Consider the following 57,671-nt stretch of genomic DNA (forward strand, 5'->3'; position numbering starts at 1 on the left):
CCAGAAAAATATTTTTATGAAGAACTATCGAAGATTGCTTAATCCCATATTTTGAATATTATAGATGTCGCTTGTGGTTTATCAAGGGTAAAGCTCCGCCTGCTACGCAGCCCTTGACAAACCCATGCACTCCATCTCCTGTTATTATTAAGATGGGCTTAAGGCTGATTTTGACTATTGTCAGTCCTATTCTACATGATTTTTTCACAGGGGTGTTGCATTTAATATTGCAATTTAAGTCTTTTATTTAGCTCAAACATGAGTCTTTTCATAAAAATAGGGGACGGTTCTCAAATTTTCATAGGTTATTATATGAAAATTTGAGAACCGTCCCCTATGCCAACACTAAAATCATCGAATACTTTTTTCCTTAGAGATACAGCTCTAACTCTTATATTATCTTCTTCTATATCTAATATTACATAGTGATAAATAGGTTTTGGTGTTACTATGACATCCTTTTTATCCTTATAACTATTTCTAAGCTTTTCTCCTGCTCCTCCAGTAATAATTTGCATGATCTTTTTATCATTAAAACCTATAAGACGCCTTGAATAATTATGTTCATGTCCACAAAATACTAAACTAACATTACTTTCCTCAAGAGCCTTGAGAAAAGTATTTCTATCCTCTATATAAGCATCCATACAAGTTGTTAAATGAGCTCCTGTTGGATAAATTGGTAAATGAACAAATACTATTTTAAAAGGTATTAGGTCTTTTGTAACCTTTCTGAACCATTCTAATTGCCTTCCTGTTATTCTAAAAAGTTCACCATAATGAAAGGAGTTTAAAAAAATGCATCTTACATTGTCAAAATCTTTATAATAAACAGTTTTATGATAACCTTTCAAATAATTATCAACATCTATACTAGAGTAACACTCTTCAAATGCTTCTTCTCCTTGGAAATCCTTAGGTTTATTATTCACTTCATGGTTCCCTAGTACTGGTAAAAGCCTATTTATTGGGTAGTATTGTTCTATTAACTTATGAAACTCTTTAATTTGATATTTAAAAATCCTTACATCACTGCTTCCTGCTACGCTGTCTCCAAGATGTATTATATATTCAGGCTGTGTTTTCAATTCTTTTATTTGTTTAAATATTTTATTTAATATTTTTTTATTTATTCCATCATCTTTTCCCTTAGAATCTCCAAGAATAATAATTCTTTTACTTTTCAAATTCTTTTCACCCATTTTTATTATTTATATTGTAATTTATGAATTATTCATCTTTGCTGTTACAAAAACAATGCTCTTTAGATTAGAAAATTTGAGAACCGTCCCCTATTGATTTTTATCATCCTTACCTAACTTAGGTATTGGAGTTCTAAATAGAATATGAGAAAGAGCTTTCCAATCAAAAGGAATCAATGGCCAAGTATATCTTTTGCTATTTTTAAAGGATTTAGTATTAAAAGCTATTATAAATACTACTAATATTCCAACTGCAAAACCAATATTCTTAAATAAACCTGTCAAAATTAGAATAAACAATCTAAATATTCTAATTGCCATGGCAAATTCTACACTTGCAGTTGCAAAGGTACCTATTCCAGCTAGAGCCATATATACTACGGCTTCTGGTACGAATAAACCTATCTTTACAGCGAATTCACTCAATATTAAACCTCCTATAATACCTAATGAGGTTGATAAAGCACTTGGAGTGTGTATAGATGAGACTCTAAGTAAATCTAATCCAAATTCTAAAAGTATAAATTGGATAAATAAAGGGATATTTCCCATTTCTTTCGGTCCTAAAAACTGAAGTGATTGAGGTAAAGCTTCTTTATTGTATACTAGTAAAAGCCATAATGGTAACAAAAGAAATGCTGAGAACATTCCTAAAAATCTAATCCATCGTATATAAGTTCCTGTTATAGGAGTCTGGTAATAATCTTCAGCGTGTTGGGTAAAGTGAAATAAGGTAGCAGGAAGAATCATCACACTAGGGGACGTATCTACAATTATTGCTATATGTCCTTCCATAAGATGAGCTGCCACTACATCCGGTCTTTCTGTAAACCTTGCAAGTGGAAGAGGATTATACCACTTTTTCTTTATTAAAAGTTCTTCAAGGGTCTTTTCTGCCATAACTAAGGCTCCAACATCAATTTCTTTTATTCTATCCTTTATTTCTTGTACAAGTTTTTCATCTGCCAAATCTTCTATATATCCTATTACCACATCCGTTTTAGATCTCTTTCCTACGGTATTTAATTCAAATACAAGCTTGGTATCTCTAATTCTTCTTCTAATTAAAGCTGTATTGAAAATAATTGTTTCCACTAGTCCATCTCTAGATCCCCTTGTTACCTTTTCTAAATCTGGTTCTTCTGGTCCTCTCACTGGATATTCCCTAGCATCAAGTATAATTCCTTCTTCTTCACCATCTATTATAAGTCCTATAGCTCCAGCTAAAACCATTTGCTCCATCTTTTCAATTTCCTTAAAAGTATCCACCTCTATATAAGCTATTTTCTCCTTCAAGAGCTTAGATATAGTATTCATTGATATTTCAAAAGGAGTTATAGCCTGCAACCTTTCAATTATCCATAGCATTATATCATCTTTTGCAAAGCCATCTAGCATAACAAAAAAAGCCTCTCTGTCCCCTATTTTTATTTCTCTTCCTATCATATCGAAACTTTTATCTATTGGGAGACGGCTTTTAAGAAGCTTTTTATTTTCATCAAGTTTATTTGAAATGTACGTCATTTTTTCACCCCTTATCTTATGTTTTTCTCAAAGTAGAGCTTATATCTACAGGATGAGCCTCAGTTAGACATTAGGTTACTAAGTAAGAGTTTAGAGTAGAGGCAAAGTTTAGCCATAATAGCTAAACTAACCTCCTGATTTGTAATCTTTAATCCAAAAACTGTTATAAAAGCTTTTAAGGTGCTACTTCATCTGATTTTATTAAATATCTGTGGAAGAAATACTCCACTACAGCCACCAATACTGCAAGAATAATTAATGTACTAAATCTTGTATCGAAGTTTGCACTTAATACATCAAGTACATATGCAACTACTGCTGCCATAACTCCATCTCCAATAGATGCAGTTATGTTTCCGTAACTAGGCAGTATGTAAAGATCTCCAAACAAATAATTTAATATAGTTCCTATAACTGCAAAAGTAAGAATCCATCCAATTGTGTTTCCATCCATGGCCCCTAAAGTTATCCATCCTGCTATGATAGTCAATAGTAATTTAACTAAAATTGCTGTAGTTGTTTTACTCATATAAAATACCTCCATTTATTTTAAGTTAACATACTTTTATTTTGTCATAAACCTTATAATGTTATTCAATATGTAATAATAATATACATTATTTTTCCATAGTAAGCTTTTAATTCCTAGCCCTTTATGAGTATTGCTAGAAAAAAATCAAATAATAAGTAATATATATAAAATTTAATTAAACTATATTGTAATTCATGGAATAACGTAAAACTATTTCCACTATTAATTCCAAAGATACTTAGTTATAATATACAAATGTAAAAAGTAAAAAAACTGCCTAATGTATAAAATACAGCGGAGGATTAACCTATGGGGTGAATCCAAATTTTTGGTAGGGATTCTCTCTTCCCGAACCCGTCAACTAACTTCGCAGGCATTAAGAGAGGTGTAATGAGTGAGAAAATCTATAATTTTAAGCTCTATCATATGTATCTTAGGACTGTCTTCTTACCCCCTTTTCACTAATAAAATAAAAAAAGATAACACCCATATGCTTTCTCCAGGAAATATAGTGGAAATAAATCCCATTAGTAAAGTGGATCCTACTTCAATTAGTAATTCACTAAATGATAATTCAGATGAATTAAAAAATAATACCATAACAAATAACTCTACCTCCAGTTCTATTGATAATAAAAATGAAAAAAATATTGATATACCAAACTCAAAAGAAGTGAAGATAGTAAAAAAGGCTTCATCAAAGGATGTATCTCTTAATAAAAGCAACTCATCAAATAGAAATGCCCGAATTTCAAGAGGAGGTTCTATACCTAAGATCACAGATAAATCTAAAACTTCTAAATCCACCTCCTCAAATAAAAATACATATTCTTCAAAAATTGAAATATTAGACTGGAAAATTGCAAAAAATGTTTTTTCAATAAATACTATTGCAGAAGTAACTGATGTTTATACAAAAAAGACATTTAAAGTAAAAAGAACTATGGGGACAAATCATGCGGATAGTGAAGCCTTAACAAAAGAAGATACGGAAATAATAAAGAGTATTTGGGGTGGCTTTTCTTGGGAAAGACGTCCTGTTATTTTAAATATTAAAGGAAGAAGAATTGCAGCTTCTATGAGTGCTATGCCTCATGCTGGCATTGATTCTGCACCTGCATATAAAATTATAAATAATCGTTCTGACGGTTATGGAAGAGGTCAGAACTTAGATGTGATAAAGGGAAATGGAATGGATGGTCACTTTGATATTCATTTTCTAAACAGCACAAGACACAAAGACGGAAAAAAGGATCCTCAACACCAAGCAGCAGTTTTAAAAGCAGCAAAATAATTCATATTGAAAAAGGCATAAACCTCAAACGAAGTTTATGCCTTTTATGGTACAATATATTAACTTATTAATTTACAGCAGCTACTTCATCCTTTGATGGTTGAATTGGCTGACGAAAATTTAATATTGCCTTTGTTGGACATTTCTTTTCACATAGACCACAGTTTACACATTTGCTGTAGTCTATTACAGAAAGATTGTCTACCATTGTGATAGCTTCTTTTGGACATGCTTTTACGCATAAAGTACATGCAATACATCCAACTGAACAAGAATTCTTAACATCTAATCCCTTATCCTTTGAGTTACATGTTACGAATACTTTTTGTTTTTGAGGAACTAATTCTATAATGCCCTTTGGACACGCTGTTACACAAGCTCCACAAGCAACACAGTTATCTTTGTTAACTTTAGCAACTCCATCAACTATATCAATAGCATCGAATTGACAAGCCTTAACACAGCTTCCATATCCTAAACACCCATATGAACAAGATTTTGCTCCTGATCCTGGAACGTTCATTGCTTGTTGACAATCTTCTAATCCATAATATTTATAGCTATCCTTAGCTTTTTCACAAGTACCTTGACATTTAACATAAGCCATTTTTGGCTCAGAAGCTTCTACTTTAATTCCCATTACTTCACCGATTTTAGCTGCTACTGGTGCTCCACCTATTGGACAGCAGTTTGGTGCAGCATTTCCACTTGCTACAGCCTCAGCATAAGCATCACATCCAGCAAATCCACAACCACCACAGTTTGCACCTGGAAGACATTCTCTAATTAAAGGAACTCTCTCATCAACTGGTACTGCGAATTTTTTAGATGCAAATCCTAAAAGCGCTCCGAATAAAAGTCCAAGACCACCTATGCTAAGTACAGGATATAAAATCTCAGTCATTTAAATTCCCTCCTTATACTAAGCCTGAGAAGCCAAGGAATGCTATAGACATTAATCCCGCAGTGATTAATGAAGCTGGCAAACCTTTGATTGCCTCTGGCATTTTATCGTTTGCTTCCATTCTTTCCCTAAGTCCTGCAAGTATAATAATTGAAAGCATCCATCCAAGACCTGAAGCAACACCAGATATTAAAGCTTGGAATAAGTTATAATTTTCATTCATATTAATAATAACTACACCAAGTATAGCACAGTTAGTTGTAATAAGCGGTAAGTATATTCCTAATGCTTTATAAAGATCTGGCATTGTCTTCTTAAGAAACATTTCAATAAATTGAACTAGGGCTGCAATAACTAGTATGAAAGCTATTGTATACATATACTCAAGATTAAGTGGTTTTAATATAAAATTATATACTACATATGATATAAGTGACGCTACACCCATAACGAAAGTAACAGCTGCACCCATTCCTTTAGCAGTTTCTATTTTCTTAGAAACTCCAAGAAAGGCACAAATGCCGAGGAACTTAGACAATACCATGTTGTTTACCAACAAGGAACCAATTATTAATGTAAATATTCCCACTATTCATTCACCCTTCTTTCTATTCTATTTTGCCTTTTTCTTACTAATTTTTCTTTGATTTAATAAAGCCATCATTATTCCAAGAGTAATAAAAGCTCCTGGTGCAAGAACAAATACTAGAGCTGGATCAACAGCTTCTGGCATGATCTGAATACCAAACGCTTTACCAGTTCCTAGCAATTCTCTTACCATACCAATAATAGTTAAAGAAAGAGTAAATCCTATTCCTATTCCAAGACCATCAAAAATAGCAGGTATCGGTTTATTTTTTGAAGCATATGCCTCTGCACGTCCTAAGATAACACAGTTAACAACTATAAGTGGTATAAATATACCTAATGATTTATTTAATGCTGGTACAAAACCTTGTAACATGAATTGAAGTAAGGTAACGAAACCTGCGATAACAACTATAAAACCTGGAATACGAATTTTATCTGGAATAACATTTCTTAGTATAGATATAACGAAGTTAGCTCCCATTAAAACTACTGTTGATGCAAGCCCCATTCCTATACCGTTTATAGCACTTGAGGTTACAGCTAGTGTAGGGCACATTGCAAGAACCTGTACAAATATTGTATTTTCTGTAAATATACCGTTTTTTAATCTTTCAATTAAAACCCCCATTAATTTTGACCTCCTTTCAATTCTTTATTGTAGAAGTCTATTGCGTCATTAACTCCCTTTGTAACAGCATTAGATGTAATAGTCGCTCCTGTTATTGCTTTTATTTGATTATCTCCTGATGGCTCTGTTTTTACTACTTCTAAAGGTTGTTCTATTGGTTTTCCTTTATATTGTCCAGAGAATTCTTCGTTTTGTGCATTAGCTCCAAGACCTGGAGTTTCGCTGTGAGAAAGAATTTTTATTCCTTCTATCTTACCTTCATTGGAAATACCAACCATCATATCAATAAGGCCACCATATCCTTTAGGTGAAACCTTTATAGCATATCCTGCAATGTCGCTTCCTTTTGTACCTTCATTAACTTCTGTAATTATGCTTCCATCTGGTAATGTTACTTCTTTTAAATTAAATGCCTCTGCAGAAGGCAAAACTTCCTTCATAGCCGCATCATTTTCCATTTTCTGTTGTTTAGCAATAGGCTCTAATGTAACTTTATGAGCAAATCCTAAAATAAGTCCTGCTATGGCAGTAATCATTAAAAGCCTTAATCCTAAAATCAATATTTCTTTGTTTCCAGTTTGGTTTTCCATCTATTTCGCCTCCCCAGTTCCAAATACTCTTGGCTTAAACTTTCTGTCTATTAGAGGAACTAATAAGTTCATAATAAGAATTGAGTAAGAAACTCCTTCTGGATATCCACCAAATTGACGAATAACTGATGTTAAAATACCACATCCTAAAGCAAATACTATTTGTCCTCTTGTTGTCATCGGAGAAGTTGTATAATCTGTTGCCATGAAGATTGCACCAAGCATTAATCCTCCAGCCATGATTTCATATAATCCACCAAGCGGACTTCTTCCCATTATCATTCCAAGTACAAATACTGTTCCAATATAAACTACTGGTATATGCCAAGTTATAACTCTTCTATATAAAAGATAAGCAAATCCTATTAGTAATGCTAGAGCTGAAGTTTCTCCTATACATCCTCCAATTTGACCAATGAAAGCTTGACCAATACTTGGAAGTGTTGCTCCTGTTGCTTCTGCTCCTTTTAATATAGCAAGAGGTGTTGCTCCTGTAACTCCATCTACTGGATTTGTCCATGTTGTCATAGCAACTGGATAAGACGCAAGTAAGAAAGCTCTTCCTGCAAGTGCAGGGTTAACTATATTTTGTCCAATTCCTCCAAATAGTGCTTTAACAACTATCATTGTAAATACTGATCCTACAACAATCATCCATAATGGTAATGTTGGTGGAACATTAAATGCAAGTAGCATGCCTGTTACAACTGCACTTAAATCCTTTGTTGTATTTGGTGATTTAGTAACTTTACACCATACAAATTCTGAAGCTACACAAGCTATAACTGCTGTAAGAACTACTAAAAATGCACTAAGCTTAAAGTAATAAATTCCGGCTATTGTAGCTGGTAATAATGCAATAATAACATCTCTCATAATCGACTGGACTGAGTTGTTGTCACGAATATGAGGAGATGAAGATACTGTATACATTGTTTCAGCCATATTATTCACTCCTATTCACTTTATTTATTTTTTTCTTTTATTTGCAAGTACTGTTCTCTTTGAAGTACGGATTGATTGGATCAAATGACGTTTTGCTGGACATACAAATGTACATGATCCACATTCAATACAGTCTAATCCATGTTCTTCTTCAAAAGCATCGTACTCTTTTCTTCTTCCAAGTGAATCAAGTGTTGATGGTATTAAGAACATTGGGCATGCCTGAACACATTTTCCACATCTGATACAGCTTGATTCTTCTGGTAAAACTGCTTGCTTTTCTGTTAAACAAAGTATTCCTGATGATCCTTTTGTAGTTGGTATATCTAAAGTAGATACAGCCATACCCATCATTGGTCCACCTGAAATTATCTTAACTGGATCTTCTTTGAATCCACCACAAGCTTCTACTAGTTCTCTATAAGACATACCTAACCTTATTCTTAGGTTCTTAGGCTCTTTAACAGCTTCCCCTGTTACAGTAACAACTCTTGATATAGTAGGTCTTCCATTAACAACAGCATTATATACTTCTCTTACTGTGTTAACGTTTTGAACTATGCATCCTGCATCTGCTGGAAGTTTTCCTGAAGGAACTTCTCTCTTAGTTATAGCATAGATTAATTGTTTCTCTGCACCTTGAGGATACTTAGTTTTTAACGCTTTAACCTCTATATTTGGAATATCTTTTGTAGCTTCTCTCATAGCTTCGATAGCATTTTTCTTGTTATCCTCTATTCCAATATAACCTTTTGCTTCTGGGAACATGTGAAGTATTATTTTTAGCCCTTCAACTATCATGTTTGTCTCTTCAAGCATTAATCTGTGGTCACAAGTTAAATAAGGCTCACACTCTGCTCCATTTAATATTATTGTATCAATTTTCTTGTCTGGTGGTGGAGAAAGCTTTACATTTGTTGGGAAAGTAGCTCCTCCCATACCAACTACTCCAGCTTCCTTAATAAGCTCTACTATTTCTTCTTTTGTCATTTCTTTGTAGTTTTTTGGCTTTGGCATGTCTATTTCTTCATAAAGGCCATCATTTTCTACTATTACAGCAAGTGATTTTGTTCCTCCTGCTGTAAGTACAGGTTTAACATCTTTAACTGTACCTGATACACTGCTATGAATATTTGCAGATATAAAACCACTAGCTTGACCTATTTTTTGTCCTACTAGTACTCTGTCGCCCTTTTTTACCAAACATTCTGCTGGTGCTCCTATATGTTGAGACATAGGAAACACTAAAAGTTCTTTTGGCTCTAAGTCTTCTATGGGCTTATTTTCAGTAAGATACTTACCATGAGGTGGGTGCACACCCCTTCTGAAAGTTAAAAGTTCCATATTAATCCTCCCTTTGCCTAAAAGTACATGCTAAATTTTCAGCAATGTATAAATTTGTATATGAATTTATTTATTTTTTAAAATTTAAATTTATAAAATTTAAATTTTTATAATACACCAACATTTATTTTAATAATTTTAATAAAAATTAAAATTTCTAGCTATTTATCAGATATACCTGTTATTAATTTATCAATCTACACCATAATTATAGTACATTACATCATATGTTGTACTGATACGCTTTATTTCAATTTTAAACTCACATAATTCTACAATTATCGCTTATTGAAATGGATTTAAAATAAACAGAAATAGCGCAATTATCTGATAAATCTATGAAGTCAATGTATACAATTACATAAAAATTATGTCGCAACCTATAACGACACATATATAATACCATAATATATATACTTGTGCTACATCAATTAATAATTTAATTAATAATTTTGACATTTTTTTTGAAACTTTTTTATTTATAATAAAATATAAATAAACTAATTAATGATTAATATAAGTTTATATATACCATATAAAAAAGTTTTACTGAATGCTTTTTTATATATTTTACATAATATAATACCATATTAATCTCATTATTTTAAAATTGCCACAAAATTAAAATAAATCAAACTTATTTATTCCATATACATTATAATCTTAATTTAATACTCTTATAATTATACAAGCTTATTAATGAAAATCAAGGGACAGTTCTCAAATTTTCATACGCAAAATTTGAGAACTGTCCCTAATATCCCTTCTATTAAACTCCATAAAGTCAATAATAACTTACATAATAATTTGCATAAAAACAAATGTATTTTATATAAATTTGAACTTTGTTCATCATTAAATTTCATGGATGCATCAATTCTAAGCATTATCTATAAATACTTTCAAATTTTGTATTAAATCTTTCATTTTACGAGTATAGACTCAAAATATCTTTAAACTTAAAAAAATGCTATTTGTAGCCTATATTTATTTATGCTACTATTAAGGCAAAATAGAAGGATTAATAAAAATGAAAATGTTAATTTAAGTATAATTTTAAAAGGAGAATTTTTATGAATAAGTTATGCAAGGAAATAGGATTATCAACTGCAGGATGCCTATTATATTCAGCTTATGTTTCCATATTTTTAGTGCCTAATAAAATAGGTGCAGGTGGTATAACAGGAATTTCCCTTGGATTAAATGAACTATTAAATCTACCTATAGGTTTTACAACGTTTCTCCTCAATGTACCTCTCTTTATATTCGGTTATAATTTATTAGGTAAGAACTTTGCCTTTAAAAGCGGGATCATAGTTATAAGTTCTTCTTTTCTAATAGACTTTGCAAATTCACACCTTGGTTTTGATCCCATTGGTGATACTTTAACTGCCACCATCTTTGCTGGCGTTATCTCTGGTATTGCAATGGCACTACTATTTATGGCTGGCGCTTCAACTGGCGGCCTTGATATATCTGGTAAAATTATTAAAAATAAATTTCCTGACTTTCAACTTCCTAAAATTTTATTAATGCAAGATATTATAGTATATGTATTTATTGCTTTAACACTTGGAACTCGTTCTGTAATGTATGCTATAATAATGAGTTTCATTAGATCAAAGACTATGGATGCAGTTCAAGAAGGAATAGCTTCTTCAAGACAGTGTATTATAATCTGTGAAAATCCTAATGCGATTATAGATGCTATTACCAAAGAACTTGGACGAGGTGTAACACTTTTAAATGCACAAGGCTGTTATTCTCATACTGACAAAAAGTTTATATATGTAGTTATTCAGAAAATACAGTTAAACACTTTAAAACACATAGTAAATACCATAGATCCAAACGCTTTTGTAACTGTATCTTCTGTAAATGATATTCAAGGAAACTTTAAACAAAAATCCTTATCAATAAATTAGGGACGGTTCTCAAATTTTATAAATTTCTTTCATATCTACGAGTCCGTGGTTATGTAATCTACTGCAATTCTTATTTGACAAACTCTGATAGAGCCTCAAAAGTTTTCATTATCCAAATAAGTAAGGTTATGAAAACTCAGCTGTATTAGAGTTGATTTTTTACCTATCAAAAATAAACGATTTAATTACAGCAAAACACTCTCTTACATAGTAATTAGGAATTAATATTGGATGAAGTTCTGATGGCACTGAATAGATATTCTTGAATCCTGCTCGTTTAGCTAAAAATCTAGCCCTAAACATATGAAAATTTGTTGTAACAATAGCTATTTTTATTTCTTTTCTATTATCTATTTTATCTAAAACTTCCTTTGAATACCTGAAATTCTGTGAAGTATTCGTAGATTTTTCTTCTTTTATAATTTGATTTTTACTTATTCCACAGCTCAGTAAAAATCTTCCCATAGCTTCAGCCTCTGTTATGTCTTCTCCCATTCCTTGCCCACCTGATACAATTATTTTGGTTTTGGGATACTTCTCTAGATACTCCATACTTTTATCCATTCTCTGACTTAAAGTAAGAGACATTTTCTCTCCATGTAGTCCAGCCCCTAATATAAGAAGGTAGTCACACTCTTCCATTTGTTCATTAATGCTAAAATAAATGATAAGTGACTCTATGATAATAAACAAAATAAACCCTATTATAAAACAAATTAACATAAGCATTCTAAATTTTTTATTTATGTATAATTTGTTGCTTTTTTCAAATTCTTTAACCACGCCAATTCCTATGAAAACAGCACCTAACATAATCCAAAATTGAGAAAAACTTATTTTCCAAGCAAAACAACTTAAAAGTATATAATACAGTATGCTTAACATACCTAATATAAAAAATTTATTTTTAATTGTTATAATATCGATCACAAGAATCATCCTTTTTTAAATTTTAGTGATTAATTTATATTTTTTTGTCAATAATCTTAATAAAAAATAATGAAGGAAGTGTTTAAATTGCCAAGAACACCTAGAATTAAAAGCCATACTGCTATTTATCACATTATGGCTAGAAGTATAAGCGAAGTTAGATTATTTAGAAGTAATGATGACAAAAATAAATTTTTATCATATCTAAAAAAATATAAAGATATGTTTTCTTTTTATGTTTATAGTTTTTGTCTTATGGATAATCATGTTCATTTACTAATTGACTCAAATGGAGCAGATGTAAGTAAATTTATGCATAATATTAATCAATGCTATGCCCAATATTATAATAGAAAATACAACAGGACAGGACACGTTTTTGGAGATCGGTTTAAAAGCAAAATTGCGGATACTGATTTATCTGTGATGCTTATATCCGCTTATATTCATAACAATCCTAAAGATATTAAAGGATTTAAACAACATGTAGAGAACTACAAATATTCTAGTTTAGGAATCTATCTTGGAAAATGGCAGGATGCTTTCAACATTATAGATAAAAATTTTATCTTACAATACTTTAATCCAGATCCTGTATTAGCAATAGTTCGTTATTTTGAATTTGTTAAGTCGAGAACTGAAACTAGTATAGATGATACTACTATTGATGATCTTGAATTGGTAAACACTTATACTACTTATAAGTCTTATTCAAAACCTCTTATTAGGGACATCAACCCTGAGCAGATTATAGAATTTGTATCTAGTTCTTATAACTTTAATAAGTTTGACATAAATATAAAATACAATCATTCAGCATCAGAATTTAGATCTATTTGTATTTTTTTAATGAGAAATTTATGTAATTTATATTATTCTCAAATATGTGATATAATAGGCAACATCACATTGTCCTCTGTATCTTACCTGTGTAATAAGGGATATAATATTGTACATAATACTTTAAAGTACCATAATATAATTAATAAATTTTTAGAAAAATACCAAGTTTGTTTTTAAACTATTATAAATTAACAAAAATGAATTTAATATGTTTTTTAAAAAATAAATATTTAAATCCAAATTTTCTAAAATTTTATTAGACAAGCTATAAAAAATCCACTATATTATTTTATCTATTTTTATTATATTTTTGATTTATTTTTTCCCACTTGAAATACTTTCTTTAGAATATTACTAAATAATCCTATCCAATTTTTAAGCACCTTTATAAAATTTTGTGAACCGTCCCACTATATTTCAACTTGATTAGTATAAAAGCCTTAAATCTGGAACCTTTATTGAATCATTTGGTTTACCTTTTTCTATCTTATTTATTACTAACTTTATATCATTATAATTTTTCTTTATAACATTTTTAGTATATTCATCTGTATTAGATGTAATCCCATCAGCAGCTTTTTTTAAATTATAATAAGCTCTGTGTAAGTCATTTGTATAAATAGCGTAATAGCATCCAGCATTATTCAAGGTTAGAATATCATTTTCATTAAGCTTAAAGGCAGTTCTTACTTCCTTTATTCCCTCATCGTGTTTTCCATTAGTTAAATATACAACCCCTAAAGTTCTATGATATTTTATAATGTTATCCTTAAGCTTTATACATTCCTTTAAAATCTTTATAGCATCTTCGTCCCTTCCTTCATTAAAATATAATAACGCAATATTGTATTTTATCTCTGGTTCCATAGGATTTATATAATTTGCCATCTTATAATAAATAATCTAAAGCTTTATCTAAATTTTTCTCTATGTCCCAATAAAACTTACCTACACTTTCTAAAATATTATAATTATATAATTCTTTTTCCATGGCAGTTATAAAATATAGTTTTACTGAAGATGCCTTATTCATATTCTTGAGGATTTGCGGCATTAAAAATGCATAATTATCTGGATAGTCTTTATTTTGTTCAATGGATTTTTTGCAATATTCCATAGCTTTTTCTAAATCATGTCTTCTTAAATAGAACCATGCTGCGGTATGAAGTACTCCATAGTCATCTTTATTATTTTGTATAACTTCATTAATTAGCTTGTCTACTTCTTTACTTTTATTCATGTTTTGAAGAATTGATGCTTCAATTAGCTTAATTTCGATATTTCCTGCATCTTTTCCTTTTAATTGCTCTATAATTTGAACTCCTTCTTTAGATTTATCTTCCTTTAGTGAATAAATCTTAGCAAGCCACATTTTATATGCGAGCTCATTTGAATTGTTTTTTTCAAGCTCCTTTATGTAACTAATTATTTTATCAGAATTATACAATGACTCCTGGGCTAAAACATCGTATATTTTATATTCATCCTTATCAATATCCCAAGCTTCTTTAAGCTTTGCAAAAGCTCCTTTAATATCCCCCAATATCATAAGCATTCTAGAATATTCTGCTAAATCATAAGCTGACTTCTTGTCTACATCATAAAGTTGTACTATTTGCTTAGCTTTGTCCAATTCTTTATTAACCATATATATAGCCATCATGCTTTTTATCAGACTTTTATTTTTAGAGTTAGCCTTTAAAGCATTTTCTCCATCTTGTAAAGCTTGAGAACTGTCCCCATTAATAAATTCATAAAAAACTATTTTATTTACTATTTCATCATCTTGGATACCTATATCTTTTGCTAGTTGAATGTATTTTTTACTATTTTTAACATCTCCTTTTAAAAAATATATTCTTGCCATATCTATATTTTTTAATGCTAATAATCTATTATCTTTAATTTTGTTAATGTCTATGTTATTATATTCTTCAAAAGCTTTTTCGTATTCTCCTAGATATATATACTCCTCAGCTTTACGATCTGCAGAAGCACTCTCTTTTTCCAACTTATTGTTTTTAGATACTATGAAAAATATAATTATTGTGATTGTGAAAACCATTACTAACGTAGTTCCAATAAACATAATACTTTTTTTATTAAAAATCCCTTTATTAAGTTTCATACAATTCTCTCCTTGTGGTATTTAGTCAATATTTTATCAAATATCTTATAAAAAATCTATAAAACTCCATTAATAATTAATTTCTTCAAATCTAGTTAACTTATATTAAGGGTTTGTATATTTCTTAACTTTTCCTTTACAAATTACGTATTGATTTAAAAAATAGACATTATTTTTAAAACAATATAAAATATCGCTTAGTTAGGAGGTTTTATTTATGAAAAAAAAATATAAAAAATCATCCCAAGAACAATACAGAAAAATACCTCTCATTCTTTATATTATAGCTTTGGGTATGTTAGGGACGGTTCTCAAATTAACCCTATTTTCTTCTGCCGATAATTCAAATAAAAACACAGTCACAAAAATAGTCTCTAAGGATACTAGAAATAATAACTCTTCAGATAATATTCAATCCAAAGTTAGCAATACTGAAGATAAAATTTCAAATTCTAAAGAACCGTCCCAGATTGATCACCAGATTGATCAACTTGGCCAACCCCATAAGGATGATTCAGTTGAGGTTATTTTAACTGCTGTTGGAGATTGCACACTTGGTCGTGATGACAAATTTTCTTTTGAAGGTTCTCTTCCTTATGTTTTGAAGAAAAATAATTATGATTATTCTTATATATTTAAAAATGTATCTCATATTTTTAAGGATGATGATATAACCATAGCTAATTTAGAAGGTACTTTTACTAACTCGAATTCTAAAGCTGAAAAACAGTTTACATTTAAAGCTCCTCCTGAATATGCAAAGATTTTAACTGCTGGAAGTATAGAAGGGGTTAATCTCTCTAATAATCACATTAGAGACTATCTTGATGAGGGGTTTAAAGATACAATAGCTGCATTGGAATCAGAAGGTATTAATTACTTTGGGGAAGGTAATGTTTGGATTAAAGAAATTAAAGGAATTAAATTTGGATTTTTAGGTTATAAGGGCTTCTATGATAGCAAGGAATTACTTGAAAAAGTTAAAAATGATATAAAAACATTGAAAGCTCAAAATTGTGTAGTAGTAATTAATTTCCATTGGGGAGAGGAAAGCCATTATGAACACAATTCTGTTCAAAGACGTATTGCTCACCACGCCATCGATAATGGAGCTGATTTAATAATTGGTCATCATCCTCATGTTATTCAAGGAATAGAACAGTATAAAAATAAATTAATATTCTATAGCTTAGGCAATTTTGCTTTCGGAGGAAATAAAAATCCAAAGGATAAAAACACTATAATACCTCAAATAAAGTTTAAATTTAGAAATAACTTACTAGAATCTTATGATCTAAAAGTGATTCCAGCTAAAATTTCATCTGTCGATTATATAAATGACTATTGTCCTACCCCTGCAAAAGGTGATAGTAAAACTTCTATTCTAAAAAATTTAAATAAACTTTCTCCTAATTTAGGTTTTGAGGTTAGTGAAAACTTTCATAGTCTTAACTTAAAATAAAGAACCCAATTTAGTTTTCTTATTCATCTGCTTTTTAATTTATTCAAAAAACTTAATGTCATATATTTTTAAAAAAAGCCAAATTTCTCCTGTGTTTTCTTGAGAACCTATGGCTTTTTTGTTTTTTAACATTAAAATACCATGAAAAATATGATTTTAAAAAGAAATTCAATTTTCAGTAAAATATTTCCATTTTCTTTTATACGTGATAAAATTTTATTAATGGTCATTAGTATAATTTTTATATACTGGTACATAATTGTTTAATAGGATGGAGGTGCTGCCAAATTAATATTGCAACATTTTTAGGGATTGTTTTTTCAAAAGCTGTTATGAATCTTTCTCAAATATTATATAAAGGTGGAACAAATTTTCCTGGAAAAGTAGCTTTAAAATTTGATAAAGATATCTTGGGAAAGATATCTAAGAATTTTAAGGTTATTTTAGTTACTGGAACAAACGGAAAAACTACTACTACAAATATGATTTACTCTATTATAAAAAATAGTGGTCAAGACGCTATAACTAACGAAACCGGCGCAAATATGTACACAGGCATAATATCATGTTTTTTAAAAAATTATAGATTTACCAATAAAAATAAGCATAGATACGCAGTTATAGAGGTTGATGAAGCTAATGTTAAATATGTTACAGATTATATTCAACCAGAAATAATAATAATTACTAATCTTTTTAGAGATCAATTAGATAGGTATGGTGAAGTTTATAATACTTTAGACAAAATTTTAAATGGAATTAGAAAATGTCCCGATTCTATCTTAGTACTAAATGGAGATGAATCCTTACTTGGTGCTTTAAATTTACCTAATAAAATTTTATATTACGGCTTTAATACACCTGTCAATGAATATAATAAACTTTCTATAAATGCAGATGCTAAGTTTTGCAAAATATGCAAACATCCTTATGAATACAATTTTATAACTTATAATCATCTTGGTGACTTTTATTGTCCTAATTGTGGATATAAAAGACCTAAGTTGACTTACAGCGTTGACAAAATCATAGATTTATCTCCAGATAAATCTATAGTTGAAATTAATAATAAACAGTACTATATAAATCAATGTGGCACTTATAACATTTACAATGCCTTATGTGCTTTTTCATCATCAAAGCTTCTCGGAATAGATGATTCCATTATTTATGAAAGTTTAAAAACACTAAACAGCAGCTTTGGACGTCAAGAAGTTATAAAAATACACAATAAAAATGTAAAAATAATACTTGTAAAAAATCCTGCTGGATTTGATGAAGCTTTGAATTCAATAAATTTAGACAAAGGAAATAAAGGCCTTGCCCTTCTTTTAAATGATAACTTTGCAGACGGAAGAGATGTATCCTGGATCTGGGATGTAGGTTTTGAAAACTTAGACAGTGATACAGTTAGTAACGTTATGGTATCCGGAATACGATTATACGATATGGGCATTCGACTAAAAGTAGCCGGTTTTAGTGAGGATTTATTTCGTATATGTGATGATTATGATACTCTGTTAGACAATATAAAAAAATGTAAAGAACCAATTATATATCTTTTAGCTACATATACAGCTATGACTAGTTTTAGAAAATTTTTAAACAGTAAAGGATATATAAAAAAGCTTTGGTGAACTTTATTATAATTTGAGCTTGATTGACGCGGAGGTGATCTTATGGAGCTTAACATATGCCATATGTACCCTGATTTGCTTAACGTATATGGTGATATAGGAAATATATTGATCTTAAAATATAGAGCTGAAAATCGAGGCATTAAAACCAATGTATTTAATATTTCTATAAATGATAGGTTTGATCCTAAAAAATATGATATAGTATTTTTTGGTGGTGGCCAGGATTATGAGCAATCTATAGTATCTTCAGATTTAAAGAAAACCAAGGGTAAAGATATAATTGACTACATAGAAAATAACAAGGTGTTTTTATCTATATGTGGTGGATATCAATTACTTGGTAAATACTACGTAACCCCTTATGGTGAAAAAATCGAGGGTCTTAATGCTCTGGATATATATACAACTCCTGGAGAAAAAAGATTTATTGGAAATACAGTAATTTATAACAAAGATTTTAATGAAACTTACGTTGGATTTGAAAATCATTCTGGAAAAACATATATAGGCTCTCTAAAGCCTCTTGGTAAAGTTTTAGCTGGATACGGCAACAATGGTGAAGATGGTTATGAAGGTTGTATATACAAGAATACATTTTGTACCTACTTTCATGGATCATTGCTTTCAAAAAATCCTGAACTTGCTGATAGGTTGCTTTCCCTAGCTTTAGAACATAAATATGGTAAATTTGTGCTTCCTCCCCTAGACGATACCTATGAATTAAAAGCAAAAGAATTTATAATAAAGCGTGAGATAGCTCAATAAACTCATCAGTTAAAGTTAAGCAAACTGGGGACGGTTCTCAAATTTTTAGTATAAAAATTTGAGAACCGTCCCCAATCTTTCTTTATACCTCAAACTTTATTTCATTATTTTCTGATTTTATCTTTATAGTTGATCCACTATAAACCTCACCTTTAATTATCATTTTAGCTATATTTGTTTCTAAAATTTTCGAAATATATCTCTTTAGTGGACGTGCTCCATATATTGGATCATATCCTTCCTTAGCTATGATTTTCTTTGCTTCCTTAGAAATTTCAAGAGAAATGTTCTTTTCTTTTAACCTATCTTTTATATCTTCCATAAATATATCTATTATCTTCTCTATTTCTTCTTCCATAAGAGGTTTAAACATTATAATATCATCTAATCTATTTAAAAATTCTGGTTTAAATCTCCTTTTCATTGCACTCATTACTTTTTCTCTTATCTCTTCATCAATACCTTGAGAGTTTTTATTTTCTAATAAATACTCACTTCCTATATTAGAGGTCATAATAATTATGCAATTTTTAAAATCTATTGTTTTTCCTTTATTGTCTGTTAGTCTGCCATCATCAAGTATTTGAAGAAAAATATTAAATACATCATCATGGGCTTTTTCAATTTCATCAAATAAAACTACACTATATGGATTTCTTCGCACAGCCTCAGTTAACTGTCCGCCTTCCTCATATCCAACATATCCTGGAGGCGCTCCTATAAGCCTAGAAACAGCATGTTTTTCCATATACTCCGACATATCTATTCTTATTATGTTTTCTTCGCTGTCAAATAAAGTTCTTGCTAATGTCTTTGCAAGTTCAGTTTTTCCAACTCCTGTTGGTCCTAAAAATATAAAGGAACCTATTGGTCTATTTATATCTTTTAATCCTGCTCTCGCCCTTAATACTGCATTAGCAGTAGAAGTAACAGCTTCTTCCTGTCCTATTACCCTTTTATGAAGCTCATCTTCTAATCTTAAAAGCTTTTCTCTTTCTCCCTCTAAAAGTCTTGACACTGGTATTCTAGTCCACTTAGATATTATTTCACATATTTCATTTTCAGTAATCTCTTCTTTTAAAAGTGCGTTTTCTCCACTTTCTTTTAAAATTTCTTCCTTTTCCTTAATATTTCTTTCTAAATCAGGAATCACACCATACTTTAATTCTGCAACTTTATTTAAGTCATATTCTCTTTCAGCCTTTTCAAGCTCTCCCCTTGCCTCATCTAATTTGCTTTTTAAATCTCTTATAGAAGAAATATTTTCTTTCTCCTTTTCATATTTAGCAGTCATCTCTTTATCTTTTTCTTTCAAATCACTGAGCTCTTTTTCAAGAAATTTAAGTCTTTCTTGAGATGCCTTATCTTTTTCTTTAGACAAAGCTTCCTTCTCTATTTCTAACTGAAAAACTCTTCGTCTTACCTCATCCAATTCTGTTGGAAGACTATCAATTTCTGTTCTTACCATAGCTCCAGCTTCATCTATTAAGTCTATAGCTTTATCTGGCAAAAATCTGTCTGTAATATACCTATGAGACAACTTAGCTGCAGCAACTATAGCAGAATCATGTATTCTAATTCCGTGATGTATTTCGAATCTTTCCTTTAATCCCCTAAGAATTGAAATACTATCTTCAACCGTAGGCTCTTCCACGGTAACCGGTTGAAATCTTCTTTCTAAAGCTTTATCCTTCTCTATATATTTTCTATATTCATCAAAAGTTGTAGCTCCTATGCAGTGAAGTTCTCCTCTAGCAAGCATTGGTTTTATTAGGTTTCCAGCATCCATAGCTCCTTCTGTCTTTCCAGCACCTACAATTGTATGAATTTCATCTATGAACAGTATTATTTTTCCTTCACTACTTTCTACTTCCTTTAAAACTGCCTTTAATCTTTCCTCAAATTCTCCTCTATATTTAGCACCAGCAATCAAGGATCCCATATCTAAAGAAAATATTATTTTATCTTTAAGTCCTTCTGGAACATCGCCTCTAACTATTCTTTCAGCTAGTCCTTCAACTATAGCAGTCTTACCTACTCCAGGTTCTCCAATCAAAACTGGATTATTTTTAGTTCTTCTAGATAAAATTCTAATTACCCTTCTAATCTCTTCGTCTCTCCCAATAACAGGATCTAACTTATGTTTTTTAGCCTCTTCAACCAAGTTTCTTCCATACTTTTTTAGAGCATCATAGGTTCCCTCAGGGTCTTGAGTCTCAACCCTCTGATTTCCTCTTACCTGTGATAATACAGCTAAAAATTTATCCTTATCTATATTAAAATCTGACAATAGTCTACCTACTGTTCCTTTATGATCAATATCCATAATGGCAAGGACAATATGTTCAACACTTACATATGAATCTTTAAATTTACTAGCATAATCTTCAGCCTTTAAAAATACTTCTTCAACTCTTCTAACTAAATATATTGCTGATGTACTTGCACCTTCTCCCAAAACCTTAGGCATTCTATCTAATTCTTTATGTGTAGCTTGTTTTAAAAGTTCAACATCTACTCCAATTCTGCTAAATATATTAGGTACTATTCCATCTTCTTGAGAAATTAGAGCCATAAACAAATGTATTATATCTATTTGCTGATGATCATATTTTATGGCTATCTTTTGAGATTCACTCAGAGCCTGCTGCACTTTGGTGGTCATCTTTTCATAATCCATAGCTCTCATCCTTTCTGTATATTTTTTATATTTTACATTTAACTAAATAGTATTATTTGTATTTTTATCAATAGATATTATCTACATACATATTATAACTCTATTATACAAGGGACGGTTCTCAAATTTTTATGCTAAAAATTTGAGAACCGTCCCCGTATTTTAAAAAAAATCTAATCAAGCTTTGGCTCAATTAGATTTTTATAGCTTTTCTTGAAGATTAATGGCTAAAGCAAAATATTTTAACGCGTCTTTAGGATAATTCATATCAAAATACATTTTTCCCATCTCCATATACCTATCATAAATTTCTTTATTATTTCCAAACTTAGTAAGAGCATCTAAGGATAAATTCATATACATTTCAGCCGATATATAATTACTATTATTCTGAAGAATTTTAGATTTTAAATAATAAGATTTCTCAATAAATTTTATATTATTTAAATTAATAGAATAATCTATAACCTTTTCTATTAAACTTTCTGCTTCACTTAAAGCTCCGTTATTAATAAGCTCTTCTATACATAGAAGCATAAATCTTACCTGTTTTTCTTTATCATTCGTTGGATACATATTCAATGATTTATTTATATATTCAATAGCCTTATCTTTTTCATTCATTTCAAACATAATGGAAGCATAATCTAACATATCCTCGCACTTATAGTCGTTTCTAGAATCGTATATTTTATATGACTTAAGCTCATACTCTTTAAACTCTTCATTACCCATTCTTAAAGATAAAATAGCCATCATATGATATATCTTAGCCTTTTTCAAATCATCTTCCATGTAAGAAAACATTTTTTTTAACTTTACCGCCACATTATATGCTTCACTATATTCCTTAAGAATTATTTTACATCTTACTTCACCGTATATGCTTTCAACATACATACTATAATCCTTGCTTTTTTCTGCATCCAATGTTTTTCTTACATTTTCAAAATAATTAGATGCTTGAACAATCTCTCCATTGTTAAAGAAAAACTTTGCTATATCTATGTAATAAATCATCCTATTGTTACTATCAGAATTATTGCATAAATCATAGTATGTTCCTAATAATTCTTGTGTCTTACTCAATTCATTATTATCTAACAGATATTCAAATATTAAATGCATAATATAAAATGCTAAATCATAATATCCATGTTTTTGAGCTAAACCTAAATTGTATTTTAGCTTTTCTTCATAATCATCACAATTAGGGTTCACCACTAATTCTTTTAAGTTTTCATTAATCTGATCTTCAATCCCAAGCTTTAAATAATTAGGATTTAATTCTAGCTTAGAAGCTATATAATCTAAAATCCATTCCTCTGGAACTACCTTATCATTTTCAATACAGCTTAATTTTGATACAGAAATCTTATCACCGCAAATATCCTTTAGTGTAAGCCCTTTATAAATTCTGGCCCTCTTTATTTTTTCTCCAACTGAAAGAACTTCCATATAATCACCCATCCAATTATGGCACTATTTCAGTACACCTAATTTTTTAAACGCCTCAACACCTGCATTTAGATATTTAGCTGCCTTTTCATCCATACCATTATCCACATAAAATTTACCAATTAAAATCGACACCTCTGCATATTCATCCTTTAACTGAGCAATCTCCGTATATTCTAATGCCATCAGTAAGGTGTTCTCTGCTTCATAAATATTTCCCTCTAGCATATTTATTCTATATTGCAGCAAATAGTATTTATAGATAGTTAAATCGTTTCCATTATCTTTTTCATCTAATATTTCCTCCAATGCTTCCTTAGCTTTTTCGACATCTTTTAGTTTAATATAGTTTTTACAAATGTTTACAAGGATATCTATATACTCCTCATCTTTAAAATCTTTTCTTAGATTTTTAGCTTTATATAAGTGAACAAAAGATTCTTCAATATTATCAAACTCTGAAAAAAGCTTTCCTAAACTATTTTCAATATGAGCTATGTATTTACAATCGTCAATCTCCTTAAATAACTTCAAAACTTTATTCGAGTATTTTATTGCATTATTTATATCACCTTTTTTACTAAACTCTTTTGAAAGAAGCATAAGGGATTTTGCATACTCTTTTTTATCATTCACTTTTTTGAACTTACTGTTGGATAAATATGAATAATTGATTGCTTTATCCAAATCTTCTAATTTGTAATATGTAAATGCTATATAGTAGTAAATTTGTCCTATTAAGAAGTCATTTTCCAAATTACTATCGTTATAAACTTTCTCTGATTGATGAAAATAGCTGCAAGCTGAATGATACGCCTGCATTTCTAAAGTTATCATTCCAAGTTTAATAAAAGTATTGATTATATCCTCAAAATAGTTATCTTTGATAAATATTACATTTGCAGATAAAAAATATTGTTGAGCTAGCCCTAATTCCTTTTTTAAAGTATATATCTTCCCTCTTAAATACAAATTTCTAGCCTTCCTATATTCCAGTTCATACTTTTCAGCATAAAATAATGCATTCTCTATATACTCATCAGCTTGATCTAACTCATCATTCAATATATGAGATTCAGCCATGTTTTCAAAATATATACAAATCTTTTCCGCTTGAGTTTCCTCGGACTCCATTAAATATTCAATAGAGATATTAAGACAATTTGCTAAATACTCCAATAAATCCATGCTAGGATTAGATTTACTGGATTCTACTAGGCTTATTTGTCCTGGGGTAATTCTATCCCCTGCTAAATCCTTTAGGGTCATTCCAAGTTCTTTTCTTCTTCTTTTTATTTTTTCTCCCAAAGACAATATTTCCATAAATACCTCTTCCTTTACCAACTTATAGTTATCAAATTTAATCTTATAGTTATTAATCTTATAGTTATTAAGTTTAATATTATTTAATAATTCGTTAAATATTATATCACACTTGTTCTATTCCTGCAAAAAAAATGTAATAATATTAGGTAATATAAAAAAAAGAGTTCAATTTTTTTAAAAACTTGAACTCTTTTTAACTATAATATAATTAAAGTTTAACTTATCCAGTTCATCATCATATCCACTATATTTTCAGCCTTATGCATGGCAGCTCTTCTACCTCTCATAATCTTTTTTCTTGTTTTTCTGTCCATTTCTGGAGACATCATCATTCCAACTGTTGCTCCAATTATAGTTCCCGTAGTTAATCCTTTTATAAAACCATTCATATTTACACACCCCTTTTATATTTTGTTAAAATCTGTAAGCAAAATAGTAATGATCATAGTCTATCACTTATAGGTTGTGCAAATAATAAAATATTAAACTAGAGAACATAAGGAATTTTCGAAATAATTTTCTCATATCAATATTTTAATTTAAACATTCTCCAATAAATATAAAATAAATTTTTCCTTTTCTTCCTCCTTTAGATTTCTTATCAAATTTTTTGCCTTATTTGAATCTTTTATATATAACTCCTTTATATGTTTAAATATATCTTCTGAATTTTCCTTGAAACTATTATCAATTTCATTAACAACAATTATATTATTCCCACTATTAGGGGCTATTTTTAAAATTTCATCTTTTATATATTTGCTAGATACCTTTAAAGTATTTTTTCTTAGCCACTTTTCTATAACTCTGTCAGATTGAATTTCTGCCTTTTCCTTGCACTTTTCATCTACAAGTTCATTAAATAAAACTCCAGTATGGCTATCTACCTTAACAAAAATGACCTCAATTCCTAGGTTCATTAACTCATTCATTTTGTTATAATACTGTACTGAGGATTCCTCTTTCCTTTCCCAAAAACCAGTAGCATGATGGCTGATTCCTTCATAATCATGAAATATAACAACCTTCTTTTCTCCTATATTTAAAGCATATTCCACACCTTTAATTGCTGCCTCTAACTCTCCAGCTATTTGTCTTATATTCTTCTTAGAAGTATCCTTTGATGAACCGCTTTCAATATATTCAACTACATCCTTTCTAACCGCAACTAATCCGTAAGAATATTTTTCTGTGCTCATATTATAGCTTCCGTCAACATATATATGCAGACAATCTTTAGGATAAGTATCTTCGGACTTTTTTAAAAGTTTACTTCCTTCTCTTAAATATTGCTCTGCACTGTTAATATCTTCAAAACTCTTGTACTTAGCACCTTTAACACCTTTCACATACTTTAAGCATTCTGACCAAGTATCCACTATCTTATTTTCTATTTTTTCATTCTTTTCAAAATCAAAGCCTTCTTTTATAGCATAAACTTTCTTTGGCAAAACTTTCTCCTCCCATATATAGTATATAGTTGCTGACTTTATAACTTTTAACTAAATTGCTTACCTACTATTCTTTATTTTTAGTATTTTTTCTTTTTATTCTCTTAATTCTGGCTAGTACACTTCCTAAAAGATTAAGAGTATTTTTTTTACCTATAATATCAAACAAAAAGTCTTTTATTTCTTTAGCCTTTAGTATAATATCTTCTTTTCCTTCCCAGTACTGCATTATGATATGATGTGGGACATCTTTTATAATTTTATCCAAAATCAAAAACCCTATGCCAAAATCATCAAGCTTTCCAAGCACAGGAATGGAATCAAATATGATATCTGTAGGAAGCGCTAGATATGCAATAGCTGCGCATATTAAGGTTTTAGTCCTTAGTTTAATCCTTTTATCCTTCATAAGCCTATATAAAAGTGCTATAATATCTGGCACAAGCATTATATATTCATATATATTATTGCTCTGTTTTATAAAACTTTTTGAGAACTGTCCCTGGCTTTCTTTATGATCTATGTTAATTTTTGAGAACTGTCCCTGAACTTCATGAACTTTTGAGAATTGTCCCCGGATTTTTTCCTGCATTTGAGACCTAATTTTAGAATAAGCATCTTGGGTTTTAGTTTGTCCTTCTTTATCTTCCTTTTCACACTCTGATTGCAAAGTTTGCTTTAACTGCGATAGAGATAAAGCTTGTCTACTTTGCTCATATATAAGATCCTCAACTTCTACTTCTAGATTTCCTCTTACAGAGCTTATATTTTTTAATTTAAACTTTATAAAAGGCATTTGAGTGCATAGAGATGTAAAATCAATAAATATGGTCTTTTTTTCAAATGTTATGCCCATATTATTCAAGCTTTTTAAGGCCTTGCCTAGGGCAAAGTTTACAACTCCCATCCATATGGGAAATATTCCTAATTTTATCCTAAATATTTTTAACTTAAGCACATTATCTTTAACATTTCCAATTCCTAAAAATGCTTTAAAATTCAACTTAATTCCTTTAAAGCAGTAGCCTTGAACCTCAATAAGCTCTCCTATATGAATTTTTTCAACCTTCAGCTCTGGTACTTTTAAATTTTCTTCTATAATGCTTAAAAGATCTTTTTCAGTTAATATAACCTTAATATTCTTGATATGCATAGCAACAATCCCCTAACTTCTAGTCTTAGGGCTTCTCCCTCCCATATTGGATATTTTTACATCTACACTAAAGTATACACAAAATATCATTTTTACACAATTACATGTATTAGAATTAAGCCTACTATAAGCTTAGTAAAACTCTAGCTTTTGTCTTACTTTCATCCCATAAATTGCATTAGTAAATTTTATGATTTTCGTTGGACAGGTCTCTACAATTTCTCTATAATAGTGACTAGCGAAAGCATAATTGAGAAATGATTTCAACCCAAAATATACCATATATTCTAGAAGAGGTGAGATTGAATGAACAAAATGAAAAATAAATACATGTTCATTCCTATGATTACAATGTTACTTTCTATTCTTTTTATTATCATAAATACCGTTGCCTATAAACCTCAAGGTTCTAAATCTTATACCGAGTTTTTGGAGGATGTAAAACATAAAAGAGTATCTACAGTATATTACACAACCTCGCCTCAAATAAAGATAAGACTTACTGATGGTAAGATTTATGAAACTGATAATCCAAGAAGTTTAGATTTTAAGGAAACTATGTTAAAAAGTGGTGTAAAAGTTTCTGAACACGGTTATGTTTCTCCATTTGAAGTTATACCTTATGCCCTTTTAGGAGCTTCTGCAGTTGCTATAATATTTATGGCTATAAAATCTTCTAAAGTAACTTCTAGAAGAATGCGCTCAGTGGATACATTGGATACTGCTGCAATAGAAAACTCAGGCTTTACTTTTGAAAACGTTGCAGGAAATGAAGAAGCTAAAGAAAGCGTAAAGGATATAATAGACTTCCTAAAAAATCCTGAAAAATACAGTGCCTATGGTGCTAGAATGCCAAAGGGAATAATTCTCTATGGGGAACCTGGAACAGGTAAAACCCTGCTTGCTAAGGCTGTAGCTGGAGAAGCCGGCGTTCCATTCTATGCTATGTCTGGTTCAGATTTCGTTCAGATATATGTTGGTGTAGGTGCCAGTAGAATAAGACAGCTATTTAAAAAGGCAAGGTCTCACGGAAAAGCCGTTATCTTCATAGATGAGATTGACGCCATAGGTAAAAAGAGGGACGGTTCTAGTAATGGAGGCTCTGATGAAAGAGACCAGACTTTAAACGCCTTGCTCACAGAAATGTCTGGATTTAATGAAAAAGAAGGCATAATTGTAATGGCAGCAACAAATAGATTAGATATGTTAGATCCTGCCTTATTAAGACCGGGTAGATTTGATAGGCACATTGAAGTTTCTCTTCCTGATGTAGCTGCAAGAGAAAAAATATTAAAGTTGCATTTAAAAAATAAGCCTGTAAACGATGATATTAGCGTTAAAGAATGGGCTCAAAAAACTTCCATGTTCTCAGGTGCAAAGCTTGAGCACCTTGTTAACGAAGCTGCTATTTTAGCATGTAAAGATAACAGCAAATATATTAAAAATATTCATTTAGATAAAGCATTTTCTATAGTTCTAGCAGGATATGAAAGACAAGAAAGAGACCATATAAGGGAATTAGATAAAAAGATCACAGCTTATCATGAAGCAGGACATGCCCTTGTATCAGCAAAGGTTCTTCCAGAAGAAAAGCTATCAAAAGTTACAATAATACCAACTACCAATGGTGCTGGTGGATATACTTTAAGTATTCCTGAAGATAAAATGTATCAAAATAAAAGCTATCTTTTAAACAGAATAAAAGTGCTTTTAGGCGGCAGAGCTGCTGAGGAAATTATCTTTGGAAAAGAAAAGATAACTACAGGAGCTTACAGTGATCTTAAACATTCAACCAATCTTGTAACTAACATGGTTACAGCTTATGGTATGGGAGAGTCTCTAGGACTTCTTACCCTATCTGAAATAGGAGATTTATCATCTTCTACTAAAGATGAAATAATTAGAGAATGTAAAACTCTTATAGACAAGCTATACGAAGACACAAAGAATATTTTATTAAGTAATAAAAATCTACTAGAAGATATAACAAATGCACTTCTTGAAAAAGAAACACTTTATTATGAAGACATGGAAAAAATACTGCATTAATAAAGCCCTGTGAAAAATCCACAGGGCTTTCTATTATTATATACTTTTATTACTGCTTAAAACATTTTAAAATAATCTTTTGCATTGTTGTAACAAATACCTTGAACTATACTTCCTAAAGTTTCCATATCGTCCGGATATTCTCCGTTTTCAACCCATTCTCCTAATATATTGCAAAGTATTCTTCTGAAATACTCATGTCTTGTGTAAGATAAGAAACTTCTTGAGTCAGTTAACATTCCAACAAAACGACTTAGAAGTCCAAGATTAGCTAATGTTGTCATCTGTTCTATCATACCATCTTTGTTATCGTTAAACCACCAAGCAGATCCAAATTGAATCTTTCCTGGAACTTCGGATCCTTGGAAATTTCCAAGCATAGTACCAAGCACATAGTTATCTTTTGGATTTAATGTATATAAAATAGTCTTTGGAAGTTTATCTTCTACTTCTAATGAATCTAAAAGTCTTGAAGTAGCGTAAGCTATTTGCTCATCATTAATTGAGTCAAATCCAGTGTCTGGCCCTAATTTTCTAAACATTTTTGTATTGTTGTTTCTCATAGCTGCAATATGAAGCTGCATTGCCCATCCTAGTTCTGAATATAATTTTCCTAAGAATTGTAAAGTATATGTTTTATATTTAGCTTCTTCTTCTTTGTTTACAACCTCTCCTTTTAAAGCCTTTACAAATATGTCATTAACTTCTTCTTTTGAAGCTTCAGCATATGCTATGCTATCTAAACCATGGTCTGATATTCTGCATCCAACTTCATGGAAGAATTTTACTCTTGATTCTAAAGCTTCTAATAATTCATCATAGTTAGTAATTTTCTTTCCACATACTTCTCCAAGTTTTTCTACCCATGGAATGAAAGTTTCTCTTTCAATATTAAGCCCTTTATCAGGTCTTAAAGTTGGTAAAACGGTAACATCAAAGTCTTTATCTTCTTTAAGCTTTATGTGATATTCTAATGAATCTACCGGATCATCTGTTGTGCATAGAGCTTTAACATTTGATTTTTTTATTAAATCTCTTGCTCCAAATCCTTCTTCATTAAGCATTTTATTTGCCTTTTCCCAAATAGCAGGAGCAGTCTTTTCATTTAAAGTTTCATATATGCCGAAGAATCTTTGTAATTCTAAATGTGTCCAGTGATAAAGAGGATTTCCTATAGCCATTGGCACTGTTTTTGCCCATGCCATAAATTTTTCATAATCGCTAGCATCACCAGTAATATATTTTTCATCAATACCATTACTTCTCATAGCTCTCCACTTATAGTGATCACCATATAGCCAAACTTCAGTTATATTCTTAAACTTCTTATTTTCAAATATTTCTTGTGGATTTAGGTGGCAGTGGTAGTCAATAATTGGCATATCCTTTGCATAATCATGATATAGTTTTACTGCTGTATCATTTGATAATAAAAAATTTTCATCTATAAACTTTTTCATAGCATTTTCACCCTACCTTTGATAATTTAACTTATTGTTCACGTTAACATAAACCTCAACTTTATTATAATAAATTTCAACATAAAGTGCAATAGTATAATTGTTAACGTAAACATATATCATTCTATTTTATTTTCACTACATTAATATGCATAAAAAGCTCTGCAAAAATTCACAGAGCCTTTTATATTTTGGTGTATTTATATGAGTTCTATAGAGTTACACCTGTTTTAAATATAGCAAGTTCTCTGAAGTTATTCTTTTCATTATTAACTAGTTCTCCGCTAGCAACTTTTATTACATAATCTATAAATTCTTTCAATAAGTCTTCCATAGATACATCTTCAATAAGCCTTCCAGCATTAAAATCAATCCAATGTGGTTTTAATTTATATATTTGAGAATTAGTTGATATCTTCATTGTAGGAACAAAGCTTCCAAACGGTGTTCCTCTTCCTGTTGTAAATAAAACCATTTGACATCCAGCTGAAGCTAAAGCGGAAGCTGCAACCAAATCATTTCCTGGAGCGCTTAAAAGATTTAATCCTTTAACCTTTAAAGTTTCTCCATACTTAAGAACATCTACAACTCTAGCCGAACCAGCCTTTTGAGTGCATCCAAGAGATTTATCCTCAAGAGTTGTTATTCCGCCAGCTTTATTTCCTGGTGATGGATTTTCATATACTGGCTGATCAAACTTCATAAAATATTCCTTAAAGTCATTTATTAAATGTACTATTTTGTTAAAAATCTCTTCATTCTCTGCCCTGTTCATAAGAATAGTTTCTGCACCAAACATTTCTGGAACTTCTGTTAAAACAGTTGTTCCACCTTGAGCTATTAAGAAGTCTGAAAACTCTCCAAGTAGAGGATTAGCAGTTATTCCAGATAAACCGTCAGAACCTCCACATTTAAGACCTACTTTAAGCTCAGATAATGGTACATATTCTCTCTTATCTTCTTTCATATTTGAATAAAGCTCTTTTAAAAGTTTTACTCCTTCTTCTATTTCATCTTGAACCTCTTGAGCTACTAAAAATCTAACTCTTTTTTGGTTAAATTCTCCCAAGGATTCTTTAAATTCTTTCATAGTATTGTTTTCACAGCCAAGTCCAAACACTAAAACTCCTCCAGCATTCGGGTGCTTAACTACATTTCCTAAAATAGTTCTTGTATTTATGTGATCTTCCCCTAGCTGAGAGCATCCATAGTTGTGCTTGAATACTTCTATGTTGTCTACTCCCTCTGGATTTACTTCTTTTTTAAATCTTTCTATAATCTTCTCTGCCATGCCATTTACACAACCAACAGTTGGTACAATCCAAAGCTCATTTCTTATACCTACTTTTCCGTCTTCTCTTTTATATCCCTTAAAAGTTAGGTTAGACCTTTCATAGTGAGCTTCACTTAATCTTTGATTAAATACATACTCTCCAATGCCCTCTAAATTTGTTTTTACATTATGAGTATGAACAAATTCTCCTGCCTTTATATCTCTAGTAGAGTGTCCAATAGGAAATCCATACTTAATTACATTATCTCCTGAGGCTATATTCTTTATTGCTATTTTATGTCCCCTATTTATATCCTCTAATAGTTCAACCTTTTCACCGTCTACTTCTATAACCTCACCTTTTTTTAAGTCTTCTAGAGCTACTACTACATTATCAATTTTATTTATTTTTATAACCTTTTTCATAAGGTATTCATCCCCTTTCGCCCTAGGCTAATTTCCAACCTCATTATCTCTTCCTTTTATATTTCCTAACTTCTAAACTTCCTTTATAGCTTCTTTAATTCCTAAGTTTTCAATATCATATAGATATTTTGTTACAGCATCAGTTAAGCCTTCAACTTTATTTAAATCCATTTTCCAGTTAGCTTCATATCCTAATACTGAAGTAACTATATTTCTTAAGCTTTCTTCACTTCCATCATAAGATGCCCATTCTTTTCTATATAATTCTAAAATATCTTTATTATCTGCTAAAGCTATCTTTTCTCCGTTTCTATCGCCTTTATAGAATGCTATTAAGGCAGCTAGAGAGAATACTAATTTCTTTGGAAGTTTTCCTTTTCTGTTTACATACTCTAATAGTGAAGGAAGCACTCTAGTTTCAAATTTTGACATACTGTTTAATGCTATACTCATTAAATAATGTTTTATAAATGGATTTCTAAATCTATCTAATACTGCATTTGCAAAGTACTCTAATTCTTCCTGTGGAAGATCCAATGTAGGTATTATTTCCTCAAATATAGCTCCATTTACATACTTTCCTACAACCTCATGTTCAACAGCTTCTCTAACCGTATCTAATCCATAAAGGTAAGCTACTGTAACCATAGTTGTATGAGCTCCATTTAAAATTCTTACCTTTCTAGTTCTGTATGGAGTCATATCCTTTACAAATAAAGTATTTAATCCCGCTTTGTCAGTAGGGAATTCTTCTTTAATAGAATCTGGTCCTTCTATCACCCATAGGTGGAATTGTTCCCCTTCAACTACTAATTGGTCTTCATATCCAAGTTCTTCTGTTATTTCATCAATTCTATCCTTTGGATAACCTGGTACTATTCTATCTACTAAACTGCAGCAGAAAGTGTTGCTATTATTTATCCAATCAACAAATTCACTTTCTAAGTTCCAAAGTTCAGCGTATTTTAAAATTATTTTCTTAAGCTTTTCACCATTTCTGTCTATAAGTTCACAAGGTATTATTATAAAACCTTTACTGCTATCTCCATTAAAAGTTTTAAATCTGTGATATAGAAGTGCTGTAAGTTTTCCAGGATAGCTGTTTTGAGGTTTATCTTCTAATTTATCGTTTTCATCAAAAGCAATTCCAGCCTCTGTAGTGTTAGATATAATGAATCTTAGCTCTGGATTTTCTACAATTTTAAAGTATTCTTCAAAGTTTTTATAAGGATTTACTGCTCTATTTATACAATCTATTACAGAATGTTCTGAAACTGCTTCTCCATCCTTTATTCCTTTTAAATATAACGTATACAATCCATCTTGTTCATTTAACTTATCTATAAGTCCATTTGGTATAGGCTGAACTACAACTACGCTTCCATTGAAATCAGCTTCTTTATTCATCTTATCAATTTGCCAATCAACAAAAGCTCTTAAAAAGTTTCCCTCTCCAAATTGAAGTACCTTTTCTGGATAATTCTTATAATCTTTAAATGTTTCTTTATTTAGTTTCATAATTTAGCCTCCATAATTTTTATTAACGTGTGCAAAAATGTTTTACTTTTTTATATAATTTTAGTATAACTCTATTGAATTTATAATATCATAATTTGCACACGTTAACAACATTTTTAAAAGAAAAAATACAGATAATTTATCTGTATTTCTTCTAAACTCTCAAACTCTCTAAACTTTTTCTCTACTCTACAATTTAATCATTTAATTTCTTAACCGATTCTCTTATTATCAATTCTGTATCAATATAGATCCTTTCTCCCTTTTTCTCACCACTGTTTATTATTTCTAAAAGTTTCTTAGCTCCTTGTTTACTTACTTTTTCAATAGACCTTTGTACTGTAGTCAATGCTGGAGTAAGATATGGTGAAAACACATTGTTGTCAAATCCCATAATTGATATATCATCTGGTATGGAAAGTTTTGCCTCAAAAGCTGCTTTAAAAGCTCCAACTGCCATATCATCATTAGAACAAAATACTGCAGTAGGAATTTTAGGAAGACTTAAAAGCTTTTTCATAGCTAAATATCCGCTTTCCATATCATATTCCCCTTGAACCATATATTCACTTTTTACAGGGATATCATTGTCTATCAAAGCATTTAAAAATCCTTCTTTTCTTTCATAAGTAGACTTAAATACTTTTGCTCCCTCTATTATAGCAATATCTTTATGTCCATTTTTTATTAAGTAATCTACAGCGTTATAAGCTCCTTTTCTATCTCCCGAAAGTATATTAACAACAGAGTCTGCTTCAACCTCTCTATTAAGCACTACAATCGGAATTTCTTTCTCTATAGCATTATATATAAACATATTATCCTTATCACTTTGGCTCATAACTATAATTCCATCAAATCTTTTTCTATTTATACTTGAAAACTCTTTATAATCACTTATTCCTTTTACAACCAAATTATACTTATCTTCTATTTCACTGCTTACTCCTTTTACAGTTTCATAGAAGAATCCTGGAGAAGTTCCTTTATAGATAGTAGAGAAAAATAGCCCTATTGTATAAGACTTGTCTAAAACTAAACTTTTAGCATTATAGTTTGGGACATAGTTCAATTGCTTTGCAATAGCCTTTATCTTATTTTTAGTCTCATCATTTATAAAAGGACTATCATTAAGCGCTCTTGAAACAGTTGTGTGAGAAACATTAGCTAGCTTTGCAATATCTTTTATTGTAACGCTCATGTGAACTCTCCTTTACAAATATCAAGTCATTCATTTTTATTATACCATTTATCAATATAATTAGTAATGTTTTTAATAATATATTAGCATATTTTGCACACGTTAACAACGCTTTATTTTCTCTTAAAAAGCAGAAATGAAATAAGGCTTCCACCTATTAATCCTCCTATATGAGCAAAATTATCTATATTAGGAAGAGAAATACCAATAAAAATATTTATACCCACTACGGATAAAATCTCTTTAAGTATCATCCTTTTATCTCTTCTCTTTGATTTCAAAGCAAAAACTAATACTGCTCCCAAAAGAGCAAAAATAGCTCCTGACGCTCCTATTGATACTCCATTTGAAAAAAGATAACTTGATATGGATGCTACTAATCCGCCTAAAGTATATATTATTATATACTTAATTTTACCATAAGCTTTCTCTACAGCCGGCCCTAAAGCATTCAAGGCATACATATTGAGTACCAAGTGTAAAAGACCACCGTGAAGAAACATAGATACAAAAAGCCTGTAATATTCTCCCGCAGAAACCAAACTACTCTCGTTAGCTCCTAGATAAAGAAGAACCCTAATATCACTATCCAAAATGTTGCCGGATAAAAAGGCGATTATGCCATACATGATTACATTGATGGCAATCAAAACTATAGTAATTTTAGAACTTTTTCTTTTTCTATTCCCAGAATCCAATGTTCGCTTATACTCTAAAATATGTTCTATCTGAGCTGATAAGTTCTCGCTATATAAAGAAGAGTATACTACTTTCTTCTTTTTCTCATCCACTACTATCAGATTACCTTCAAACCCTTCAGCCGCAAGATACCACCTGCTGTCACTTTTAGTGCTATCCACCATTAATACTCTTGTAATCACTATATTATGAGCATCCTCATCATGAATAAATTCCATATCTAAATTGTTTAAGTTATTTTCATCTAAAAATACTACATAGCTTTTTGTATCCCCTATTACGGTACTCATCCCCCAGAATTCCTTACCACTATCCCTTGCTTTAAACTCTTGAATATTATAGTTATAATATCTATTAAACATATCTATAATAAACCTGGTTAATTCATCTTTTCTCATACTCATTCCCTTTTCCTAAAATATTTAAAATATAATATTCCTTGCACTTATAAAATAACAACACCTATAAATAGATGTTGTTATTTTATACTATGGATTCAATTACTATATCTAAACGTTCTAATAAGTCTATTTCATAGAATTGTATAGGCTCTCTTGTTTCTGAATCATATAAGACCCTTATTACTGGTCTATCTGGAAAACCCTTGTTCTGCCTTACAACATATCCTTCTACTTCATTTGAAAGTCTGACACAACTTCCTAATGGGTATATGGCAAAGGTCTCCTTAAATTTCATAACAATTTTTTCATCAAACATGCTTCCGCTTCCTCCTAATATAAGCTCATAAGCTTCATTAGGTTTAAACTTTTTTCTATAAATCCTATCATTGCTCACTGCATCGTATACATCACATATGCAAACTGCCTTTCCAAACTTTGAAATTTGGTTCCCATGTAGACCATAAGGATACCCACTGCCATCTACCTTTTCATGATGCTGCTCTACTGCATCTATTACCACATCTGAAATATACATATTTTTAACCAAAATTTCTTTTCCATATATAGGATGATTTTTAATTTCTAAAAACTCTTTTTCTGTAAGTTTTCCTTTTTTGTTTATAATTTTGCTCGGTATTTTTATTTTACCTATGTCATGAAGTATAGCACCTTTCCCAAGCTCTATAAGCTCATCTAAGTCAAACCCCATACTTTCTCCCAAAAAAGTTGCCATAATCCCTGTGTCTATACAGTGAACATATGTGTAATTATCATAAGTCTTAATGTCATATAAACTTTTATTTATATCTCCAGATTCTATTATATACTCTACTAAATTTTCAACAATTCTTAATGAATTTTTAGCTTCTTTTTTATTAGCATTATTTAAATTTTTTATAATTTTATTCATATTTTTCATTGTCTGCTGCTTTAGACTGCATAATCTTTCATCTTCTATATCTATATCATCAAGTCTATCATCCTCTATATACACATAAAGAACTCCCAATTTTCTCAAGTTCTTAATATATTGATTAGTAAGCTTTACTCCTGACCTTAATAGTACATTTCCTTCATTAGTTAAAATACTTTTCCCTAAAATATCATTTTCTTTAACCCTATCTATAAACTCTAATCTCATAAGTACACCTCAATAATAATTATATCCACTAGCTTTAAACACTTAAAGCACAACTATTATTATATTATACTTTTTTATATTTTTCATCATATTTTAGAGAAATTCATCATATTTTAGGGAAAAATGTAATTTATAATATATTTTAGTTTAATTAGATATATTTTAGTTTAATTAGATATATTTTAGTTTAATTAGATAAGTACTATTAAAAACTTAATTAAATTTACTTATCAAGCATATCTAGAAGCTCATTAAATCTAGCTATAGTATCTTCAATAGGTTTAGAGGTAGTCATATCTACTCCAGCCTTCTTTAAAATGTTTATAGGATAATCAGAACCTCCAGCTTTTAAAAATCCTTTATACTTATCTACTGCATCTTTTCCTTTTTCTAATATAGCCTTTACAAAAGAGTTTGCTGCAGAATAACCTGTAGCGTACTGATAAACATAGAAATCATTGTAAAAATGAGGTATTCTAGACCATTCCATATCGATTTCTTTATCTATGACTATATCTTCTCCAAAATATTTAGCATTTAAATCATGATATATTTTGCAAAGGTCTTCGCTTGTCAAAGGCTCACCAGCATCTACTTTTTCGTGAGTTATCTTTTCAAATTCAGCAAACATAATTTGTCTAAACACGGTAGTTCTTATTTGCTCAAGCTGAGTATTTATAAGATATAGCTTTTTCTTCTCATCCTTTTCATTCTCTATAAGATAATTTATAAGAAGATTTTCATTTACTGTAGATGCCACTTCAGCACAGAACAAGGTGTAATCAGCATAAATATAAGGCTGCTCTTTTCTTGAATAATATGAATGGATGGAATGTCCCATCTCATGAGCTAAGGTTGATACATCATTTAACTCATAGTTGTAATTTAATAAAACATAAGGCATTGTGTCATAAGTTCCCCAAGAGTAAGCTCCCTTTCTTTTTCCCTTATTTTCATAAATATCTACCCATCTATTTTGGATTCCTTCATCAAATATTTTTAGATATTCTTCTCCTAAAGGTTTTAAAGCTTCTTTTATAATTTTTACCCCTTCATCAAACTCTATATGGGACTTTGGAGTATCAATTACAGGCACATATAAATCATACATATGCATTTCACTAAGTCCAAGAAGCTTTTTCTTTATTCTAACATATCTATGAAGGCTATCTAAATTGTCATTTATAGTTTTTATTGCGTTGTTATATACTTCTAGTGGTATATCATTGGGCTTTAATGATGCCTCTAGAGAACTATTATATTTTCTTGTCTTAGCTATAAACGAAAAATTTTTTATAGATGATATAAGGGAAGCTGCTAGAGTGTTCTTAAACTTTTCATAGGTTCCAAAAAGAGCTTTAAATGCATCTTCTCTAACCCTTCTATCCTTTGATTTATTATATATTCCATAATTTCCTTCTGTAAGTTCCACTTCGTTACCTTCCTCATCTTTAATAGTAGGGAAAGTCATATCTGCATTTGTAAGCATATTAAATATATTCGAAGGAGCATTTAAGGCATCTGATACAGAAGCCATAAGCTCTTCTGCTTCTTTACTTAAAGTATGAGGCTTTTTCTTTAAAATCCTCTTTAACATAAATTCATACTTTTTAAGCTCTGAATTTTCTTCTATAGCCTTTTCTATAGTGCCTTCTTCATAAGATAAAATCTCAGGTATAAAGAATGCTTCCATAGCTGCCAGCTCTGCAGAATAGGCTTCAATTTTGTTTTTGATTGCTTGATTAGCATTATTCGAAGTATCTTCATCAGACTTTAAAAAAGCGTATACAAGAAGCTTATCGGCAAGTCTTGATATTTCTTCATCTAGCTTTAGAAAACTTAAAAGCTCATTAGAATCTTTAAGCTTTCCTTGAAAGTCCTTTATCTTTGGAGCCATTTCCTTAAGCTTCTTAAAATCCTTTTCCCACTCTTCAGTATTTTCATAAATCTTCTCTATATCCCACTTATCTTCTTTTGCAATTTCTTCTCTTCTTTTTACCTTTTTAACATCAGACATGATTTTAGCTCCCTTCACTTTCCACTTCTCAATTTCTCCACTGCTCTTATTGATATTCTTTCTTTTTATCTTTTGCCTCTTCAAAGGTTCTTTCCATTTCAAGCTTAATAAGTTCGCAAACCTCATTTAGTTTTTCAACCATATAGCCATGATCTTCATCATAATCAAACTTTACCACCCAAGTAGGATTATATTCATCATCTTTTTCCTCTATCTCATAACCCTTCTCTTCAAAAACATCCAAATTAAATAAATCATATATAGCAGTAAACTCCCAATCTTCTACATCTTTATTAGTATCAAAATAAAGACTTACCTTTCCATCATCTGCATTATAGTAAAATTTAGTTACGTACTCTGCTCCATCTCCCACTTCATAACTTCCCATTTCACTTATAAATTTATTGTCCTTATCTACTTCCATCAATACTAATGCTGCAAATTCCATAAAAGCACCCCTTCACTGTATTTTAGTTTTTCTAACGATGACATCACTGTTTTTATTATTCCTTTATGCCATACTTATAATGCATTTATTTATTAGCATTAGAAATTTCATGGCAAATATACATTAATATTATCACATATGAATATTTAGGTAAATTATCTTACAGCAAAAATAAAAAGCTGCTTAAATAAGTTAAATATTTTAATCTTATTTATAGCAGCAATATTTCATAAAAACCCTTGAACCAAACCTTATATAGCTTCTACGTTTTCTTCTTTTAATATCTTAGCATCTAAAACCTGTACTCCCTGAGCTACAACTTGGGTCATATATCTTCTTTCTCCATCTTTAGTTTCATATGACCTTATCTCAAGTCTTCCCATTACACATATACGGCTACCCTTCTTAGCATATTTTGAGAGAAACTCTGCATCCTTATTCCAAGCAACTATAGGTATAAAATCAACTAACTTTTCTCCATTAGCTCCATTAAACTCTCTTTCAACAGCTAAGCTAAAAGTTGTAACACATTTATCGTTATCCTTAAAACGCTTAACCTCAATATCTTTAGTTATTCTTCCAATAAACATTACCTTATTCATCAAATTTTCCTCCAATATAATCTATTTTATATAGATTATATCCATATCCTTACTTCTTAAACCCGTATAACAAACTTTTTATTCAAAAAATTTATCTCTCCACTAAACTTCTTCACTCTAAATTCCCCACTTTCCACTCTCCACTTCTAAACTCTTCATTTTTAAATTATGTCATGATCTTAACTTAGTCTAATAACATACCTTAAAGGAATATCATCTTCAATCCAAAAAGTATAAGTATAACTCCTCCAACGTAATCTGCATACTTTGAGATTACATTTATCTTTCTTAAATGATTTGCAATGATAAAGGCAGTGATGCACATAATAAGAGTTATAAGTCCAATAAATACAGTGGCCTCCAGCAATACAAAAAATACTGTTATGCTGTTTAGAGCTGTAAATCCTATTACTGCTGCATCTATGCTCACAGAAATCCCCAATATAAGGTACATTTTTTTATTTATAAGTATATTGTTGTTATTATCCATGTCTTCCTTTAGCATAAGAATTCCTACAATAGCTATTATTATGCCTCCTATAATCTTGGGAATAGATAATATGTAAGTGTTAAAAAGATAACCTAAAAATGCTCCAATATAGGATAATAAAAATTGAAAAAATGCAAATGATATGCAAAACCAAATTTTACTTTTTCTATCTACCGCTGGATTTAGTCCTATACTTAGGGATACACCGAAAGCATCAAGGGCCAATGCTAAAGATATTATAAAGAGTGAGTATATTTCAATATAAAAAGTCTCCATAAAAAAGTTCCCCCGTAGTTTAATAAGTATGACACGTTAATATATACTTATTAATATGAGGGGGAAATTTGAGTTATTACTCTATAATATCCATCTATTTATTTTTATTAGTTTCCTGAAAGCTCTTCTTTGAGTTTTAAAGCATTTTCCATATCCACATTAGAAAACACCTGAATTTTAAACCTCTCCTTTTCTTCTGGAGTTAAACTTTTATAAATGCTCATAACACTTTTAACATCTCCCCAGAAATTATAAGAAGAATCTGACTGCAGATTATTTACTGTGCCGCTCATTATATTAACCATCTGTTTTTCTTTTGAAGAAGAAACATTTCCATAAAGAGAACCTAATTCTCCTCCTATCTTGCTAAGAGAGCCACCTGAATTTGAATTGCTTTCTTTTTTATCACTGCTTCCTTTCCATGTATTGTTCTTACTGCTTCCTAGACTTCCATTTCCTTCACTTGAATTTTTACCGCCAGCATTATTTTTTAAATTTTTGAGAACTGTCCCGGATTCTAACTTAATCTTTTCCTCTATCTTTTTTATGGTTTCGTTAGTTTTTGCAAGGGTTTCTCTTGTTTCTTTCTTTGCAGTACAAAGAATTTTTCCATCCTTTATGCTGAAGGTTTCAATATCATCTGGTAAAATGCTTTTGCTCATAACTATTTTTTCATCTTCTACAAGCATTTTTCCTTTAAAGCGTCCGCCTATGTATCCTAAAACTTTACCTTTAGGCAGTTTAATCTTTCCCACCTTAAAGTATTCTGGTGTGTAAACAATGCTGCTGTCATCCATAGCAACTTGTCCTTCTGTTGTTAAAAGAACAGACAGTCCCTTATACTTTACTGGAATCAAAAACTTTGCTTTATCCTCACCTAAAACTACATTTAAACCCTTTATAGTTAAATTTCCCTTTTTTACTCCATCTTTAAAATAAGATGAACCCAGCACACTTATATCTTCTTCTGTAATTTCCATCTTTCCTTCGCTTTGAACTGTATCTAAAAGCAAGCTCATTAAAGTTCCAAAGGATTCTTGTCCACTATACTCCTTATAATTTCCCTTTGAAAATACTAAATAACTAAAAATTAAAATTACAGCTAATATAGCTAAAGAAAATTTTAGTCCTTTGCTTTTTAAACTTATCCTCATCTATTCCTCTCCTTTCTATGAAGATACAAATTAATTCTATCATTTTATATGCTGCAGGTAAACAGCATATTATTTCTCATTATGTATATGTCTACATTTATGGATAAAATTACGATAAAACCCTGTATTTTTATTAAAAATATATTATAATTTAAATAGTACAAAGGAAGGGGAGATTTATATGTCAGTAAAGAAAGCAATAATTCCAGCAGCGGGACTTGGAACAAGATTTTTGCCTGCAACTAAGGCTCAACCAAAGGAAATGCTCCCTATAGTTGATAAGCCTACTATTCAATACATAATAGAAGAGGCTGTAGCTTCTGGAATAGAGGAAATACTAATCATAACAGGAAGAAATAAAAGAGCTATAGAAGACCATTTTGACAAATCTGTAGAGCTTGAATATCAGCTGGAGCAAAATAATAAAACAGAACTATTAGAAGAAGTTAGAAAGATTTCTAACATGGTAGACATCCATTATATAAGACAAAAGGAACCAAAAGGCCTTGGCCACGCCATAAGCTGTGCTAAAACCTTTGTTGGAAATGAGCCTTTTGCAGTTATGCTAGGTGACGACGTTGTAGATAGCCAGGTTCCTTGTTTAAGGCAGCTTATAGACTGTTATAATGAATATAAAACAACTATTCTTGGAGTTCAAAAAGTTCCTGAAAGCGAAGTTTCAAAATATGGAATAGTCGATGGTTTTAATATTGAAAATAGAGTTTATAAGGTTAGAAATTTGGTGGAAAAGCCTTCTATTGAAGAAGCTCCATCTAACATAGCAATCCTTGGAAGATACATAATAACTCCAGAAATATTCAATATATTAGAAAATACTCCTCCTGGAAAGGGCGGAGAAATTCAGCTAACAGATGCTCTTAAAACCCTTATAAGTCACGAAGCTATGTACGCTTATGATTTTGAAGGCAGAAGATATGATGTTGGAGATAAATTTGGTTTTCTTCAGGCTACTGTAGAATTTGCATTAAAAAAGCCAGATTTAAGAGAGCCTTTCCTAAAGTATCTTTCAACTTTAAAAGAAACTTCTCTTGTTAAAAATCTATATAAAGAAAACCAGGTTATGGATGAAGTAGCATCTTCAAAAGAAGAATAAATTAAAAAAGCCATGTAAAATTACATGGCTTTTTTATTATTTATTTTAGATACTGCTAGTTATTTTGCTCAATAATCCTTCCATCTTTTATATGTATTATTCTATCTGTCTTTTTAGCTATTCTATCATCATGGGTTATTATTACAAAGGTAGTTTTAAATTTATCATTTATATCTCTAAATAAATTATATATATTTTCTGATGAATTTGAATCTAAATTTCCTGTTGGTTCGTCTGCTAATATAATCTTAGGTTTATTCATAAGAGCTCTTGCAATAGCTACTCTTTGCTGCTGTCCTCCTGATAGATCATAAACCTTATTTTTCTTAAGAGAAGAAAGACCAACTAAATCCAAAAACATTTCAGCTCTTTCTCTTGTTTTTCTACCGTGAAAAAACTTGTTTATAGTATGGGGCATGAGTACATTTTCTATAGCATTAAATTCTGGAAGAAGGTAATGGAACTGAAATACAAAGCCTATGTTTCTATTTCTAAGAGCAGCTAAAGCCCTTCTACTCATTTTATCAACTCTCCTGCTTTGAATGTATACTTCTCCACTGGTAGGCTTGTCTAAAGTGCCTAATATATTTAAAAGAGTGGTTTTCCCACTTCCAGATGCTCCTATTATGGAATTAAATGAACCTTCTTCAATAGACATATTAATATCGTATAGCACTTGGGTTTTAACCCTTCTTCCATATATCTTGTTTATATTTTTTAGTTCTATAATATTAGCCATTTTTTATCACCTCTACAGGAGTTAATTTGAGGGACTTTATAGCTGGAAATACTGCTGCTAAAGTAGAAGCTGCAACAGCTATTAAAGAAGATATAATAATAAATCTGTTATTTATGATAATATCTACAATTGGCTTTCCATCTGAAGTAACTATGTATCTGTTAAATCCCTTTATATACAGCAATGTTAATAATACCCCTACTGCTGTGCCTACTAAACCTAGAATAAATGCCTGCAGCAAAAATATAAGTGCAGCAGAACCATCCTTTATTCCCATAGCTTTTAAAATACCAATTTGCTTATATTTTTGAACTACGCTTATGTTAAGTATACTCATTATACTTAACACTGAAGCTAAAAGTACAAAAAATTGTATTATAACAGAGCATATTTTCTGACCTATTATAGCACTAGCTATAAGTTTATTTTGATCTTTCCAGTTTTCTATTTTTAAATCATTATTTTTAATAGAGTTCTTTATGTTATTTGCAATATTATCTGCATTATAAGCATCATTAGTTGAAAGCTCAAAGGAAGTAATTTTATTTCCACTATCAGCTATGTCCTGAGCAGTTTTTAAATCAGTTATTACCCATATGCTATTTAATTTAACTGCTCCTAAATTATAAAACCCAACTACAATTACTTCTACATTCTTTCCTTGAAAATTCACCACATTTATTTTATCCCCTATTTTTAGTCCTAATTTATCACCTAAATCTTTACCAATAAGAGCTTGTCCGCTTTTGCTAATCATTTTTCCTTCATAAATCTTATTTTTCATATCGTATAGAGTATTCAAATCTTGTGGCAAAAACCCTCTTACTTGTATATTTTGTTTTTTATTATTAGTGTTTATAAAAGCATTATGTTCAATTACTGGAGAAACTATATTTATGTTTTTATCTACAGCCTTGATCTTTCTCTCAATATCTTCCCAAGATTCTATACTTCCTTTACTTGAAGTAATATTAATATGAACAAAGCTTCCAGCAACCTTACTTAAAAGGCTTTTATCTAGTCCTTGACTTAAAAGCCCTATAAAAATCTGCACTGATACTCCTATAGCTATACCCATAATTATAATAAGTGTCTGTATCTTACTTTTTCTTAAAAACCTTGAAGCTATCTTAAAAGACGTTAGCATAATTACTCCTCCATAAATATTATTTGTTTACTGAATTTTTCTTGTTCCACATATTACATACTCCTCCTTTAGAACTTATCTTACTCCAAATATTATCATATATGTAAAATATAAATATTCCAAATAATGAACCAGCAAAATCAATTAATATATCTCCAACATTAGATGTTCTATCCTGTATGAATTTTTGATAAAACTCATCCATAACAGCACACAATAAGCATATAAATAATATATACCCTAGAGCACCTTTTCCTTTAAAATTATATTTAAACAAGGCAAAGCTTATAATTATACCTAAAATAAGATATTCTATAAAATGAGCGCTTTTTCTCACAATAAGATTTAAGGTACTTGATTTAATATCCACATACTTTCTAATATGCTTTTTATAGATATTATTATTTTTTATAAAATTGACTATAGTATAGCTTTTTTCATTAGACACAGATCCTATATTGCTTGAATTAAAAAATATAATTCCTATCCACAACATGCAAAATATTATTATTATCTTTTTCATAAATTGACCTCTCTTATTTATAGCAATCATATTTATCAATATATCATATATTTTATTATTTTTTAATTATATACATATTATATTTTTATAAACAAAAACTTTATATTTAATTTTATGAAAAACAAAAATTAGCAGCTTTATTTTAGACTGCTAATTTATATTTTCACATATTTATAACATATTTAGTGTTATGTTAATCAATATCCATTTGGATGGTTTTTATGCCAATTCCATGCCGTTTCTATTATAGTTTCTAATGAATTATATTTTAGTTTCCAGCCTAACTCGTGTTTTGCTTTATCACTAGAGGCAATAAGTATTGCTGGATCTCCTGCTCTTCTTTCTGCAATTTCTGCTTTTATTTCACATCCTGTTACTTTTCTTATCACTTCAACTACTTCTTTAACAGAAAAGCCTGTACCATTACCTAGATTGTAAATTCTACTTTCTCCACCTTTTCTTAATCTATCAATAGCAAGAATGTGAGCATTTGCTAAATCAGTAACATTTTAGTGGCTCTACTACACTTTCTTCAACTAATGAATAAGCAGCAAAGTCTATAACCGCATCTATATTATTTTCAATAAATATTTAATATCCTAATATTTCTCGAATATCATATTCTTTTTTAAGTTCTACACTTTTAAAATTTGTGTCCAAAAAAGTATTTACCATTATCGTATTATGAGAAATTAACTTTTTCTTTTCATCTTCATTACTACAGTTATTAATTAAATCAAATAGTAGAACTGGCTTTATTTTATTTCCATCATAAGCTATAGATTTAGCAATAGAAAATGTACACGTGTCAAGTAATATGCTATCTTCATTTTTAGAAAGATATATATTGAAAACTACAGAGTACTCTGCCATTTTATCATAAGGCTCTTTATTAACTCCTGCCTTACCTAAGAAATTTCCTAATGAATAAGTTTTTATTATTCCTTCACTTACTCTACTAATATCACATTTATGCACAACATGCTCATGATTACCAATAACTGCATTAACGCCGTGTTTCACTAAAAAATCACATATTTGTTTTGTATACTCAGTTGGTTCCCTATTATATTGTCCACCTGCATGCATACACATAATAATATAATCTGCTCCATTTTTTTGACATTCTCTTATTTCTTTAATTAATTCTCTTTTACAACGCCAATTACTTTCTTTACGTTCATATACTGGCTTTTTAAATTGCTTTGGATAGAATATCTTACCCAATTTTCTATATATTTTTGAGTACAATTTTGAAGGATTATTATAGCATTTTCTAGTAAAAGGATTACTAAGTTCTTGCTCTTGAAATAAATTAACCATATATTTTTCATCTTTTCCTAAATAATTATTATTAGAAAATGCATTGGTACCATATGTATAAGATAAAAAAGCTATTTTAAATCCTTTTATATCTTCAATAAAACATTTTTTTGCTTTTTATCTGCATAAGTCCCAATATGTTTTAAATTACACTTATCTAGAGCCTTAATAGTATTTTTTAATCCTTTAATTCCACGATCTAAACAATGGTTATTAGCTGTAGATACCAAATCTACTCCACTTCTTTTTAATGCTTCAGCAAACTGAATAGGTGAATTAAAACTCCATTTTTCTTTACTATATCCACACTCTTCTCCTGCAATTGGTGTTTCTAAGTTAGCAACAACATAATCAGAGCTAGCAAAATAATCTTCAAAACTGTTAAATACTAAATTAAAATTATAATCATTATCGCTTACTTTGTGGGCAATAATCTGATCTGCTTCACACATAACATCACCAACAAAAGTTAACTTAACTTGTGCACGCTCCACTATATTATTACACCATCCTCTTTTTAATTTTAGATATAGCATTTTTTATTTTTCTTTTTACACGAAAAATTTGTTTTATTGGTATGTTATTAATATTGTTTATATTCATCTTATAAAACCATCTTAAACTATTATTCACTTCATTAATTTCATAATTATTCCTGAGTTTATCTTGTATATATTTATAATTTAATATTATATATTTATAATTTAATATTACATGAATTCTTCTCTTAAAATCCTTCATCATATTATTAAAATCTTCATTACTATAGTTAAATCCATATTTTCTTGGGTCATCTTTTTCAGCAATAATTCCTAAAATAGTACGATAACACTTTTCACAATGACAACAGTTAGAGCCACCTTCTGATTCCCAACACACACGCAATTGCACTGGCTTACCTGTTTTTCTAGTATAATTACATATTCGTTCAATTTTAGCTTGGCGATTATATTCATAACCATCATGAATAACTTGGCATCCACAAAACCTTACATAATTATCTATAGACGGATCAGATGCGCATGTAACTTTACCTTTTTCTGCAATAGTAAAGGTAGACGCAATATAAACTTTACTAATTTGATATTGATATGCATATGGAGCCATATGACCTAATAATCCTATCCCATGTTGAAATCCATGCCACCAATTATCACCAGTCCGTTTACTAACATATGAACTTAATGCTCCCTCATTTAAAAACTTTCTAAACGATGATTTTACAACAACATAATCTAACTTATTATCTCTTGCAATATTAACTGTATGTTCTTCTACAACTTTCCATCCTACTTTATCTTCAAGTTTAATATCTGAACCCCATAATGTTACTAGTGTAGGTCTCTCATCTATATGAGATATTAGTGTATGAAATGCATCAACTCCACCACTAAAAAACGCTGCTGATTTATCTGTTTTAGGATTAACATTATTTACTATCTTCTGTGCTGTTATTTTTCCAGCAAATTCTAGCTTAGGATACATTTCAATGTAGCCTTGCTTAAATTCATTGATACTATCATAAAAATCCTTATCTATTTCGTTAAGAATAATTTCAGCATCAAATATCCATGCCATAGGTAAAAAGTTACAAAGAAATGGAATTATAGCTATACTTTCTGGGACATCCATGATACTTTTACTATATTCTATAAAAAAACTTTCTTTTTCATTAAAATATTTTTTCCATTCACCCATTATAGTGTAATCACAATCTAAGCGGTTATTCTGAATTATGACCTTATTTATTATCATTTTATTCATATTGAGTTACCTCTTTTCTCTAAAATAATCAAAATAAATCTTTGGTAAATATATTTGTAAATATACTAATTAAATCTTTTTATCTTTTTAAGAAAAATATTTATAAAATGCCTTCGTTCATCTTTATTCAATACAATCATCATATTAATAGCAAGCCCTAATATAGATGTAATGCAAGCAGCTATTATTAATGTCCACCATGAATTAATAATAAATAAATGGTCTATAAATGACCCTATGAATATCAAAACAATCACACTTAAAATTGAGTACATTACCTCTGGAAAAAATGTATTCCATTTCAATTTTAAATATTTTGCACAAAATGGTACTGTATATAGCATATTACGTATAAGATTAATAAATGAACTAGTTCCAGCAACAGCATATACACCAAGATTTGTTGTTTTAAGAAGTAAAAAAACAATTCCTGTACTAACAATACCAGAAATTAATAACAATACAGAATTCCATTTTAATTTATTAGTAACAGTAAAAACATTAAATAACACTTGAATTCCACTAGTAAAAATCAAGCCAAAACATGTCAAAATTGAAAGAATCTGAAGTACTTGAGCATCTTGATTTGGAACCCAAAGGCTATAAAAGGAATCTCCAAAGATAATCAGAATGGATAAAGGAATAGTTAATAATATTCCTGTAAGTTTCATAGCTTTCTTGAGCTCAGCTTTAACTGCATTTAAATCTCCTTTTGCATAATCTATAGTTAAACTAGGAATAAAAACAGATGTTAACGTACCTGCAAGTGAAGTAATAACATTGGGCAATGTTTTTGCCAATGATATCATTCCCATTTCAAAAGGTCCAATAAATATATTAGTAATCAATAAATCTAAGCCGCTTAAAAGTATATGACCAACTTGAGTTATTGTATTCCAAATACCAGATAAAACTAATTCCAGCACAGCATTAATATCAAAATACTTTTTTCTAATGTGCAGTTCAGGCAAAAGCTTTTGCTTATAGTATAATGAATACAAAGTTACAAATATTGTTGTTGCAATTGCTGAAATGCCTAAAAAATATACTGAAGGCTTGAATAACATAAATAAGCCAACTATCACAGCAACACGTAGTAAATTAGATTGCATACTACTAATAGATTGTAAATAAATTTTATTTGTAACAAAGGTGGCTACTCCCCAATTTGGTAACCCCGTGTTAATAAAAAAGTTTATAAATAAAAGTGCAAAAAGTATTTTAACATCTATAATCAAATACTTAGGTATATTGATGATCTTTTCAAGGTATACTATACATAGAATTGATGGTATTAGTAAAATTGCCACAAGTATTACATTACCTATAAAAACAGATGTATAATACTCATTAGCCTTTTTTAAATCTCCTTGGTGTATTTTTATAGTAATAAATCTTCCTGCCATAGAATTTAATGCAATTGTAACAAGAGTTGCATATGTAATAAAATTATTTGCAAGAGATACATATCCATTTGCTTCTACCCCAAGGGTTTTAACAATATATGGAGATAAGAAAAAGTTAATTAAAAGATTTGTTGCAAATGCAACTATACTACTAACAATATTAATAGTTAATTGACGGTTTTTTGTCATATTCTTTTGTTTCAATTTTCTATATCTTACTAACTGCATCTTTCTAAACCTCATTTATTCCCTTAATTGAGTTATTAATTTATAAAAATACTTTTCTTTAAAATATGTTCTATCCATATTTTTCAAGTTACTTAATTCTTCTATTAGCATTTTAATATTCTCTATATCTAAATCTTCAATAAATCTTATATAATTTAAATTCTTAACCCATTTATAACTTTCTATCACCTTATGGTCTAGCGATCTTAAAACAATACATGGAGTTTTTGTAATAGTTGCAAAAATCATTCCATGCAATCTATCTGTTATCACAACCTTTGCATTTTTAAAATCATTCCATATTTTAAATAATTCTTTTTCTCTTGAATTCTTATTAACAGTCCTATTGACTGTAGTATCACTTTCAACTACATTTTTATAAGTATTCTTTATTTCTTCTAAAAATTTCTCAGTTTTCTCTTTAAAATAAGATTCCTTATCTTTTCTTAAACAAGTCATTATATAACTTCTCTTTTGATTTGCTTCGAATAGATCTTCTAAATAAAAAACAATATCAGGTACTTCTATTACTTTATTATTTTTAAATAGCTTACACATAGTTTCATAAGATTTGTCTTCCCTTGCCAGTAATGTTAGATTGCTATTTTTATTATATGATTTTATTGTTTTTTCTTTCTCAATATTACCCTTATTATCATCAGTAAATGTAATAGTTTGAGTCATTGAGATAATTTTATTATTTTTAAAGTTATTTATTATAAATCTTCTTGGTTCTTCTTCTTGAATGTAAAGATTCCCCATATTGCCTCCACCATGAAGTATAATAAGGTCATCTTTATTTAAAATACTCTTTATAGCTTGTCCATATTTATAGATTTCATCTCTTTCAAATTCCAATACTTCATATTCTTTAAAATTATCATGTAAAAATTTTTCAGTAGCATACGCAATCGCTTGATCTCCTAAGTTACCATGTGCTGGAACTAAACAATATATTATTTTTTTAGTGTTTTTGTATTTTGCTAATTCTTTTTTTTTTGATATACTTAGTGCATATTCTAGTTTAAATTTTAATTTACGTGGAATAATTCTTTTAATTATTCTATCCATCAATATATATCCTCCTTTTTAATACATAATTTTACCCTCTTATACTAGTTTTGATTTCCAATACATCAAATTACATAATAATTTAACTATATAGTTAGGCGAGTATCTAAACAATATCATTATAACTTTCTTTTTAAAACTAACATCTAAATTATTATTAAATAAATCATAATTATTTTTATAATATTTAATTAAATCGTTAAATAATCTATCTGAATTATCTACACTAGATTTTAAAACTCTACTCATATTTATTCTTATAAGTGACTCAAACCTTATCTTTGCTTTGTTTTCTAAATCATATAACTTCTTTTTATTATAAAACATCACTTGTCCATAATACGCCTCTAAAGCATCCAACCTTTTAATATTAAAGCCTTTTCCCATAATACTATTTGTTCTTTGTAAATAATAATACATTTGTTCTGAAGTTAAAACTATTCTTTTAGCATTAAAAAGCAATTGATATGTAGTATACTCATCTTCATGAATTTTCTCTTTAGGAAATCTTATTTCATTAAATAATTCTTTTTTATAAAGTTTATTCCACACTACTACAGCATTAACAGAGTTTTCATTATATAAATTATTAAGTGCTTCAATATTATTCAACGTGATTATTGTTTTATTACTATGAAATCTAATATTTTGTACATTAGTATTTTCTTCTTCATATACTCTTAAAAACTCACATTGAGCAATATCAGCATCATATTTAATAATTAAATTCATAAGGGTTTCATAAAATTCTTCATGAATATAATCATCAGAGTCTATAAAACCAATATATTCCCCTCTAGCAATATCCAAACCAGCATTTCTTGCAGAACTTAATCCACCATTTTTTTTATGAATAACTTTAATTCTAGAATCCTTTTTTGCATAATCATCACATATTTTCCCGCAATTATCAGGAGAACCATCATCAACGAGTATTAATTCAAAATCTGTGAATGTTTGTGCTAATATCGAATCTATACATTTATTAATATATTTCTCCACATTGTAAATTGGTACAATTATACTTATTTTAGGCTCCATAAAATTCCTCCATTCTAATTTAATCTAGTCGATAATTTTATCAATATATATTTGTGCAATTTAATTGGTAAAATACAATTTATCAAATAATGCTAATAATAAATTTCTAAATTCAGTAACCAGAGAATGTTCACTTTGTTCCCATTCTCTAGAGTTGGATCAGCCTCATAGTAGATCTGAAAGTTACTAACTGCTTGATAATAATTTGATCTTAATTTAATCCTTATTATTAGATTGCTTTATTAGAGAAGAACTACTATATTTATTATAATGTTGATTAAATATGACCATTATTAATCCTAGTGATAAAGAAAAAAATCCTTGTCTAAATATTCCAGTATATATTGCCATGATAGTAATATTAACTCCTACAATTATAAAAGAAACTACCTTAAACAATCTTTTTTTCACTATAAATATTCTACTTAATTCTAATTCTATTTTAGCTTCTTTATACGTATCTCCAATTCTACTGTGTACATATTTAGAGCCTTTGAGTTTAATTAAATCCTCTTTTTTATTTATTTTTATATGCTTAATTATTTTATCTTCTATTGATGAACCAAAAACTACTCCACCATTTTCTAGTATGTAATTAGAGAAAATTGAAGCAGCTCCTCCTGAAGTACTGCTACGTCTTTCATCTTTATCTAAAGCCCACGCTGCATACGCTAACTTAGGCGACCTATAAATCACTTCATTTATTGATGGACACGTTTTTCTACATAAATTACAATTAGTGCATTTATCAATATCAATTATAGGATGAAGAAAGCCATACTGATCTTCATTCATACTTATACAATTTTTAGGGCAACTATTATAACAAGCATAACAGCCTGTACACTTATCCTCTTTACATACTATTTCCTTACTTTCCATCATTCTAATCTCCATTTATTGAATTTAGCAGATATTCTATTGATCTTTTACGTGCTTCCTCAATATATTTTTCAGATTTACTATAATCAATATTAAATGGATTTTCTATTGAATTTACTGAATTTATGTCAATCTGTCTATCCATTAAATTGAATTCTTGTAATAGTGTTTTAATTCTATCATCATCTTTTATTTCATCACCATTAGCCTTCCTTATAGAATAAAATGGCTTTCTATAAATCTTTGCAAAAGGTAAGTAATATGAATAGTCAAAATCTAAACAATTAGTATTCCATATCTGATCACTACCGCATATTAAAATATCATATTTATTTGAGATATTTTACAAATCAGATTGTGAAAAATATTTTTTTGTAGTTAATTTAAGTCTTGTATTTATAAACCTTTCAAATTCTTTATATCTTATACTTTTAAGTCTATATGTGTATAATGCTAATATATTTTTAGCTATATTTTTGATAGAAGTATTCTTTTTAAAAATAGAATACATTTCTTTAGAATTAGGAGGAATAAAATCTATTATTTCACAATTATAATCAATTAAGTTTTTTCTTAATATTGTTTGTAATGCATATGATTGAAGTACAGAGCCATAATTATGAGATTTATGAAAAGTAATAGTGCCTATATTTTTCATGTGTAACTACTCCTATTCTTATCTTAATATTTTTTTAAGTAATCTTTAATTTTTAGTAGTATAGAATATATACTAAAAAAATTTCTTATTAAAAATATCTTAACTTTCTTTTTAAATGATATAAAATCCTTTCTATAATAGTATCTAGTATTTAATCTAAAATCATTTATAAAAGCTTGTTTTAACTTTTTGCTTTTATGATTTTTGTCACTGCCTATATATTCTTTATTTTGATTAAACTTATTTAAACTTGAATTCGGCAAGTGAATTTAAAAAAAGTTTTCGCTTGCCATTTTTATTTTCATTATGAATAAAATTGCATTTGGTATGTTATTTTAGACCGTTAGGTCTTTTTTTGAGTATACTTAATAAACCCAAATAACATTTGGATTTTTAAGGTAATTTATTGTTTTTATTTTACTATTAAGTATAAACTGTTATCATTTTTCTACTAAAAACATGTATTTGCTTTTGAATATAAGTAATGATTTTTTCTAATTAGCAGTTCTTTGAAAAACTTAAATATCTATAATATTTGCTACCACAAACATTACCACAAACTCTATAAAATATTCTCCTTAATGTACTAATTTCATGATGTTGTATTTCCTTGGGCATAATTGCCTGTTTAAACCAATTATGAATATTGTATGCTATCATTTTTATTAAAAGGTACAATTCATTGCATTTATGATTTACTAAACTATTTTCGCTAAAGGCGTAGCCTTCTTTTATTTTATCTATATTATTTTCAACATCACATCGTTGATTATAATCTTGAAGTATTTCTTCAAGTGTTACATAGTCTATATTTGTTACTATTGCTTAATATTTATATTTATATTCTTCAAGCATTAATTGATTTATATCTTTTGGAATAACTTTTTCTCTTATTATAACAAATATTCTTGCTGTTTGCTATTTAGGCAATAGAACAGTAATTTCCATAACAGATAAAGTGGAACTTATATCATGTCATCTATAATCCTTCGGATTTTTATTTATATTTCTTAATTCTTCTAAAGTTTCTGTTGATAAAGCTTTTAAAAAGACTCTACATACTTTTTCACTGGGTAATTTATCTACACCTTTAAACTTTTTATATCCTTCATCATTTCTTAATGTTTCAATGTGCATAAATCTTGAGAAACCAAGAATATTTGCATCAATCATGTATTCTATAATTTCTGCAGTATTAAAAGTAGAATTAGCGGCCTTCTTATAGGTTACGCCTTTTTCTAAAATAGTTGGTAATCCTATTATTTGTTTAAAGGATTCCACATAAGAAAAAGTTGCTACAGAAGTAACTTTGGTATCATTGAATTTTGCCTTTATGTTTAAAAACCTAATTTTTTTCTTTAAATTTTTTTGATTTTGTTGTAAACTATTCATAGAAATCACCCTTTTGTGTTTTGTTTTTTTTTCAATTATATTTTAACACTAAAAAGGGATGATTTCTTTTAATTTTTTTGAACAAAAAATTCTTTAATTTCAATGCCTTTCGGCATTACTTGCCGAATCCAAGTTTAAAATAATTATTTTTTATATACTTATATGAAAATATTTTATATTGTTCATAGATAAACTTAAAACATTTTTTATCACTTTCTGCCGCATTAATCATGTATTCTAAAAAATTTGGTTCAACCTCTGTATCATTATTTAAAAGCATAATATATTCAGCACCATTATCTATAGCGTATCTTATTCCTATGTTATTGCCACCTGAAAAACCTATGTTCTTATCAGATTTTAGCAATATTATATTTTTAGATACATATTGGTTTAATTCATTTATTGAGTTATCAGAAGAAGCGTTGTCAACTATTATTATTTTATAGTTGTTGTATTTTAGATTTTTTAAGCTTTTAATGCATTCTATAGTATCTTTGTAGCCATTATAGTTAACGAGGATAATATATGTTTGTTTATTCATTGTTATCACCTAATTACATTTTTTAAATAATGAAATATTTACTACTACAATCAATACATTTTACATTATTTTGAAATATACCTTCTATTCAAGTAATATTTAAAAACAATAAAATAACTTAATACAACAAAATTCTGATTAGTATCCAATTGAACATTTATGGTTGATAATAACAATAGTAATATACCACTTGGTGTAACTCCTATTAAAAACAAGAATAGTAACCAAATAATAGTGAACACTAACCCTCTACTTATTATAAATCCAGCAAATCCAGCAAAAAAATTAAATCCACTTATAAAACATTGATAAGAATAAATCGAATGTATATTCTCTATTGAATTTACTCCAAACAACAATTCTTTATAATTAAGCTCTGTTAAAGTTAAATATCCACCAAATCTATGTAAAAACGTTATGTTTTTAGGGTCTAACAAATATTCTTTGTTATAAGACCAGAAAACAATCCAAAAAACCACATAAATAATAACTATTAATACATACGGTATTTTATTTATATAATTTTTAAATTTTTCTATAAGTATTAAAAATAAAATTATTATAGACATTTTAGAAAATGACAAAACATATCCAATAAAAAGAAATATTTTTAATATCACAGAACTTCTTTTATTTTCTCTCTCTCGTTGAATATATAATAAAAAAATTACTATACATATTAATGATGCTAAAAAACCTGCCTCTCTAGATAATCCACTTACCCTTGGTATAAAAAAAATGGTATAAAAATTTGTATATGTTGGAGTAGCATATTTACCCCACATAACTTTTGAAATATTTTCAGGTCCTATAATATAAGCTAATGAAGGATTAATTAAGAGAAATATAAACTGAAAAACTGCAAATATAACACTAATAATAACATAGTATTCTAAGTAAAATAATTTTTTTTCCCAAATATAAAAAAAATAAATAACTAATATGCATATTGTGAATAATTTTAAATAAATTCCTATATTCAAAATTCCCAATAATAAAAACGATAGATATATAATAATAAATAATTTCTTTTTAATTTTACCATTTATTAACCATAAAACAAAATAAGGATTTAAACTCATTATAAATACTTCTAAATATATTGTTTTTCCATTTATATAAGGAGATAATATTTGAAACGTAAAAAAAATAAAAAATAAATTTACCAATATTTTTTCAAAAATACTTACATCATATTTTTTTATGGGACAACATCTGTTCATCTTCATATATCACCTCTAAGGGTTGTTTTTATTTTTTAATCTATATCTTTTGATATAGATATTTCTTTATTTTTAATAATTCAAAAAAATAAATTTAAAATTTAAATACAACTTATTAACCATAAAAATCTATTCATTTATATATT

Annotated in this window: 49 protein-coding genes, 3 pseudogenes and 1 riboswitch (1 of these 53 running past the window's edge); of the genes and pseudogenes, 8 read left to right on the plus strand and 44 right to left on the minus strand. The window is 29.1% G+C overall.

The genetic code is table 11. The annotated features are described in order from the left end of the window. Positions 1–308 precede the first annotated feature (308 nt). The 3 genes from CPAL_RS00625 to CPAL_RS00635 all read right to left on the minus strand — a co-directional run bounded on the left by CPAL_RS00625 (position 309) and on the right by CPAL_RS00635 (position 3,255). Positions 309–1,187 carry a metallophosphoesterase family protein gene (locus CPAL_RS00625; RefSeq protein ID WP_165815339.1) on the minus strand — a complete coding sequence of 293 codons (879 nt, stop codon included), beginning with the start codon at positions 1,185–1,187 and terminating at the stop codon, positions 309–311. Positions 1,188–1,292: 105 nt separating this feature from the next. After that, positions 1,293–2,726 (minus strand): spore germination protein, encoded by a 1,434-nt coding sequence (locus CPAL_RS00630; protein ID WP_061857258.1) that lies wholly within the window; start codon positions 2,724–2,726, stop codon positions 1,293–1,295. Between the two features lie 175 nt (positions 2,727–2,901). Further along, a complete protein-coding gene (locus tag CPAL_RS00635) occupies positions 2,902–3,255 on the minus strand; it encodes a DUF2512 family protein (RefSeq protein WP_061857259.1) in 354 nt (117 codons plus the stop codon). 267 nt (positions 3,256–3,522) lie between these two features. Continuing rightward, positions 3,523–3,648: riboswitch (cyclic di-AMP (ydaO/yuaA leader) on the plus strand. 4 nt (positions 3,649–3,652) lie between these two features. Here CPAL_RS00635 and CPAL_RS13985 point away from each other — a divergent pair. Continuing rightward, positions 3,653–4,552 carry a hypothetical protein gene (locus tag CPAL_RS13985; protein ID WP_061857260.1) on the plus strand — a complete coding sequence of 300 codons (900 nt, stop codon included), beginning with the start codon at positions 3,653–3,655 and terminating at the stop codon, positions 4,550–4,552. A gap of 67 nt (positions 4,553–4,619) precedes the next feature. On the opposite strand, the gene rnfB is transcribed toward CPAL_RS13985, so the two are convergent. From rnfB to rsxC, 6 genes are read right to left on the minus strand one after another with little or no spacing between them, the layout of a single operon-like run. Further along, positions 4,620–5,456 (minus strand): RnfABCDGE type electron transport complex subunit B, encoded by an 837-nt coding sequence (rnfB, locus tag CPAL_RS00645; protein WP_061857261.1) that lies wholly within the window; start codon positions 5,454–5,456, stop codon positions 4,620–4,622. Between the two features lie 13 nt (positions 5,457–5,469). Further along, positions 5,470–6,045: an electron transport complex protein RnfA gene (locus CPAL_RS00650; protein ID WP_061857262.1), complete on the minus strand. Its 576-nt coding sequence runs from the start codon at positions 6,043–6,045 to the stop codon at positions 5,470–5,472. Positions 6,046–6,069: 24 nt separating this feature from the next. Then, positions 6,070–6,675: an RnfABCDGE type electron transport complex subunit E gene (locus tag CPAL_RS00655; protein ID WP_061857263.1), complete on the minus strand. Its 606-nt coding sequence runs from the start codon at positions 6,673–6,675 to the stop codon at positions 6,070–6,072. Beyond that, positions 6,675–7,265, minus strand: coding sequence for an RnfABCDGE type electron transport complex subunit G (locus CPAL_RS00660; protein WP_061857264.1), 591 nt, complete (start codon positions 7,263–7,265; stop codon positions 6,675–6,677). The genes CPAL_RS00655 and CPAL_RS00660 overlap by 1 nt, the downstream gene beginning before the upstream one ends. Continuing rightward, positions 7,266–8,210 carry an RnfABCDGE type electron transport complex subunit D gene (locus CPAL_RS00665; protein ID WP_061857265.1) on the minus strand — a complete coding sequence of 315 codons (945 nt, stop codon included), beginning with the start codon at positions 8,208–8,210 and terminating at the stop codon, positions 7,266–7,268. It lies immediately after the preceding gene. Between the two features lie 24 nt (positions 8,211–8,234). After that, the gene (gene rsxC, locus CPAL_RS00670) at positions 8,235–9,554 is read right to left on the minus strand and encodes an electron transport complex subunit RsxC (protein WP_106023863.1); all 1,320 of its coding nucleotides are present in this window, start codon (positions 9,552–9,554) and stop codon (positions 8,235–8,237) included. A 1,073-nt stretch (positions 9,555–10,627) separates the two neighbouring features. Between rsxC and CPAL_RS00675 the strand changes: the two genes are divergently transcribed. Continuing rightward, positions 10,628–11,479 carry a YitT family protein gene (locus CPAL_RS00675; RefSeq protein WP_106023864.1) on the plus strand — a complete coding sequence of 284 codons (852 nt, stop codon included), beginning with the start codon at positions 10,628–10,630 and terminating at the stop codon, positions 11,477–11,479. A 159-nt stretch (positions 11,480–11,638) separates the two neighbouring features. Here the strand turns inward: CPAL_RS00675 and CPAL_RS00680 are convergent, their stop codons facing one another. Beyond that, the gene (locus CPAL_RS00680; protein ID WP_106023865.1) at positions 11,639–12,418 is read right to left on the minus strand and encodes a YdcF family protein; all 780 of its coding nucleotides are present in this window, start codon (positions 12,416–12,418) and stop codon (positions 11,639–11,641) included. A 78-nt stretch (positions 12,419–12,496) separates the two neighbouring features. Here CPAL_RS00680 and CPAL_RS00685 point away from each other — a divergent pair, with 78 nt between their 5' ends. Further along, on the plus strand, positions 12,497–13,429 hold the full coding sequence (locus CPAL_RS00685; RefSeq protein ID WP_165815338.1) for a transposase: 933 nt from the start codon (positions 12,497–12,499) through the stop codon (positions 13,427–13,429). A gap of 249 nt (positions 13,430–13,678) precedes the next feature. Here the strand turns inward: CPAL_RS00685 and CPAL_RS00690 are convergent, their stop codons facing one another. After that, positions 13,679–14,140, minus strand: a complete 462-nt coding sequence (locus CPAL_RS00690; protein ID WP_106023867.1) for a hypothetical protein — start codon at positions 14,138–14,140, stop codon at positions 13,679–13,681. 1 nt (position 14,141) lies between these two features. After that, positions 14,142–15,380, minus strand: a complete 1,239-nt coding sequence (locus CPAL_RS00695; protein ID WP_106023868.1) for a tetratricopeptide repeat protein — start codon at positions 15,378–15,380, stop codon at positions 14,142–14,144. Between the two features lie 217 nt (positions 15,381–15,597). On the opposite strand from CPAL_RS00695, the gene CPAL_RS00700 reads away from it, so the two are divergent. From CPAL_RS00700 to CPAL_RS00710, 3 genes are all read left to right on the plus strand, one after another. Next, positions 15,598–16,842, plus strand: a complete 1,245-nt coding sequence (locus CPAL_RS00700) for a CapA family protein (RefSeq protein WP_061857272.1) — start codon at positions 15,598–15,600, stop codon at positions 16,840–16,842. A gap of 332 nt (positions 16,843–17,174) precedes the next feature. Next, on the plus strand, positions 17,175–18,479 hold the full coding sequence (locus CPAL_RS00705) for a Mur ligase family protein (RefSeq protein WP_106023869.1): 1,305 nt from the start codon (positions 17,175–17,177) through the stop codon (positions 18,477–18,479). 42 nt (positions 18,480–18,521) lie between these two features. Further along, positions 18,522–19,247, plus strand: a complete 726-nt coding sequence (locus CPAL_RS00710) for a type 1 glutamine amidotransferase (RefSeq protein ID WP_106023870.1) — start codon at positions 18,522–18,524, stop codon at positions 19,245–19,247. An 82-nt stretch (positions 19,248–19,329) separates the two neighbouring features. Here the strand turns inward: CPAL_RS00710 and clpB are convergent, their stop codons facing one another. The 6 genes from clpB to CPAL_RS00735 form a co-directional block, all read right to left on the minus strand. Further along, complete coding sequence (clpB, locus tag CPAL_RS00715; protein WP_061857275.1) at positions 19,330–21,927, minus strand: ATP-dependent chaperone ClpB; 2,598 nt, start codon at positions 21,925–21,927, stop codon at positions 19,330–19,332. A gap of 201 nt (positions 21,928–22,128) precedes the next feature. Beyond that, positions 22,129–23,385: a helix-turn-helix domain-containing protein gene (locus CPAL_RS00720; protein ID WP_061857276.1), complete on the minus strand. Its 1,257-nt coding sequence runs from the start codon at positions 23,383–23,385 to the stop codon at positions 22,129–22,131. 24 nt (positions 23,386–23,409) lie between these two features. After that, positions 23,410–24,708 (minus strand): helix-turn-helix domain-containing protein, encoded by a 1,299-nt coding sequence (locus tag CPAL_RS00725; RefSeq protein WP_061857277.1) that lies wholly within the window; start codon positions 24,706–24,708, stop codon positions 23,410–23,412. Positions 24,709–24,926: 218 nt separating this feature from the next. Continuing rightward, a complete protein-coding gene (locus CPAL_RS13740) occupies positions 24,927–25,100 on the minus strand; it encodes a YtxH domain-containing protein (RefSeq protein WP_116485969.1) in 174 nt (57 codons plus the stop codon). Positions 25,101–25,250: 150 nt separating this feature from the next. Further along, positions 25,251–26,162 (minus strand): ribonuclease H1 domain-containing protein, encoded by a 912-nt coding sequence (locus tag CPAL_RS00730; protein ID WP_106023871.1) that lies wholly within the window; start codon positions 26,160–26,162, stop codon positions 25,251–25,253. Positions 26,163–26,229: 67 nt separating this feature from the next. Further along, positions 26,230–27,315, minus strand: a complete 1,086-nt coding sequence (locus tag CPAL_RS00735; protein WP_106023872.1) for a YkvA family protein — start codon at positions 27,313–27,315, stop codon at positions 26,230–26,232. A 306-nt stretch (positions 27,316–27,621) separates the two neighbouring features. On the opposite strand from CPAL_RS00735, the gene CPAL_RS00740 reads away from it, so the two are divergent. After that, positions 27,622–29,364, plus strand: a complete 1,743-nt coding sequence (locus CPAL_RS00740) for an ATP-dependent metallopeptidase FtsH/Yme1/Tma family protein (RefSeq protein ID WP_061857280.1) — start codon at positions 27,622–27,624, stop codon at positions 29,362–29,364. Positions 29,365–29,420: 56 nt separating this feature from the next. On the opposite strand, the gene uxaC is transcribed toward CPAL_RS00740, so the two are convergent. The 11 genes from uxaC to CPAL_RS00795 form a co-directional block, all read right to left on the minus strand. Continuing rightward, complete coding sequence (uxaC, locus tag CPAL_RS00745; protein ID WP_106023873.1) at positions 29,421–30,824, minus strand: glucuronate isomerase; 1,404 nt, start codon at positions 30,822–30,824, stop codon at positions 29,421–29,423. A gap of 211 nt (positions 30,825–31,035) precedes the next feature. Next, positions 31,036–32,523, minus strand: coding sequence for a UxaA family hydrolase (locus CPAL_RS00750; protein ID WP_106023874.1), 1,488 nt, complete (start codon positions 32,521–32,523; stop codon positions 31,036–31,038). Between the two features lie 72 nt (positions 32,524–32,595). Then, the gene (locus tag CPAL_RS00755) at positions 32,596–34,041 is read right to left on the minus strand and encodes a tagaturonate reductase (protein WP_061857283.1); all 1,446 of its coding nucleotides are present in this window, start codon (positions 34,039–34,041) and stop codon (positions 32,596–32,598) included. Positions 34,042–34,237: 196 nt separating this feature from the next. Beyond that, positions 34,238–35,242, minus strand: a complete 1,005-nt coding sequence (locus CPAL_RS00760; RefSeq protein ID WP_061857284.1) for a LacI family DNA-binding transcriptional regulator — start codon at positions 35,240–35,242, stop codon at positions 34,238–34,240. A 113-nt stretch (positions 35,243–35,355) separates the two neighbouring features. Beyond that, complete coding sequence (locus CPAL_RS00765) at positions 35,356–36,339, minus strand: rhomboid family intramembrane serine protease (RefSeq protein WP_242976270.1); 984 nt, start codon at positions 36,337–36,339, stop codon at positions 35,356–35,358. Positions 36,340–36,424: 85 nt separating this feature from the next. After that, entirely contained in the window at positions 36,425–37,483 is a 1,059-nt protein-coding gene (locus CPAL_RS00770; protein ID WP_106023875.1) for an HD-GYP domain-containing protein, read from the minus strand. Positions 37,484–37,706: 223 nt separating this feature from the next. Beyond that, positions 37,707–39,500: an oligoendopeptidase F gene (gene pepF / locus CPAL_RS00775; RefSeq protein ID WP_106023970.1), complete on the minus strand. Its 1,794-nt coding sequence runs from the start codon at positions 39,498–39,500 to the stop codon at positions 37,707–37,709. 46 nt (positions 39,501–39,546) lie between these two features. Next, positions 39,547–39,948 carry a DUF6762 family protein gene (locus CPAL_RS00780; RefSeq protein ID WP_061857286.1) on the minus strand — a complete coding sequence of 134 codons (402 nt, stop codon included), beginning with the start codon at positions 39,946–39,948 and terminating at the stop codon, positions 39,547–39,549. 251 nt (positions 39,949–40,199) lie between these two features. After that, complete coding sequence (locus CPAL_RS00785) at positions 40,200–40,550, minus strand: single-stranded DNA-binding protein (protein ID WP_061857287.1); 351 nt, start codon at positions 40,548–40,550, stop codon at positions 40,200–40,202. Between the two features lie 202 nt (positions 40,551–40,752). Then, complete coding sequence (locus CPAL_RS00790; protein ID WP_061857305.1) at positions 40,753–41,301, minus strand: manganese efflux pump MntP; 549 nt, start codon at positions 41,299–41,301, stop codon at positions 40,753–40,755. Between the two features lie 122 nt (positions 41,302–41,423). Then, positions 41,424–42,470 carry a hypothetical protein gene (locus CPAL_RS00795; protein WP_106023876.1) on the minus strand — a complete coding sequence of 349 codons (1,047 nt, stop codon included), beginning with the start codon at positions 42,468–42,470 and terminating at the stop codon, positions 41,424–41,426. A 181-nt stretch (positions 42,471–42,651) separates the two neighbouring features. Between CPAL_RS00795 and galU the strand changes: the two genes are divergently transcribed. Then, positions 42,652–43,584 (plus strand): UTP--glucose-1-phosphate uridylyltransferase GalU, encoded by a 933-nt coding sequence (gene galU, locus CPAL_RS00800; RefSeq protein WP_106023877.1) that lies wholly within the window; start codon positions 42,652–42,654, stop codon positions 43,582–43,584. 55 nt (positions 43,585–43,639) lie between these two features. Here galU and CPAL_RS00805 read toward each other — a convergent pair whose 3' ends face one another. The 15 genes and pseudogenes from CPAL_RS00805 to CPAL_RS00880 all read right to left on the minus strand — a co-directional run. Beyond that, on the minus strand, positions 43,640–44,323 hold the full coding sequence (locus CPAL_RS00805; RefSeq protein WP_106023878.1) for an ABC transporter ATP-binding protein: 684 nt from the start codon (positions 44,321–44,323) through the stop codon (positions 43,640–43,642). Next, entirely contained in the window at positions 44,316–45,470 is a 1,155-nt protein-coding gene (locus tag CPAL_RS00810; RefSeq protein ID WP_106023879.1) for an ABC transporter permease, read from the minus strand. The genes CPAL_RS00805 and CPAL_RS00810 overlap by 8 nt, the downstream gene beginning before the upstream one ends. A gap of 19 nt (positions 45,471–45,489) precedes the next feature. Then, the gene (locus CPAL_RS00815; protein WP_106023880.1) at positions 45,490–45,993 is read right to left on the minus strand and encodes a VanZ family protein; all 504 of its coding nucleotides are present in this window, start codon (positions 45,991–45,993) and stop codon (positions 45,490–45,492) included. Between the two features lie 197 nt (positions 45,994–46,190). After that, positions 46,191–46,502, minus strand: a pseudogene (locus CPAL_RS00820) (UDP-glucose 4-epimerase GalE); the annotation flags it as partial. 82 nt (positions 46,503–46,584) lie between these two features. After that, positions 46,585–47,852 (minus strand): annotated as a pseudogene (locus CPAL_RS00825) (CapA family protein). Next, positions 47,818–49,080, minus strand: a complete 1,263-nt coding sequence (locus tag CPAL_RS00835) for a hypothetical protein (protein ID WP_106023883.1) — start codon at positions 49,078–49,080, stop codon at positions 47,818–47,820. The pseudogene CPAL_RS00825 and the gene CPAL_RS00835 overlap by 35 nt, the downstream one beginning before the upstream one ends. A gap of 65 nt (positions 49,081–49,145) precedes the next feature. After that, positions 49,146–50,714 (minus strand): lipopolysaccharide biosynthesis protein, encoded by a 1,569-nt coding sequence (locus CPAL_RS00840; RefSeq protein ID WP_165815336.1) that lies wholly within the window; start codon positions 50,712–50,714, stop codon positions 49,146–49,148. Positions 50,715–50,729: 15 nt separating this feature from the next. Beyond that, positions 50,730–51,785 (minus strand): polysaccharide pyruvyl transferase family protein, encoded by a 1,056-nt coding sequence (locus tag CPAL_RS00845; protein WP_106023885.1) that lies wholly within the window; start codon positions 51,783–51,785, stop codon positions 50,730–50,732. 39 nt (positions 51,786–51,824) lie between these two features. Continuing rightward, positions 51,825–52,826, minus strand: coding sequence for a glycosyltransferase (locus tag CPAL_RS00850; RefSeq protein ID WP_106023886.1), 1,002 nt, complete (start codon positions 52,824–52,826; stop codon positions 51,825–51,827). Positions 52,827–53,042: 216 nt separating this feature from the next. Then, positions 53,043–53,711: a 4Fe-4S dicluster domain-containing protein gene (locus CPAL_RS00855; RefSeq protein WP_165815335.1), complete on the minus strand. Its 669-nt coding sequence runs from the start codon at positions 53,709–53,711 to the stop codon at positions 53,043–53,045. A 340-nt stretch (positions 53,712–54,051) separates the two neighbouring features. Then, positions 54,052–54,366 carry a hypothetical protein gene (locus CPAL_RS00860; RefSeq protein WP_106023888.1) on the minus strand — a complete coding sequence of 105 codons (315 nt, stop codon included), beginning with the start codon at positions 54,364–54,366 and terminating at the stop codon, positions 54,052–54,054. 498 nt (positions 54,367–54,864) lie between these two features. Then, positions 54,865–55,758, minus strand: a pseudogene (locus tag CPAL_RS00865) (transposase). Positions 55,759–55,873: 115 nt separating this feature from the next. After that, the gene (locus tag CPAL_RS00870; protein WP_106023889.1) at positions 55,874–56,302 is read right to left on the minus strand and encodes a glycosyltransferase family 2 protein; all 429 of its coding nucleotides are present in this window, start codon (positions 56,300–56,302) and stop codon (positions 55,874–55,876) included. Between the two features lie 65 nt (positions 56,303–56,367). Next, positions 56,368–57,384: a hypothetical protein gene (locus CPAL_RS00875; protein ID WP_146126570.1), complete on the minus strand. Its 1,017-nt coding sequence runs from the start codon at positions 57,382–57,384 to the stop codon at positions 56,368–56,370. 274 nt (positions 57,385–57,658) lie between these two features. Then, positions 57,659–57,671 carry the 3' end of a glycosyltransferase family 4 protein gene (locus CPAL_RS00880; RefSeq protein WP_106023891.1) on the minus strand. 1,082 nt of this gene lie beyond the right edge of the window, so only the last 13 of its 1,095 coding nucleotides appear in the window; its start codon lies beyond the right edge, outside the window; the stop codon is at positions 57,659–57,661.

This window comes from Clostridium thermopalmarium DSM 5974 (assembly GCF_002995795.1).
In the GTDB taxonomy this organism is placed as follows: Bacteria; Bacillota; Clostridia; order Clostridiales; family Clostridiaceae; genus Clostridium_H; species Clostridium_H thermopalmarium.

Coding starts and splice junctions, on each gene's coding strand:
- CPAL_RS00785 (WP_061857287.1), bottom strand. CDS start 40,550: ATGAATAAGGTAATGTTTATTGGAAGAATAACTAAAGATATTGAGGTT.
- CPAL_RS00815 (WP_106023880.1), bottom strand. CDS start 45,993: ATGAAAAAGATAATAATAATATTTTGCATGTTGTGGATAGGAATTATA.
- CPAL_RS00845 (WP_106023885.1), bottom strand. CDS start 51,785: ATGGATAGAATAATTAAAAGAATTATTCCACGTAAATTAAAATTTAAA.
- CPAL_RS00855 (WP_165815335.1), bottom strand. CDS start 53,711: ATGATGGAAAGTAAGGAAATAGTATGTAAAGAGGATAAGTGTACAGGC.
- CPAL_RS00795 (WP_106023876.1), bottom strand. CDS start 42,470: ATGAGGATAAGTTTAAAAAGCAAAGGACTAAAATTTTCTTTAGCTATA.
- CPAL_RS00750 (WP_106023874.1), bottom strand. CDS start 32,523: ATGAAAAAGGTTATAAAAATAAATAAAATTGATAATGTAGTAGTAGCT.
- CPAL_RS00675 (WP_106023864.1), top strand. CDS start 10,628: ATGAATAAGTTATGCAAGGAAATAGGATTATCAACTGCAGGATGCCTA.
- CPAL_RS00765 (WP_242976270.1), bottom strand. CDS start 36,339: ATGAGAAAAGATGAATTAACCAGGTTTATTATAGATATGTTTAATAGA.
- CPAL_RS00630 (WP_061857258.1), bottom strand. CDS start 2,726: ATGACGTACATTTCAAATAAACTTGATGAAAATAAAAAGCTTCTTAAA.
- rnfB (WP_061857261.1), bottom strand. CDS start 5,456: ATGACTGAGATTTTATATCCTGTACTTAGCATAGGTGGTCTTGGACTT.
- pepF (WP_106023970.1), bottom strand. CDS start 39,500: ATGTCTGATGTTAAAAAGGTAAAAAGAAGAGAAGAAATTGCAAAAGAA.
- CPAL_RS13740 (WP_116485969.1), bottom strand. CDS start 25,100: ATGAATGGTTTTATAAAAGGATTAACTACGGGAACTATAATTGGAGCA.
- CPAL_RS00660 (WP_061857264.1), bottom strand. CDS start 7,265: ATGGAAAACCAAACTGGAAACAAAGAAATATTGATTTTAGGATTAAGG.
- galU (WP_106023877.1), top strand. CDS start 42,652: ATGTCAGTAAAGAAAGCAATAATTCCAGCAGCGGGACTTGGAACAAGA.
- CPAL_RS00740 (WP_061857280.1), top strand. CDS start 27,622: ATGAACAAAATGAAAAATAAATACATGTTCATTCCTATGATTACAATG.
- CPAL_RS00870 (WP_106023889.1), bottom strand. CDS start 56,302: ATGAATAAACAAACATATATTATCCTCGTTAACTATAATGGCTACAAA.
- CPAL_RS00835 (WP_106023883.1), bottom strand. CDS start 49,080: ATGAATAAAATGATAATAAATAAGGTCATAATTCAGAATAACCGCTTA.
- CPAL_RS00725 (WP_061857277.1), bottom strand. CDS start 24,708: ATGGAAATATTGTCTTTGGGAGAAAAAATAAAAAGAAGAAGAAAAGAA.
- CPAL_RS00690 (WP_106023867.1), bottom strand. CDS start 14,140: ATGGCAAATTATATAAATCCTATGGAACCAGAGATAAAATACAATATT.
- CPAL_RS00810 (WP_106023879.1), bottom strand. CDS start 45,470: ATGCTAACGTCTTTTAAGATAGCTTCAAGGTTTTTAAGAAAAAGTAAG.
- CPAL_RS00665 (WP_061857265.1), bottom strand. CDS start 8,210: ATGGCTGAAACAATGTATACAGTATCTTCATCTCCTCATATTCGTGAC.
- CPAL_RS00875 (WP_146126570.1), bottom strand. CDS start 57,384: ATGAGTTTAAATCCTTATTTTGTTTTATGGTTAATAAATGGTAAAATT.
- CPAL_RS00655 (WP_061857263.1), bottom strand. CDS start 6,675: ATGGGGGTTTTAATTGAAAGATTAAAAAACGGTATATTTACAGAAAAT.
- rsxC (WP_106023863.1), bottom strand. CDS start 9,554: ATGGAACTTTTAACTTTCAGAAGGGGTGTGCACCCACCTCATGGTAAG.
- CPAL_RS00760 (WP_061857284.1), bottom strand. CDS start 35,242: ATGAGCGTTACAATAAAAGATATTGCAAAGCTAGCTAATGTTTCTCAC.
- clpB (WP_061857275.1), bottom strand. CDS start 21,927: ATGGATTATGAAAAGATGACCACCAAAGTGCAGCAGGCTCTGAGTGAA.
- CPAL_RS00770 (WP_106023875.1), bottom strand. CDS start 37,483: ATGAGATTAGAGTTTATAGATAGGGTTAAAGAAAATGATATTTTAGGG.
- CPAL_RS00805 (WP_106023878.1), bottom strand. CDS start 44,323: ATGGCTAATATTATAGAACTAAAAAATATAAACAAGATATATGGAAGA.
- CPAL_RS00720 (WP_061857276.1), bottom strand. CDS start 23,385: ATGGAAGTTCTTTCAGTTGGAGAAAAAATAAAGAGGGCCAGAATTTAT.
- uxaC (WP_106023873.1), bottom strand. CDS start 30,824: ATGAAAAAGTTTATAGATGAAAATTTTTTATTATCAAATGATACAGCA.
- CPAL_RS00700 (WP_061857272.1), top strand. CDS start 15,598: ATGAAAAAAAAATATAAAAAATCATCCCAAGAACAATACAGAAAAATA.
- CPAL_RS00850 (WP_106023886.1), bottom strand. CDS start 52,826: ATGGAGCCTAAAATAAGTATAATTGTACCAATTTACAATGTGGAGAAA.
- CPAL_RS00755 (WP_061857283.1), bottom strand. CDS start 34,041: ATGAAACTAAATAAAGAAACATTTAAAGATTATAAGAATTATCCAGAA.
- CPAL_RS00710 (WP_106023870.1), top strand. CDS start 18,522: ATGGAGCTTAACATATGCCATATGTACCCTGATTTGCTTAACGTATAT.
- CPAL_RS00860 (WP_106023888.1), bottom strand. CDS start 54,366: ATGAAAAATATAGGCACTATTACTTTTCATAAATCTCATAATTATGGC.
- CPAL_RS00735 (WP_106023872.1), bottom strand. CDS start 27,315: ATGCATATCAAGAATATTAAGGTTATATTAACTGAAAAAGATCTTTTA.
- CPAL_RS00780 (WP_061857286.1), bottom strand. CDS start 39,948: ATGGAATTTGCAGCATTAGTATTGATGGAAGTAGATAAGGACAATAAA.
- CPAL_RS00840 (WP_165815336.1), bottom strand. CDS start 50,714: ATGCAGTTAGTAAGATATAGAAAATTGAAACAAAAGAATATGACAAAA.
- CPAL_RS00695 (WP_106023868.1), bottom strand. CDS start 15,380: ATGAAACTTAATAAAGGGATTTTTAATAAAAAAAGTATTATGTTTATT.
- CPAL_RS00680 (WP_106023865.1), bottom strand. CDS start 12,418: ATGATTCTTGTGATCGATATTATAACAATTAAAAATAAATTTTTTATA.
- CPAL_RS00635 (WP_061857259.1), bottom strand. CDS start 3,255: ATGAGTAAAACAACTACAGCAATTTTAGTTAAATTACTATTGACTATC.
- CPAL_RS00705 (WP_106023869.1), top strand. CDS start 17,175: ATGAATCTTTCTCAAATATTATATAAAGGTGGAACAAATTTTCCTGGA.